Source organism: Hafnia sp. HMSC23F03 (assembly GCF_001816025.1).
Taxonomy (GTDB): domain Bacteria; phylum Pseudomonadota; class Gammaproteobacteria; order Enterobacterales; family Enterobacteriaceae; genus Hafnia; species Hafnia paralvei.
Genome location: NZ_KV824234.1, coordinates 150,988 through 208,658 on the forward strand (window position 1 = coordinate 150,988; position 57,671 = coordinate 208,658).

Sequence of the window (57,671 nt, forward strand, 5' to 3'; positions counted from 1 at the left end):
GCTTTCTACATAATTATTTGTGTAGGCGTCCGAGCAAGGCGGCTCAATCGCCACCGCCTTGCATCCAGGCTTGGCACTCCCTCCCAGCCCGCTACGCGGGTTCCCTCGTTTCATCATTCCGGTCTTGACGGAACGAACGACAATCGGCATCCATGCCTCCGTCGTTCTTTCGCCGATATCAATCGGCGAATCCTAACCTGCATGATTCACTCGGCTGTCCGGTAATGTGCCGAAAAAGGTCAAAATCAAAACAAAAAGCATGGACGGTTTTTAGCTTAAGTATTCGTAGGGAGAGCCGCCGATACAGGGATGTATCGGCGGAGTTTGGGGCGCCCGGGATGGGCGATACCAAACCGGAGCGGAAATGGCGTCTCGGATAAAAGCGCGCGAGTTGAGAGCCCCCGCGCAACGGGGCTCTCATCGGTCGCCTTCGCCAGCGGTGTCATAGAAACGCATTTGCTGATAGGCGAACGAAATATTTCACTGCAATCCCATAGGATATTGACGTTCCAAACCGGAGCAACGCACTTGCCAACCAACGCACGAAACAAAATCCCCTTTTCACCCTTCACTTTCCTCTAATACCTTCTTCGCCTTCGCCCGATTGACATATCTCTGTGCTAGCACTGCGCACACCATCAGTTGGATTTGGTGGAAGATCATCAGCGGCAGAACCATCATGCCTACCGTTGATGCAGGAAACAGCACATTCGCCATCGGGATACCGTTCGCCAAGCTTTTCTTGGAGCCACAGAAAACAATGGTGATTTCGTCAGCGGTATTAAAGCCTAGCCAACGCGCTGCAAAGGTGTTTATCACCAGCACAATAGCCAACAGAATGGTTGAGAACACCACAATCGACAGCAGTGACCAGCCGTCAATCTGGTGCCAAATCCCTTCGATCACAGCCTCGCTAAACGCGGTATAGACCACCAGCAGAATGGAAGACCGGTCGGTAATATTAATCAGCTTACGATGACGCTCGACCCACTTAGCAATCAGCGGACGCGACAGATGACCAATAACAAACGGCACCATCAGTTGCAGAATAATCGCGCCAATGGCATGCAGGGTGTCAGTCTCTCCGCCCTGCGTATGCATCAACAGTCCCACCAGCAACGGCGAAAGGAATACGCCTAAAATACTTGACGCGGAAGCACTGCAAATAGCCGCGGCCACATTACCGCCCGCCATCGACGTATAGGCAATCGCTGATTGAACCGTCGCAGGCAAAGCACATAGGTAGAGGAAACCAAGGTACAATGCAGGACTTAACAGATTTGGCACCACCACATTCAAGGCCAGCCCCAGCAGCGGGAATAATGCAAAGGTGCTGAGAAACACCACCAGATGCAGTTTCCAATGCCCCATTCCTGAAACGATTGCGTCGCGTGACAGCTTGGCGCCATGCATAAAGAACAGCAACGCAATAGCCGCCGTGGTGAGGTGCTCGAAGATCGTTTTATAGATCCCCTCGCACGGGAACAGCGATGCCAAAATCACCACCGTAATCAAAACCAGCAAAAACTTATCAATACGCAAACGTTGCAGCCAAGACATAACTCAACTTCCCTTACCGAAAAATGTGCGAATACATATAGTTTTATAAAAAACAAAGCCTTCTTCCCTAGTATTAACAACTCAGAGAAGAAGGCCAATACGAAAATACGCTAGGTAATATCAACAACAAGTATCAGCATCGTCTCAAGCAGGAAGCGGCAGCGCCCTTTGCTGCAACGATGATTCTTGTCCAAGCTCTAACAGCTCCATAACGGTAATGGCCTCCGAGGCCGGTACCGGATTCTCACCGTCACCGTTGATTGCATCGCGAATACCCGCATAATACGCCGGATAATTACCTGGGATAGTTAGCAACGACTGCTCTGCCATCATGTCATCTTGAACCAAGGTTAATACGCCATCGCGCATGTCGTAGCCCCAATCCGCCTGCGGTGGACGCTCGCCCGCCTTAAGACGATCCTCCTGAGGATCTAATCCATGTTTGATGTAGCTTCCTTTCGTGCCATGAATCACATAGCGCGGCGTTTCTGCCGCAGTCACCATGCTGCCATGCAAAATAATGCGCTTGTCAGAATAGTATAAAATCGCATGGAAATAGTCGGTGGTTTGCGAGTTTGGGCGCATTGCGCACAGGTCAGCGAGCAGACTTTGCGGCTTACCGAAAAGCTGTAGAGCTTGATCAAGCAGATGCGAGCCAAGATCGAACCAGATCCCACTCCCTGCGCCGACTTTTTCACGCCAGCGGTCGCGCACTTCCAGACGGAAACGATCGTAGTGAGATTCAAACTGAACCACATCGCCCAGAGCGCCTTCAGACAGCAAGGTTTTCACCGTCAGGAAATCACTGTCCCAGCGGCGGTTATGAAAGACTGACAACAATCGTTTCTGCTGTTTGGCTAACATCTCCAGCTCTCGCGCCTCTTGCAGATTCACCGTAAATGGCTTATCCACGACCACATGTTTACCCGCCAACAGCGCCTGCTTAGCCAACGGATAATGGGTGAGATTCGGCGTTGGGATCACCATTAAATCAATGGAAGGATCGCTAAACAGCTGCCCTGGTTCACCAACGACCATCATCCCCGGCCAGTCAGCAAGAACTTTCTGCGCATCGCTGCTTGAAATCGCCGCCAATTCCAGACCGGGCGTACCGGCTATCAGCGGCGCGTGGAACGTTTTACCGGCAAAACCATAGCCGACCAGTCCTACACGAATTGAATCCGCCATACAAAACCTCGCTGCCCTAAGCAATTAGAAAGGATAAAAGATGAAGTAAAACCATCTCTTCAACATATATATTGTTATCGAAATATTATGATGCTGCTATTTGATAACGTGTTTTGGTGAGATGAGCAAGAAGACTGAGTGCTGTTCTGATTAGAAGAGCAATTATTAGGCAGGTATACAGACTGGCTAATGCAACAATCAGCGTGTTGCATTAGCGTTCAGCACAATATCGACGATCAAGACGCCACGCGAAAAATAGAGATCGCCTATTCTTTCATTGCGTCGTTTATCATCTGGGACACTTTCAGCATGGTTGCGCCTGCATCTTTCACACCGGCATTTTCTTGCTCTTTTAGCCAATTTTCCTGCACTTCCTGATATCGAGAGAGCGTTTTCCACTGCTGCAACTGATCCGTGGATAGAAATTGCACTTTTGCGCCCTCTTGACGCATATCAGCAATCTGGGCGGTCAGGCTACTGTCCATGACCGCTCCCTGTGTTTTATAAGCAATTTCGGCAGCCCGCTGGATGGCCTCCTGATCTTGCTTTTCGAGTCCATCCCAAGTGTTTTTATTCATTACTAACAGATAGATATGCCCTAACCATAAATTTTTAGATATCAGTATATGAGGCGATGTTTTATGCGCATCAACGTCGTATCCGCTGTCCACGTTCACCATAATGCCATCCAATGCACCAGACTGAAGCGCTTGACGAGTTTGGTCACCCCAAGGCATCGTCACCGCCTTAGCGCCCGCATTGGTTAGAAAATCCTGATGCCAAAAACTGGCCGAGCGCCATGTGCCGCCTTTGACATCCGCCAAAGACTTCATTGGTTTGGTACTAAAGAAAGCCACGGGATAACCGGTGGCAAAATACAGGTTTACAACGTTATTCTTCTCAAGCTCTAGCGGAAAAGCGGGGAGCTGTGTATAAACACGGCGAAAAAATTCCACCTGCCGATCAGCGGCTGGCCCCACTGGAAAGCTTTTGAAAATCTGATGCAATGGCAGCTGTTTTGCCGTGTACTCAGGCACGACAATCGCCATATCCGCTTTCGTTCCCTGCCCAACCAGTGCCAATGCATCATAGCCAGCGCCGAGCTCTCCGCCCCAGTGGGACTCGATTTTCAGGCGGCCATGAGATTCATTTTCAATAGACGAGAAAAATACGTCATTGATAAATTGAGTACGTGCACCGCCTAATGCTTCATGATCGCTATATTTTAAGGTTTTCGCCGCCAATACCGTGTTCGGTAATAGAAATCCAGCCAGCAAAATGGGCAACAGCTTGTTAGTCAATTCCATTTGATATCTCGCATGATTTAAAAGTGACAGTGTCACACTCGTAGTAATGTACTTTGTCGCTCACTCTGGCGTCGCTCTCCGGCACTCATTGAAGAAGAGTCATTCACCTCATGGTTGCGACGACGGTAATCACTTGGACTCACGCCGACGCGCTTGCGGAACACGCGTGAAAAATAGAGCTGATCGTCATAGCCAACGACACGCCCGATGGTGGCTATCGGCTCCTGCGTGGTTTGCAACAACAGTTTGGCACGAATAACCCGCTGATCCTCACGCCAGCGTAGAATGTTCACCCCAACCTGCTCACGAAACAGATGCGCCAAACGCGACGGCGATAAGCAAACGTGTTTGGCAACGTCTTCGATGCGAAGTTCATCGGCTAAATTGCCGGTGATAAACTGGCAGGCCTCGATAATTCTGGCGTCCATGATGCGCTGCGGCGCCTGCGGATCCTCTTCCATCGCGCGCAGCAGAAGGCGTTCGAGCAAATTCATCGCTAACTCTTCCGCAAAGCGTCGACCTGATTTATGCGTCTGCTCAATATTGGCAAAGAGACGGTCAAACTCCAGCAGCGTATTTTCGGGGAGAACCATATGCCCTACGCCATTAACCTGACTGTGCCACTCAAGCCAATCGGCCCAGTAAGCGCGAGGGCGGAAATAGACCCAACGGTGATACCAGCAGTCGCTTTCTGATGAACGTCCATAATAGTGACTCGCCTTCGGAGGAAACAGCAGCAGCTCTCCCGGCTTGCTGTCTAACGTTTCTTCACCGTCTTTGCCGCTGAAAATGCGCCCTTGGCCTTTGATCGTCAAATTCAGGATGTACCCTTTCATTCCTTCAGGACGATCGATAAAGAAGTCTAATGGACCACCGGCGATAATTGGGGTTAACCCTGCGACCAGATAAGCATTAAAGCTATACCCCGGCAAAAGCGGATTTGGCTGTGGATCCTGCGTTAAACGTTGGTACATCGTCCCTCCCATACAATGTCTACCTCTGCTGCCAGTTTACAGAGCAGCGCGAACGCTGCTCAACATTGCTGTAAAACTGTGAAGCAGATTAATAATTACTTGTAATTAATATCGAATAATCATCACCTATGGCGCTTCCATTCCGATGAATAACAGGAATTTTCCGTCTGTCTCTATTAGGCACTGGTCTTTTTAGCAAGCTGCTTGTAACGGTCAAAAATAACCGCGGCAAGCAAAATCACGCCACGTACCACGTATTGGGAGAACGGCGAAATATTCAGCAAATTCATCGCATTCTCGACCGTACCCAAAATCAACACACCCGCGATAACATAAGAAATTTTACCGATTCCGCCTTTGAGTGACACACCGCCCAACACACAGGCAGAGATCACAATCAGCTCATAGCCGATAGACGTCATTGGCTGACCGCTGGTCATGCGCGAGGCCAAAATGATCCCCGCTGCGGCTGAAACCAGCCCTGACAGCACAAAGATAATGATTTTAGTGCGAACCACAGGAACACCGGCCAGACGCGCAGCCTCTTCGTTCCCACCAATCGCTAACGTATTGCGGCCAAACGTGGTTTTGTTCAGTAGAAAGCCAAACAGGATAAAACAGGCCACGGTGATCCAAATAGGCGCAGGCAGCCCCAACCAGTTCGCGTATCCCAACTCAAAGAAACGCTCGTCTTCAATACCGACCGCTTTACCATCAGAAATGATGTATGCCAAACCGCGCACAATTTGCATGGTGGCAAGCGTGGTAATCAGCGCATTAATTTTCAGACGCGCAATCACAAAGCCGTTAACGAAGCCGCATAATGCCCCCAGCAGCAAGCCTGCAAATATGCCGATCCACAGGCTTTCGGTCATATTAATCACAACCGCAGCAGTCACACCCGCACAGGCAATAACCGAGGCAACGGAAAGGTCAAAGTCGCCAGAGGCCAGGCAAAAAAGCATCCCGCAGGCCACCATTCCCGACATGGAGATGGCTAGGCCAAGCCCCTTCATGTTGATAAATGAGCCAAAGTTAGGCACAAAAATCAAACAGGCAATAAATAGCGCGGCAAATACCACCAACATGCCATAACTATCCCAAATGCGACTGAGGTTTAGCCCTTTGTTTCCTGATTTTGCCGTCGCCGGCGTAGAAGTAACACTCGACATAATTCTGCTCCTAGACGTATTTTCAGGCCGCATGAGATGAGGTTGATGTGCGTGGCATCGCAAGCGCTAAGGCTTTGGCCTCGCTTGCTTCGCGACGTAATAGTTCACCCGACACTTCGCCTTCGCGCATCACGATAACGCGGTCGGCTAAACCTAACACTTCGGGCAAATCACTCGAGGCAAACAGAACGGCAATTCCCTGCCGCGCCAGTTGGTAGATAACATGATAGATTTCATGCTTCGCACCGACGTCGATGCCGCGTGTCGGTTCATCGAGCAAAATGACCTTCATGTCTTCTGAAAGCCAGCGTCCTAAAATCGCCTTTTGCTGGTTACCACCGGAAAGATTCATAATTAGCTGCTCAGGGCTGGGCGTTTTGATATTGAGTGCATCAATGCGTTTGTCGGCGTTTTCCACTTCCCATTGATGATTAATGAGGCAGCCTGCGGTCAGCGCGTTGCGGCGAGCGCTGATATTGATATTTTCACGCACTGAGTGAACCGGAATAATGCCGTCGGCCTTGCGATCTTCGGGACACAGCATCATGCCCTGACGGATAGAATCAATAGGGCTTCCCACTTGCATATCTTTTCCGTCGAGAATGACCTGTCCCTGCGTTATCTTGGTGCCACCAAACAACCCTTTCATCAATTCGCTGCGACCCGCACCGACCAGACCAAACAGGCCAACAATTTCACCCTGTTTAACCTGTAACGAAACCGGGTGTTTGACACCAGGGGCCACCACGTCTTTCACCTCTAAGCGAATAGGTCCGTGCTCACGCGGCTGATAACCATAAACATCCCCCAAGTCACGCCCCACCATCGCCTGCACTAATGAGTCATGGTTGACCTGCTGCATATCATCGAAGGTTTTGACGTATTTGCCGTCTTTAAAAACCGTAATCGCATCGCTTAAGGCAAAAATTTCTTCCATGCGATGCGAAACATAGATAATCACCCGACCTTCAGCGCGCAGCTCGCGAATCACGCGAAACAGCTGTTCAATTTCACGCGAAGAGAGCGAACTGGTAGGCTCATCAAATGCAATCACTTTGGCATTACGTGCCAAGGCTTTGGCAATTTCCACCATCTGCCACTGTCCAATTGAGAGATATTTCAGCGGCGTTTGTGGATCAATATCTAAACCCAAGTGCTCTAGCTGCAAACGGCTTTCATAGTTGAGCAATGAGTTATTCACGAAGCCCTTTTTCGCGGGCAGTTGGCCTAAATAGATGTTTTCTGCCACCGTCATTTCAGGCACTAAGTGCAGTTCCTGATAAATAATGGCGACACCAGCATCAAGCGCATCGGTGGTTTTGTTAAATTGAACCGGCTGGCCCTTAAGATAGATCTCGCCCTGTGTTGGCGTGTAACTGCCGCTCAGTATTTTCAATAGTGTGGATTTACCTGCGCCGTTCTCACCCATCAAGGCGTGGATCTGTCCGGCCTGACAGCTAAAGCTGATATCATCCAGCGCCTTCACCCCAGGAAATGTTTTCCCGATATGACGGAATTCCAGATAGGGTACGTTGGAGGTCATAAACGCTCTCCTTGCCACCGATAGCTAACCTAGCGGTGGCTAAAGTAGTCAACAAAAGGTGGTTAGAGCGGCAGTCGCCGCTCTCTGCGTGGCTTACAGCCCTTTCTTCTGCAGCTCTTCTTTGAAATTGTCGCGCGTAATCAAGACGACGTCGGTCACCGCGGTGAACTTGGCCGGCTCCGTCCCTTTGGTCACCCAGTCGTTCAACATTTGGATGCTTTTATAGCCATGAATATCCGGGCTCGGCAGCAGCGAGCCGAAGAAGCCGGTTGGGTTTGCCTTGGACAATTCGCTCACCGCATCCACGCCGTTGATACCGATGCCAATCACGTTATCAGCCTTAAAGCCCTGTCCTTCTGTCGCACGCACGCCGCCCAATACCGTGTTGTCGTTCATCCCCACGATCAGCCAGTTTTTAACTTTTGGGTATTGAACCAACATAGAGTTAGCCGCATCAAAGGCGCCGGGAATATCATTGGATTTCGTTGGCACTTTGTAGATCTGTTTCTCTGGGAAACCCGCCGCCTTCAGCGCATCCATCGAACCGGTGGTACGACGGCGAGCGGTATCTAACTCATCCGCCGTGATCGCCATGACTCCCGTTTCGTCGACTTTCCAACCCCGCTTATTCATTTCCTTCCACAGTTCCTGCCCTTGACGCGCACCAATTTCGCTAGCCGCCATCATCACCAATGGAACGCTTTCCATCGGTTTTCCTTTGGCGTTTACAAACTGATCGTCCACGGCAATAACTTTAAGATCGTAGCTCCGCGCTTTGGCCATAATGGCAGGCCCTAGCTTGGGATCGGGCGTACAGATAACAAAGCCTTTAGCACCGCTGGCAGCGAGGCTATCAATAGCGTTCAACGTTTTTTCACCGTCTGGAACAGCGATTTTGATCACGTCAAAGCCCAAATCTTTGCCAGCCTTATCGGCAAATTTCCATTCGGTTTGGAACCAGGGTTCTTCCGGTTGTTTAACCAGAAAACCGAGTTTCATGCTTTCTGCGATAGCGGATTGTGACATAACGGCGGCCAATCCAATGGCGGCCAGAGCCTTAGTGAATTTATGCATATTTACAATCTCCAGTTTCGTCATTCTTATGTAGCAGATTTGTCATGCCAACGAGGCAATACCGCATCGGATAACAAAACCACTCTGTGTGTACGAATTCAGGGGCAGTTGAGCAGCAAATACCAAATAGCGCGATATTTCACTGCAATGTAGGGACCTTATGTGAGACGAGCTAAGTTGTAGCGGCTAATGGATGAACAAATAGAGAGCAAAATCACACCAGAAAATTACAGCTATTTTATGCATATATTTAGCAAATTCGTAACAATGATAACTTTTGATGACCATCACACTCTTCGGTGTTGTAGCTGAAAAATGCATACTTGTAGCTAAGCCATCCTCACAGTTCACCGCCTCTATTTCCTATTTTGGTTAGCAGTGAAATCTATATAGATAGGAGAGAGGGAATGCATGCAAATCCCATAGCAATCGGGCTGGATTTTGGTAGCGACTCCGTTCGTTCGCTCGCCGTAGATTGTGTGACTGGTCAAGAATTAGATACGGAAGTGGTTTACTATCCGCGCTGGAAACAAGGACTGTTTTGCGATGCACCTGCCAACCAGTTCCGCCACCATCCTCTCGACTATATTGAATCGCTGGAAACCGCGATTAAGGCAGTCGTTGCGCGGATGAGTGAGGAACAGCGAGCCGCGGTCGTCGGTATTGGGGTTGATTCAACGGGCTCAACGCCCGCCCCGATTAATGAAGAGGGAGACGTACTGGCGCTGTTGCCCGAATTTGCCAACAACCCCAACGCGATGTTCGTGCTGTGGAAAGATCACACCGCGATTGAAGAAGCCGAAGAAATTAACCGCTTATGCCGTAGCGGTGAGTTTCCCGACTACACCCGCTACATCGGCGGCGTTTATTCCTCTGAATGGTTCTGGGCAAAAATTCTGCATGTCACCCGCGAAGATCGTGCCGTACGCCAATCGGCTGTTTCTTGGATTGAGCTCTGTGACTGGGTTCCCGCGCTGCTGTGTGGTGAAAAGCAGCCGCAGCACCTGAAACGCGGACGCTGTAGCACCGGGCATAAAGCGCTTTGGCATCCCTCATGGGGAGGCGTTGCGCCACGAGATTTCCTCGACGCGCTGGACACCTGCCTGAGTGAGAAACTGCAACAACCGCTGTTTACCGAAACCTACACCGCCGATTTGCCCGTAGGAAAACTCAGTGCGGAGTGGGCGCAACGTTTAGGTCTGACGACTGACGTCGTGCTATCGGGCGGCGCATTTGATTGCCATATGGGTGCCGTTGGCGCTGGCGCTCAACCTTATACGCTGGTGAAAGTGATTGGTACTTCAACCTGCGACATTTTGATTGCCGAGCAAGAGCGAATTGGCGATCGCACCATTGCGGGGATCTGTGGACAAGTCGACGGTAGCGTTGTGCCGGGCTATGTCGGTTTGGAAGCGGGACAGTCAGCCTTTGGTGATATGTATGCTTGGTTCAGCCGCCTACTCACATGGCCGTTGTTGCAAACCGCCAAACAGCATCCAGAATTAGCTGCTCAGCTCGAAGAATCAGTGAAAAACTTGCTGCCCGCGCTCACTGAAGCATGGGCAAAAGATCCCCACCTCAACCATCTCCCTGTCGTTCTGGACTGGTTCAACGGTCGCCGCACCCCTTTCGCTAATCAGCGTCTGAAAGGCGTTATCACCGACCTTAACCTAGGCACCGATGCCCCAACCCTGTTCGGTGGTTTTATTGCCGCCACCGCCTTTGGTGCTCGCGCCATTATGGAGTGCTTTGAGCATCAGGGTGTTCCCGTGGAAAACGTGTTGGCGCTAGGCGGGATTGCACGTAAATCCCCCGTGATTATGCAGGTGTGCTGCGATGTGATGAATCGCCCACTACAAATCGTCGCCTCAGATCAGTGCTGCGCGCTGGGTGCCGCAATTTTTGCAGCCGTCGCCGCAGGAACCTATCCAGACATCGCCTCCGCCCAACAAAATATGGCGAGCCAAGTCGAGCGCACTCTCCAGCCCGATCCCGAACGCGTGGTGCGTTTCCAGCAGCTTTACGAACGTTATCAACAATGGTGTACGCACGCAGAGCCCTGCTACGCGGCAGAAAGACATTAATTTAATTCAGTATTCACGGAGTCATCATGCAACAGTTCAAACAAAGCGAAGTGTGGTTTGTTATTGGCAGTCAGCATCTCTATGGTCAGCGGACACTGCAACAAGTCAAGGAGCAGGCTGAGAAAGTCGTCAGCTCTTTGAATCAGGCGGGTCTGCCTGTGAAATTAGTGCAAAAACCACTGGCTACCACGCCGGCTGAAATCACGGCTCTCTGCCGTGATGCTAACTATCAAGATAGCTGTCTTGGCCTGCTAGTGTGGTTACACACGTTCTCTCCGGCCAAAATGTGGATCAACGGTTTGCGTCGTCTTGAGAAACCCCTGCTCCAGTTCCACACTCAGTTCAATGCTCAGATCCCATGGGACACCATGGATATGGACTTTATGAACCTGAATCAAACCGCGCACGGCGGCCGCGAGTTCGGCTTTATTGGCGCGCGTATGCGGCAACAGCACAGCGTGGTAGCCGGGCATTGGGAAGATCCTCAGGCGCTAGAAGGTATCGCTCGCTGGATGCGTGTTTCTGCCGCACGCCACGAAAGCCAACATCTGAAAGTTGCGCGCTTTGGTGACAATATGCGCGAAGTGGCCGTCACCGAAGGTGATAAAGTTAGCGCTCAAATTCAATTTGGCTATAGCGTCAACGGCTATGCGCTGGGCGATCTCGAACAGGTCGTGAACGAAGTCAACCACAATGATATTAATACGTTGGTTGAAGAGTATGAAGCGAGTTACATCCTAACGGACGCAGTGAAAAGCGGCGGCGCAAAACGCGAGAATTTGCTCGATGCCGCACGTCTAGAATTAGGGATTGAACGTTTTCTCCAGCAAGGGGGCTTCCATGCCTTTACCACAACCTTTGAAAATTTATACGGTCTGAAACAACTACCTGGCTTAGCTTGCCAACGCCTAATGCAAAAAGGTTATGGTTTCGGTGCCGAAGGCGATTGGAAAACCGCCGCACTGCTGCGCATTATGAAAGTGATAGCCAGCGGTCTTAAAGGCGGTACCTCTTTCATGGAGGATTACACCTATAACTTCCAGCCGGGCAACGATCTGGTTGTCGGTTCACACATGCTGGAAGTATGCCCGTCCATTGCCAAAGAAGAAAAACCATTGCTTGACGTTCAGCATCTGGGCATCGGGGGCAAAGCCGATCCCGCCCGACTGCTGTTTGCTACACCTGCCGGACCTGCGCTAAATGCGAGCCTGATAGATATGGGCGATCGCTTCCGTTTGCTGGTGAACTGTGTTGATACCGTAGAACAGCCACGCGATTTACCAAAACTTCCTGTTGCTCGAGCGATCTGGAAAGCGCAACCGTCGTTGGCCACCGCAGCGGAAGCCTGGATCTTAGCTGGTGGTGCACATCATACCGTATTTACACAAGCGCTGGACGTGGAGTATCTGCGATTATATGCGGAGATGCACAATATCGAATTCCTGCTTATTGATAATGCTACCACGTTGCCAGCATTTAAAAATGAAATCCGTTGGAATGAAATGTACTACACGTTGAATCGTAAATAATCGATTCTTACAAACTAATTAAATCAAGTAGCAAAAGGCGGTCTAGTGATGATAATCACGACCGCCTCAACGCAGCTAACATTATTTAGGACATAAATATCCAATATTTAAACAATATACGCTAAAAGCGATATTTAAATATCCCACACCGCATGGAAAAACAAAATTATCATCATATTTTCATTAAGTTAATGGTAAATCACCCTGCAAATACTTAGCTCTGTGACTATATTGGCAATAATCATTTTTTAGTTTATGTAACGAATATCACTATTATTGTACTAGACAGATGGATTTCCCTACATATACTGGCTGCTCTTCTGAAATTCCTCTTGTTGATGAAAACATAAAAAATGACAGTAACCGACTATTTGCTAAAATTTCGCCGGGTGAGCACTCTGGAAAGCTTAGAAAAATTGTTTGACCATCTTAATTATTCACTGAATGATGATGCCGAAATTATTAATATGTACCGTGCCGCCGATCATCGCCGAGCTGAATTAGCCAGCGGTGGGCGTTTATATGATGTTGGCTGCGTCCCAAAAGAGATCTGGCACTACGTGCAATAAACTTTATTCAGTCACAAACTACCTAACATTTGGCTGGGTTGGGCTGATGACTCAGCCCCTAGTAACCGCTTGAATTACCGCTATGATTTTCATGCTGTGCTCCCTTGACCGCCCCCCTGCTGACTTATAGCCAAATACGTTCAAACACGCCTTGTTAATAAGTAAACGGCATGAGAAAAGAGTTCTTCCGTTGCTCATTTTAGCGTTTACTGGCTGCTTATTTTTGCCAAGGAATCTGCTTAATATGCGCTCTCGTACTGCCACTTTTCTTCCGCTGATCGGCTCATTATTTGCTCTATATATTATTTGGGGATCAACCTATTTTGTGATTCGCCTTGGCGTTGAGAGCTGGCCACCCCTAATGATGGCAGGCGTTCGCTTCCTCTGTGCAGGCCTTGTGATGCTGACGTTCCTGCGTTTACGCGGACATAAAATGCCCAGCGGACGCCCGTTGCTTAACGCCGCTATTATTGGCATTTTGCTGTTAGCGGCGGGCAATGGTGCCGTTACCGTCGCCGAACATCAGGATGTTCCATCCGGCATCGCCGCGGTGATGGTCGCCACCGTCCCCCTTTTCACCCTGTGCTTTAGCCGCATGTACGGAATGCCTACGCGCTGGCTTGAGTGGTTAGGTATTGCCATTGGCCTCTGCGGCATCATCTTACTCAACAGCGGCGGGCATCTAAGCGGAAACCCTTGGATGGCTTTGCTGATCCTTGCGGGTTCCATGACGTGGGCCTTTGGCTCCGTGTGGGGTTCTCGCGTTGAACTCCCCGCAGGACTTATGGCGGGTGCCGTCGAAATGCTGACGGCGGGTATTGTGTTACTCATTGCCAGCGCGATCGCCGGTGAACGAATGACTCAAATGCCCAGCCTGCAAGGGATCCTCGCGGTAAGCTATCTGGCAATTTTCGGTTCCCTGATTGCCATCAGCGCCTATATGTACTTGATCCGTAACGTGCGTCCTGCCGTTGCCACCAGCTATGCGTACGTCAACCCCGTGGTAGCCGTATTGCTCGGTACGGGGCTAGGCGGTGAAATGCTGTCATCAACAGAATGGCTGGCGCTGTGTGTGATCATCGCTGCCGTGCTGTTGGTTACCTTGGGCAAATACCTGCTGCCACAAAATTGATTTCTCGCAGAGTAATCGTTTGCGTGGCATGAGACACTCTTCGTTTAAACATGGGTTCGGACGGTATTCTCCATTGAGTGTGCTGTCCGATAGCCTATAATCACCGCCATCAACTTGTTTGCCTTTACCTGTTTTTGCAAGGATCACGACCCCATGACGTCCCTCTCCGAACAGATACACGCTTCTTCCGTTCCGCAGTTAAAACCTATCGCCCAAATCGCACAGCAGTTGGGAATAGCATCGGCATGGCTGATCCCTTATGGCCACTATGCGGCAAAAATCGATATCAAAGCCATCAAACCAGAGGCCGGAACCGGCAAGTTGGTGTTGGTCTCCAGTATCACCCCCACCCCGTTAGGAGAAGGGAAAACGGTGACCACGATAGGCTTGAGCCAGGGGCTCAACTATATTGGTCAAAAAGCGGTCGCATGTATCCGTCAGCCTAGCTTAGGTCCCGTTTTTGGCGTTAAAGGCGGCGCAGCCGGTGGCGGCGTGGCTCAGGTGTTGCCTATGGAGCAGCTCAATCTCCACCTCACCGGTGACATCCACGCCATTACCGCAGCGCACAATCTGGCTTCGGCGGCGTTGGATGCACGTCTGTTTCACGAACAGCGTCTGGGTGAGAAATTCACCGAGCATACCGGCCTCCAGCGCTTAGATATCGATCCAGAGCGAATCCTGTGGAAACGCGTTATCGATCATAATGACCGCGCCCTGCGTAGCATTGATATCGGTGTCGGAGGCGGCAACAACGGCGTACCTCGTCATGATGGATTCGATATTACCGCCGCGTCAGAGCTCATGGCGATCTTGGCTTTGTCTGAGAGTTTGGCTGATATGCGTCAACGCATCGGGCAGATTATTTTGGGCTATACGTTACAGGGTCACGTCATCACTACCGAAGATTTAGAAGTTGCCGGCGCCATGGCGGTGTTGATGAAAGAGGCGATCCATCCCACGCTGATGCAAACCAGCGAAAATACGCCCGTTCTGATCCATGCAGGTCCATTTGCCAATATTGCGCACGGCAACTCGTCGGTGCTTGCCGATCGCTTAGCGTTACAGCTCGCAGATTATGTTGTCACCGAGGCCGGATTTGGCTCTGATATGGGAATGGAAAAATTCTTTAATATCAAGTGTCGCCAGTCTGGCATTAAGCCATCCTGCGTAGTGCTGGTGGCGACGCTGCGTAGTTTGAAAGCCAACAGCGGTAAGTTCAACATGAAGCCGGGGCAATCGCTGCCTGAAGAGGTCAAGCATCCGAATCTGCCGTTGCTGACAGAAGGTGCTAGCAATTTGGGCTGGCACATCGGCAACGCGGCACGTTATGGATTACCGGTGGTGGTCGCCATTAACCGCTTCCCAGAAGATAGCGCTGAAGAGCTAGATTTCATTCGCAAATTTGCCATTGAACAGGGTGCGTTCGGCGTTGAAATCAGCGACGCATTTTCCGCGGGGGGCAAAGGCACCGCACAGCTGGCAGAATGCGTGACCGCAGCCTGTCGAGTAAATGGTGAGGTAACCCTACTCTATCCTAACGAGATGTCGCTGGCCGATAAGCTACAAACCTTAGTGAAAAAGGGCTACGGCGCGCTTCGTGCGGAGCTCACGCCTGAAGCTGAAGCACAGCTACAACAGCTTCAATTGGCTGGATTTGGCCACCTTCCACTGTGTATGGCAAAAACTCCGCTTTCAATCAGCGCCGATCCCGCGTTAAAAAATGTCCCGCAGGATTTCATCGTCCCCGTAACCGATTTGAAAGTATCGGCTGGAGCCGGTTTTATTCGTGTTTATGCCGGTAACATTATGACGATGCCAGGGCTAAGCACCCTGCCAGCCTATCGTCATATTGATATAGACGAAAGCGGAAACATTACTGGATTGAATTAATTTCGTCGCTGAACGGATGAAATTTTATCATTTCGTGCATGTCGTAGCCAAATAGCGCCACGGCAGCACGATATCGATGATGGTTTTGTCATTAGCCTGTATGATGCGTAACGCTAAAATAGTGCATACCCGTCATACTTGACGTTAATAGCACAGTTAAAAAGGCTAAACATGAAGGGGATCGTTATGAATACTAAACGCATCGGTGGTTGGCTGGTTGCTCCACTGGCTTATATGATTGTCTCCTTACTATCATCCAGCCTAATGATGATCATCTTTGTGATGATGGTCGTGCAACCAGCAAGCCGCAGCCAGCTGTTCTCGCATAGCCCGGTGTTTTCCTCGCAGTGGACGCTATCATTTGTGATCACCATTGCGATTTGGGCATTTACGCTGTTTAACCTGTATCTCTTTGGTAAGCGCTCGCGCCGTTTCCCTAAGTTTTTCGTGTTGTGGCTGTTAGTGATGGTGCTGCTTGCGATCAGAACCTTTGCATTCTCGCCGGTGACCGACGCGGCGGCGGTTCGCAATATGGTGATCCCTCTACTGGCGGCTGCAGTGTTTGTTCCTTATATCAAACGTTCTCGCCGCGTGCGGGATACGTTTATTGAGCAATAACGCGTTTTATCGCCGCTGAGATAGAGATGAGTCGGCACGGAGTGCGCCCTCGTTCGAGTTAATTCGTAGGAAATCGAATAACCTTGTACTTGATCTGTTGTCGTCATGCGGCTGAGCCCCGATAATACGACGGCATTTCTTGGCACACATGGTTTTCTGGTTAGGTTTTTGTTTGAAGTTAGGTATAAGTTTGATGCTAGGTAGAGTCTGATGACCGATTATTTGCTGTTACTGGTCGGTACCGTTCTGGTCAATAACTTTGTGTTAGTTAAGTTTCTCGGCTTATGCCCGTTCATGGGTGTGTCTAAAAAGCTGGAGACGGCCATTGGTATGGGGCTGGCCACCACGTTTGTACTGACCCTTGCTTCTGTTTGTGCATGGGCCGTCAATGAATTCATTCTGGTGCCGTTGGCGCTGGAGTATTTGCGTACCCTCACGTTTATTTTGGTGATTGCCGTCGTGGTGCAGTTCACCGAATTGGTGGTACGTAAAACTAGCCCTGCGCTGTATCGTCTGCTGGGCATTTTTCTTCCACTTATCACCACCAACTGCGCGGTGCTTGGCGTTGCCCTGCTCAACGTAAACCAATCGCATAACTTTATGCAGTCAGCCGTTTACGGTTTTAGCGCCGCTGCAGGTTTCTCGTTGGTGATGGTACTGTTTGCCGCTATTCGTGAACGTCTTGCCGTGGCCGACGTTCCTGCGCCGTTCCGTGGTTCCTCCATTGCACTGATTACCGCCGGATTGATGTCGCTTGCGTTTATGGGCTTTACCGGGTTGGTGAAATTCTAATGTCGTCGTTGTGGATTGCTATTGCTGCCGTCGGTGCTATTGCGCTCGTTTCCGGCATCGTGCTCGGCTTTGCCGCGCGCCGTTTTAAAGTCGATGCCGACCCTATCGTTGAGCAAATCGACGCTATTTTACCGCAAAGCCAGTGTGGCCAATGCGGCTATCCAGGCTGCCGTCCTTATGCCGAAGCCATTTCCGGCGGCGAAAACATCAATAAATGTGCTCCGGGTGGCGAACAGGTGATGTTAAAAATCGCTGAGCTGCTGGCGGTTGATCCTCAGCCGTTAGAGGGTGACGCCGCACAGGTTGAGTCAGTACGCCAAGTGGCTTTAATCGACGAAGAAAACTGCATCGGCTGTACCAAATGCATTCAGGCCTGCCCCGTTGACGCTATCGTCGGCGCGACGCGCGCAATGCATACCGTGGTTAGCGATCTTTGCACTGGCTGTAATTTATGTGTTGCCCCTTGTCCGACCGACTGCATCACGCTCGTGCCTGTGCCGACAACCACCGCGAACTGGAAGTGGGATCTGAACACCATTCCGGTGAGAACCATTACCGTCAATGCCATTTCTACCAATGAATGTGAAGTAGAACACCATGTTTAATCTGTTTGCAGCGTTGAAAAAAGACAAGTTGTGGGACTTCAAAGGGGGAATTCATCCACCTGAAATGAAGCATCCGTCTAGCCATGTTCCGCTGCGCCACGTTTCGCTTCCTCCGATGTTGATTATTCCTCTTCAACAGCATATTGGGCAGGAAGGTGAGCTGCTGGTGAAAGTCGGCCAACACGTGATGAAGGGCCAACCATTAACCCGCGGAACCGGCCGGAATTTGCCGGTGCACGCCTCAACGTCCGGTGTTATCAGCGCGATCGCGCCTCAGGTCACGGCGCATCCGTCAGGTCTGCGTGAACCTTGCGTCACCCTGATCCCAGACAATCAGGATCGCTGGGGAGAGCTAAATCCCGTCGCGAATTTTCAGGCTGAATCCCCGCTGACGTTAACGCACCTGATCCACCAAGCCGGTATCGCAGGCTTGGGCGGCGCGGGCTTCCCAACCGGAAATAAACTCGAAGGGGGTTACGGCAAAGTTGAAACGCTCATCATCAACGCCGCCGAATGCGAACCCTATATCACCGCCGACGATCGCCTGATGCGTGAGCACGCCGATGAAATCATTCTCGGCTGTGAAATTCTTGGCCACATTTTGACGCCCAAACGCACGTTAATTGGCATCGAAGATAATAAGCCCGAAGCGATAGTGGCGCTTAAGAAAGCCCTTAAAGGGCATGACGATATCAAGCTGCGCGTCATCCCAACCAAATACCCTTCCGGCGGGGCAAAACAGCTGACCAAGATCCTTACGGGTATGGAAGTTCCATTCGGTAAACACTCAGCATCTATCGGCGTCTTGATGCAAAACGTAGGAACCGTGTACGCCATCAAACGCGCCATCATTAACGGTGAGCCGTTGATTGAACGTGTTGTTACGCTGACCGGTGAATTGATGAAAAAACCGGGCAACGTATGGGCTCGGTTAGGTACGCCGGTTAAGCATCTGCTGCAAGCCGGTGAGTTTGAAGCACAGAATCGAACCCCAATGGTGATTATGGGCGGCCCACTGATGGGCTTTACCCTCGCTCATCTCAGCGTACCCATCGTAAAAATCAGTAACTGTATTTTGGCACCGTCAAAGAATGAATTTGACGAAGCCGAAGAGGAACAGGCCTGCATTCGCTGTAGTCAATGCGCAGATGCCTGCCCTGCGGGCCTTCTGCCACAGCAGCTCTATTGGTTTAGCCGCGGCAAAGAGCATGAAAAGGCGCGTCAGCATCATCTGTTCGACTGTATCGAATGCGGCGCCTGCGCCTATGTCTGCCCGAGCAGCATTCCATTGGTGCAATACTACCGCCAAGAGAAAGCCGAAATTAAGGCCGCCGATCAAGAGGCGGCACGTGCGGCTCAGGCCAAAGAACGCTTCGAAGCTCGTCAAGCTCGCTTGGCGCGTGAAAAAGCCGCGCGCGAACTGCGTCATAAACAGTCTGCGGTCAAAGTAAGCGAAAGCGATCAAAGCGCCGTGCAAGCCGCCGTCGCTCGTGTGAAACAGCGTCAAGAACAGGCGAGCGGAATTAGTTCAATCCATCCGTTCAATAACGAACAGGAAGATAACAGCATCCGCGCCGAACGTGAGGCTCGCAAGGCTTTAGCCCGTGAGCGTAAACAGGAAGTCGCGTCTGATACGGTCGCCACTACGGCTAACACCGATGTCGATCCGCGTAAAGCCGCCGTGGCCGCAGCGCTCGCCCGCGTTAAAGCCAAAAAGGCCGCGCAGGACAGCTCGTCGTCCAGCATAGCCGCAGTAAACGGCGAGGCTAAAAATATCGTGGTTCCAACTGAAGCATCAGCTGACCCGAGAAAGGCCGCTATTGCCGCTGCAATTGCTCGCGCCAAGGCGAAAAAGGCGGGCTTGCAGGATGGGGCAAATCAGTCTGAAGAAAAGGCCGATAGCCCCGCCGAAGTCGATCCTCGCAAAGCTGCGGTTGCTGCCGCCATTGCGCGAGCGAAAGCCAAGAAATCCGCTCAGGAAGCAAAAGCAAACCCTGTGGAGCCATCGACAGAAGATGCCGCCACCGAACAAGATCCGCGCAAGGCCGCTGTTGCAGCAGCTATTGCCCGTGTAAAAGCGAAACAGGCCGCGCAAGCATCCGCTGCGGTTAATGAGGATTAAATGGCTTTTAGAATCGCCAGCTCACCCTTTACTCATAATCAACAATCCACGCAGCGTATTATGCTGTGGGTCATTTTCGCCTGTATTCCCGGTATTGCCGCACAGGCCTATTTCTTTGGCTATGGCAACCTGATCCAGTGTGCATTAGCCATTGTGACCGCGCTCCTCACCGAAGGGCTAGTGTTACGCCTGCGTCAGAAAAATATCGCCAAGACGCTGGGAGATAACTCCGCCCTGCTCACTGCCTTGCTGCTAGGCATCAGCTTGCCGCCGCTTGCACCTTGGTGGATGGTGGTTCTTGGTACTGCCTTTGCGATTATTATTGCAAAACAGTTGTATGGTGGTCTTGGGCAAAATCCGTTTAACCCGGCCATGATCGGCTATGTTGTGTTGCTGATTTCGTTCCCCGTACAGATGACAACTTGGCTACCGCCAGAAAGTTTGATGACCGCACCACTGGATCTGAATGATACCCTGATGCTGATATTCAGCGGTCATACCGCTGACGGAGCGGTTATCCATCAATTGATTCAAACAGCCGATGGCGTGAGCCAAGCCACACCGCTAGATAGCTTTAAGACCGGGTTACGCTCAGGTCATAGCGTGGTTGAAATCCTGCATCAGCCGATATATCAAGGCGAGTTTGCGGGACTCGGCTGGCAGTGGATTAACGCCGGTTTCCTGCTAGGCGGCATTATTTTGCTATTGCGTGGCGTGATCCATTGGCAGATCCCCGTCAGCTTCATCGTGGCACTGGCCGTCTGCTCGACTCTCGGAGGCTACTTTGCACCACACAGCGCGGTGCCTCCAATGCTAGAGCTGTTCTCTGGTGCCACCATGCTAGGCGCTTTCTTTATTGCTACCGATCCCGTGACAGCCTCGACAACCCCGCGTGGACGTCTGATTTTCGGCGGACTGATTGGCGCACTGGTCTGGATTATTCGTACTTACGGTGGCTACCCAGACGGCGTCGCCTTTGCCGTGCTGCTGGCAAACATTACCGTGCCACTGATCGACCATTACACCAAGCCGCGCGCTTACGGACATCGCTGAGGAGTTACCATGCTTTCAACTATGCGCCGTCACGGCACCACGCTGGCGCTATTTGCGGTTTTAGCCACCGGCCTCACCGCCGTGGTTAATGAGTTAACGAAAGACACCATCGCCCATCAGGCTGAACTACAGCAGAAACAGCTGTTTGATCAGGTGCTGCCAGCGGAGATGTATAACAACGAGCTACAGCACGAATGTTACGTTGTCACTGATAAAAGTTTAGGTTCTACAGCGCCGCACCATTTATATCTGGCGCGCAAAGACGGCGTGCCGGTAGCCGCCGCGGTTGAAACTACCGCGCCTGATGGCTATTCCGGAGCCATTCAGTTGCTGGTTGCCGCCGATTTCGCAGGAAAAGTATTGGGCGTTCGTGTTCTAGAACACCATGAAACACCGGGGCTGGGCGATAAAATCGATGCACGTATCTCTGACTGGATTAACAGTTTCCGTAATCAAGTCGTTAAAGGTGACAACGACCCACGTTGGTTTGTGAAAAAAGATGGCGGTATGTTTGATCAGTTTACCGGTGCGACCATCACGCCACGGGCAGTGGTGAATGAAGTCCGCCATACGGCTGTTTTCTTGCAACAGAATCGCGACCGTCTTGAATCGATGCCGCGCTGCCCCACAAGCACGGGAGAGTAATAATGAGTGAAGCCAAAACGTTACTGGCCAATGGCCTGTGGAAAAACAACTCTGCGCTAGTTCAGTTGCTAGGGCTTTGCCCTCTGCTGGCGGTTTCCTCTACCGCCACGAATGCGCTCGGACTCGGGCTTGCAACCACATTGGTCTTAGTTTTCACCAATAGCGCCGTCTCCGCCCTGCGCCGTTGGGTACCACACGAAATTCGTATTCCTATTTATGTGATGATCATCGCGTCGGTAGTGAGCACCGTGCAAATGCTGATTAATGCCTATGCCTATGGTCTCTATCAGTCTTTAGGCATCTTTATTCCGTTAATCGTGACTAACTGTATTGTTATCGGCCGCGCAGAGGCCTACGCCGCCAAAAACCCGGTAGGTCTTTCTGCTATCGATGGATTGGCGATGGGACTCGGAGCAACCTGCGCGCTGTTTGTGCTGGGTTCTCTACGAGAAATATTTGGTAACGGTACGCTGTTTAACGGTGCCGATTTGTTACTGGGCTCTTGGGCGAAGTCATTACGCATTGAAGTATTCCATACCGATACGCCGTTCCTGCTTGCCATGCTGCCGCCGGGTGCTTTTTTGGGGCTGGGCTTCTTACTCGCACTGAAGTATGTTATTGATCAGAAAATGAAAGCGCGTCAGACTCAGCGTCAAAATATGGCTGCGGCCACGACGACCCGCGTAGAAAAAAATAGCGAACAGGCACTATGAATCAGGAAAAGCGCACGCTGATCCTTCAGCGGCTACAAGAGAACAATCCTCATCCTACAACTGAGTTGGCCTATAGCACCCATTTTGAGCTACTCATTTCCGTACTGCTATCCGCACAGGCGACCGACGTCAGCGTAAATAAAGCGACGGCGTTGCTCTATCCTGTTGCCAATACGCCCGCGGCGATGCTTGAACTTGGCGTCGACGGCATCAAGCAGTACATCAAAACTATCGGTCTGTATAACAGCAAAGCAGAAAATATCATTAAAACCTGTCGAATTCTGCTTGATAAACACCACGGCGAAGTACCTGAAAATCGTGCGGCGCTGGAAGCGTTGCCCGGTGTAGGGAGAAAAACGGCCAACGTGGTGTTGAATACCGCTTTTGGTTGGCCAACTATCGCCGTTGATACGCATATCTTCCGCGTCTGTAACCGCACAGGTTTTGCGCCGGGCAAAAACGTGGATGAAGTCGAAGCGAAGCTGCTGAAAGTCGTGCCCAAAGAGTTCAAGCTGGACTGTCATCACTGGTTGATTTTGCACGGACGCTACACGTGTATCGCCCGTAAACCGCGCTGCGGCTCCTGCATTATTGAAGATTTATGTGAGTTTAAAGAAAAAGTTTACCCTGAATCCTAACGGGTAATGTTGTTATGAAGCACGGGTATTTTCCCGTGCCAACTCCCTCGATTAAACCTTGTGTTGACACCTATCCATACACTTTCCAAAAGCCGTTCCGTATTTCGTAATCGTGACGGTGCTCTCTGTTTTTCTCAAAACGCACCAAAAGCGAACTCAATGATAAATTCAAGACTTTTCTTTATCATTTTTTTGAAATAGATCACATTTAGAAAGCCACAAAAAAGCCTCGTTTCCATACAAAATGTGAATTTTTTGGATAGTTATGCATATAAACACTTATGCATTATTATAACAATGTCATTTTCAGTAATGGCAGTTGATCACGCTGAATTTTTACTTAATAGCAGAATATATAACGAAATACCTTCTGATTATGATTTAAGCAAAAGATTAATTCGGGAAACGTCAAAAACACAATGCTTCACTCTGCATAACATTTGTAACATCTGGCGGATGTTCTGCATTGTGTTTATGTAACAGAATATTTCTCAGGTATTGTCAGCGACCACCATATAGTGAACATTAACCCCCGATCTTCCAACCTATAACAATGCAAAAGGATGCTTCCCAGCATCACTTTTTGCTTCCCTGTCTTCGATAGGGTGTGAAAAATTAGAGGTACTTGTGTCAACTGCAAACAACAACAGTAATAAGGCAGACGAGAGCGTTAGTCTTAACGCCTTTAAGCAGCCTAGAGCTTTCTACCTGATTTTCTCCATCGAACTATGGGAACGTTTTGGTTACTACGGCCTTCAGGGCATTATGGCCGTTTATTTGGTCAAAATGCTTGGCATGACCGAAGCCGACTCTATCACCCTGTTCTCTTCATTCAGTGCATTGGTCTATGGCTTTGTCGCCATCGGTGGCTGGTTAGGTGATAAAGTCCTCGGCGCGAAACGCGTCATTGTGCTGGGCGCATTGGTATTAGCGGTCGGTTACGCCTTAGTTGCATTCTCTGGCCACAACATCACGTGGGTTTATGCGGGTATGGCGACTATCGCCGTTGGTAACGGTTTGTTCAAAGCAAACCCATCCTCCCTGCTGTCTACCTGCTATGAGAAAAACGATCCACGTTTGGACGGTGCATTTACCATGTACTATATGTCCATCAACATCGGCTCCTTCTTCTCTATGCTGGCGACCCCGTGGTTAGCCGCACAGTATGGCTGGAACATCGCGTTCTCACTGAGCGTTGTGGGTATGCTGATCACGCTGGTCAACTTCATGATGTGCCGTCGCTGGGTTAAAGACCACGGTTCTAAGCCTGACTTTGAGCCATTAGCCATGACGAAGCTGCTGATGACCCTCGTCGGTATTGTGGTTCTGATCGGTGTGTCTTACTGGCTGCTGCACAACCAAGTCGTTGCTCGCTGGGCGCTGGCCATTATCTCTCTGGGTATCGTTCTGGTATTTGCTAAAGAGACATTCGCTCTGCATGGCGCTGCTCGTCGCAAAATGATCGTGGCATTCCTGTTGATGCTGGAAGCCGTGGTGTTCTTCGTGCTGTACAGCCAGATGCCAACGTCGCTGAACTTCTTCGCCATTCATAACGTTGAGCACTCTATCCTCGGTATCGCATTTGAACCAGAACAGTATCAGGCTCTGAACCCATTCTGGATCATGGTTGCTAGCCCAATTTTGGCTGCGGTCTATAACAAGATGGGTGACCGTCTGCCAATGCCACACAAATTTGCTATCGGTATGGTGCTTTGTTCTGGTGCCTTCTTGGTGCTGCCATGGGGCGCAACCTTCGCCAACGAGCAAGGCATTATGTCTGTGAACTGGTTGATTCTGAGCTATGCGCTGCAGAGTATCGGTGAACTGATGATTTCTGGCTTGGGTCTGGCTATGGTTGCACAACTGGTTCCACAGCGCCTGATGGGCTTCATCATGGGCTCTTGGTTCCTGACCACCGCAGCAGCGGCGCTGATTGCGGGTAAAGTGGCTGCGCTGACCGCAGTACCTTCAGACGTACCAGATGCCCATGCTTCACTGGCTATCTATAGCCACGTGTTTATGCAGATTGGTATTGTCACTGCCGTTATCGCCGTACTGATGATGCTGACCGCGCCTAAACTGAATCGCATGACTCAAAGCAGCGATGAAGAAACTGCTCGCGAAGCGGCAACCGCTTAATCGCTAAACGTTATGTCCAAAAAGCATCCTTCGGGATGCTTTTTTTATGCGTGAATTAACTGCAAATACATAAAGCAATGACTGACAAGAGAGCGATGTCGCCGTAATATGAATTTTCGGTAGCTATCGCCCTAAATAATTCGCATGGCATGCAGCTAGCACACATGCAGCCCGAAGTATGGCGGGTACAATCTAACTGTCTCAGGATCGTCCAAGGAGTATTTGATGAAACTGTTTTACAAAGCCGGAGCTTGTTCTCTCTCTCCGCACATTGTTTTGCGTGAGGCTGGGCTAGACTTTACGATTGAGCGCGTCGATCTTGCCACTAAAAAGACCGAGCACGGTGAAGACTTTCTGAAGATCAATCCGAAAGGCCAAGTGCCTGCCCTGTTGTTAGACGACGGTAGCTTGCTGACCGAAGGCGTTGCCATCGTGCAATATCTGGCCGATAAGGTGCCTGACCGTAATCTCATTGCGCCGTCAGGAACGCTGGCTCGCTATCACGCCATCGAATGGTTGAACTATATTGCCACCGAGCTGCATAAAGGCTTCAGCCCATTGTTCAATCCGAAAACGCCGGACGAATATAAAGCGATTGCGCGCCAGAAGCTGGAACAGCAGTTTACCTATCTAAACGGTGTGCTGAGCAACCAAAACTATCTGCTAGGCGCTCGTTTCAGCGTTGCTGATGCCTATCTGTTTACCGTTTTAGGTTGGGCTAAGGCGCTGCACTTCGATCTATCTGCCTATCCACACATCGTGAGCTATGTTGCTCGTATCGCTGCTCGTCCTGCCGTTGACGCAGCTTTGACCGCCGAAGGCCTGAAGTAATCGATACCACATTCTAAAAAGGCCCTTTGGGCCTTTTTATTTTTGTTCAAAAACCACCTGCTGTTCAAAAAACGCCTGCGTAAATTCAGCGCCCACCAGCGACGTAAACGCCTGACTGGCTGCATTGGTATAATGTGTTTTGTGCTGCAACAGTGCGGCTATGCGCTCTGGCAGCATGGGCATCAACTCAATGGCATGAATTTCACTCTGCTTTTCGATGATGGCCTGCGGCAATACGGAAACCAGCTCGCTATTCTTCACCAAATCCAAAATAGTGCTGATGGAATTAGCCTCAATGGCCAAATTGGGTTGTAGTTGGTGTTGATTAAAATAGCGATCAATATAACAGCGCGTAGCAAAGTCCTGACTTAATAGCACCATGGGCGCGATAGCAATTTCATCCAGCGTCATCATCGTTTTATGATAGAGAGGGCTGTTTTCCCCCACCGCCACCGCCAACCGTTCGGTAAACAACGGCTGATAGCGAATATGCTCAGACTCCGGCGACACAAAGGCCACGCCAAGATCGATGTCACCTTCCAGCAAATCTTTTTCTATTTGTTCCTGCGAAAGCTCACGCAGATGTAGTTTGATATGGGGATAAAGTTGGTAGAAACGCGTGAACAACGGCCCAATCAGATAAGCGCTGAAGGTCGGTGTGAACCCCACCCGCAAGCTTCCGCGGCTTAAGTCTTGCACGTCATGAATAGCGCGATAGCCCATTTCAAGCTCATTCAGCGCACGGCGGGCATGATAAAGATACACTTCTCCCACATCGGTGGGCCTAACGACGCGGTTCGAACGATCGAGCAAAACGACGCCCAGCTGTTCTTCTAACTGTTTGATTTTCTGCGATAGTGCCGGTTGAGATAAACAGACCTCTTCCGACGCTCGGGTGAAATTACGGTGCTTAACAACGGAAAGCAAAGCCCGCAGATTACGAAGGAACATAACACCTACTATTCAAAAAAATTATACAAAGTATAAAAAATGGCGCTTAGACATTATACCTAGAAAGCCGCATTCTTGCTGCACGTTTTAGCACGCAGGAAAATATCATGCAGAACATCATTGAAGGCTTCTTGAAATTTCAACAGGAATGCTTTCCACAGCGCACCAAGCTTTTCAAAGATCTAGCCAATAAACAGAGCCCTAGCGTTCTCTTCATCACCTGCTCCGATAGTCGCGTGGTGCCGGAGTTTCTCACCCAGCAAGAACCAGGCAATTTGTTTGTTATTCGTAACGCTGGAAATTTAGTGCCGTCTTATAGTCCCGAAGTCGGCGGCGTTTCCGCCAGCGTTGAATATGCGGTCGCCGCGCTTGGCGTGACCGATATTGTGATTTGCGGTCACTCCGACTGTGGCGCTATGACGGCCATTAACCAAGGTATCAGCCTTGACCATATGCCGATGGTGGCAAAGTGGTTGAAACACGCCGATGCCGCTAAGCTGGTCAATGCTTCCCGTTTTTACGCTTCCGAAGCTGAAAGCCTCAATGGCATGGTTCAAGCCAACGTCGTTGCGCAGCTTTCCAACTTAAAAACACACCCTTCCGTTGCCGTGGCCATTGAGCAAGGGCGGCTTAACCTACACGGCTGGGTTTATGACATCGAAAGCGGAGCAATGCTGACGCTTGAAGGCGAAAGCCAAAAATTCGTTTCGCTCACCGAAAAACCCTACGCCTGCGCTTTGGCCTCACACCATACCGCCAGCGCAGCCTAACCCTTTTCATTAGAAGGAAAATACCATGACTCAGACCTTAACCACCCAAACAGCACGCGTCGCCTTAACGGAAACCATCGTGATGGCAAAAATTGCGAAGAATCTTTCATGGCAGGATCTGGCAGACGGTACCGATATGAATATCGCGTTTGTGACAGCTGCATTATTGGGCCAGCATGCCTTGCCGGAATGTGCAGCGCAGAAGATAGTCAAACAGCTGGAGCTTCCACCAGAAGCGGCGCTGTTGCTACAGGCCATCCCTTTGCGTGGTTCAATTCCACAGGGTATTCCGACCGATCCTACGATTTATCGTTTCTATGAAATGCTGCAGGTTTACGGTACAACGCTGAAAGCGTTGGTACACGAACAGTTTGGTGACGGGATTATCAGTGCAATAAATTTCAAAATGGATATCAAGAAAGTGGAAGATCCTGAAGGTGGCTCACGCGCGGTAATCACCTTTGATGGGAAATATTTACCGACCAAACCATTCTGATCTTAGCTAAATAGAAAATCCCCCTGCGCTCAGGGGGATTCTTTGATTCAAACGGTACTTATAATGCGACGGCGGCAAACTGATGAACGGGCTGCGCAATGCGATCCTGAGCAGCGACCACCTGTAGCTCATACTCGCCCATTTCTTTCGTGGTCAACATCACCTCATACACAGCGGCTGTCACGTGTTCCAAAGCTTTCTTCAGCGGTTCACCTTTCAGCATGTTGACCAATAACAGACCACTGGTCAAATCGCCAACGCCAACCGGCTGGCGTTCGCCGAAATCGACCAGCGGACGACTGATGTGCCATGCCTCATCAGCGGTAACGAGGATCATTTCAAAGCGATCTTTATGATAACCCGCATAGGCTAAATGCTTAACCAAAACCACTTTAGGGCCGCGAGCAATCACGCTACGAGCTGAAGCGAGCGCTTCTTCTACGCTGTTAATGGTATGTCCGGTCAGCTGTTCTAATTCAAGCAGGTTAGGTGCCATGATATCGCTGCTAGCGACGGCATCGCGAGCGAAAAACTCGGCGACGCCCGGAGCAACAATGCAGCCCTTTTCCGGATGCCCCATCACGGGATCGCAGAAATACCATGCATTGGGATTCGCCGCTTTCACTTTACGTACAATATCCAAAATATGTCCGCCCTGTTCCGGCGAACCAATATACCCACTCAATACGGCATCGCAGTTTTTCAGCTGATCGATATCTGCAATTCCCTGCACAATTTCCGTCAAATGATTGGCGGGCATCACACAACCAGTCCAGTGACCGTACTGGGTATGATTTGAAAACTGAACGGTGTTCAGCGGCCAGACATTAACGCCCATACGACGCATAGGGAATACAGCGGCGCTGTTTCCTGCGTGACCAAAAACCACATGAGATTGAATAGATAGGATATTTTTCATGGATGCGACCTACATCACTGCCGCTGTCGACAGCTGTTTATTCATAATAAGGGGAAAATAAAGGGGACCTGAGTCCCCCTTTAATTGCATCCGTGGCTTATTTCCAGCAAATCAGGCAGTAATTCTTTTTACCGCGACGCAATAAAGTAAAGCGTCCGAACAGACGATCAGCATCGCTGAAGGTATATTCCGGATCAGACTGTTTTTCGCCATTGATGGTAATTGCATTCGACGCGATAGTTTTACGCGCCTGACCACGAGACGGCTGTAGTTCAGAATCCACCAGCGCCTGCTGCAAGTCTGCATCACGCTCTAGCTCAACCATAGGCATACCGTCTTGTGCCAGCTGTGCAAAGTCAGCTTCAGTCATTTCGCTCAGTGCACCAGAGAACAGGCTCTGAGTAATACGTTTTGCCGCAGCCAGTCCTTCTTCACCGTGAACCATGCGGGTCACTAACTCAGCCAGAACGTACTGCGCACGCGGCGCTTTGCCGCTGTTTTTGTCTTCTTCTTCCAGAGCATCAATGTCCTTCAGATCCATAAAGGTGAAGAACTTCAGGAAGCGGTACACGTCCGCATCCGCGGTATTGATCCAGAATTGGTAGAATTTGTACGGACTGGTTTTCTTCGGATCCAGCCATACTGCGCCGCCTTCGGTCTTACCAAATTTGGTGCCATCGGCTTTGGTAATCAACGGAACGGTCAAACCCCACACCTGTTTCTGGTGCAGACGACGAGTCAAATCGATACCAGAAGTGATGTTGCCCCACTGATCGGAGCCGCCGATTTGCAGCTCTACGCCGTGCAGTTCATTCAGGCTGGCAAAATCGTAACCTTGCAGCAGGTTGTAGGAGAACTCGGTGAAAGAAATACCCACGTCGTCACGGTTCAAACGTTGCTTAACCGCTTCTTTGTTGATCATCTGATTGACAGAAAAATGCTTGCCAATGTCACGCAGGAAGGTCAGCACGTTCATGTTGCCGAACCAATCGTAGTTGTTCGCTGCGATTGCGCTATTTTCACCGCAGTCGAAGTCCAAGAACGGCGCTACCTGATGGCGGATTTTGTCTACCCACTCATGCACGGTATCCTGAGTATTCAGTTTACGTTCGGTAGCTTTAAAGCTGGGATCGCCGATCAGACCGGTTGCGCCGCCCACCAGAGCAACAGGCTTATGGCCTTCTAGCTGGAAACGTTTCAGACACAGCAACGGAACCAGATGGCCCAAGTGCAAGCTGTCAGCGGTAGGATCGAAACCGCAATACAGTGCTAATGGCCCTTGCGCCAGTCGCTCTGCCAACGCTTCTTCATCCGTTACCTGGGCAATGAGGCCCCGCTCTTGCAGTTGTTTAATCAGGTTGCTGCTCGCCATTAAAGACTCCATTTGATTTTAATTTACTACCGCGCGCTCCATACGGGAGATAGCTCGTGCGGGTGATTAGCCCTATAGAATAAAGTGGTCACGCCCGTCGCGCTAGATTTAACTCGTGTTTTTCGCTGATTAAGGCGCCAACCGGTCAATTTCCCACGCATCGCCATGACGTTGGTAAATAAAACGGTCATGCAAACGGTTTTCTCGCCCCTGCCAAAACTCCATCGAGTTGATTTTTACGCGATATCCGCCCCAGAAACTGGGTAACGGGATCTCGCCTTGCAGAAATTTTTGCTTCAGTTCGAGAAATTTCCCTTCCAGAATTCCTCTGGTCGAGATCCGCGATGACTGGCGCGATACCCAAGCGGCAATCTGGCTATCTTTAGGTCGACTATGGAAGTACTTCATCACTTCCAGCGTAGAAAGCTTTTCAATCGTCCCTAGCACGCTGACCTGTCGGTCAAGCATATGCCACGGGAAATGCAGGCTGATATGAGGATTTTCTTCCAACTGCTGCGCTTTGCGACTGCCGAGGTTGGTGTAAAACACCATGCCCTGCTGATCAAAATGTTTCAGCAGCACAATACGCTGGTATGGCTGGCCATGTTTATCCACCGTCGCTACACACATGGCGGTTGGGTCGGCCAAACGCGCGTCACAGGCTTGTTTGAGCCAACGTTCGAACATCTCTAACGGATCGTCGGTAAGATCGCTTCGGCGTAATCCACCACGCACATACTCACGACGCAGATCGGCAACATCAAACTCGTTGTTTTCACTCATATTCAGCAGTCCATCACCAGTCCAGAGCCTTATTCTGCTCCCGCGGGGTAAGAATCTCAATTCACCGATCGTTCAGAAAATAGCCTTATGCGCGATAACATCTAAAACCTGAGCACAAATCGCGTTATTTTTAACCAGTCGATGAATGCAGCACCATTTTATTTTATTGATTTTTATGAATTTTAGTTTTAATGAGGAGAACGGAGGGACAGTGCACTGCCTGTTATAGGGACAGTGGTAACAGAAAGGATGAGAGACAGTTTAAAAATGGGGACAGCGTGTCGCTGCCCCATGAGAACTAGGATTTAAGGACGCAGTTGTCGATGATGATTTGCTCATTACGTTCCACAAAGGCCGTATTCCCCTTCGACCAAAACGTATATTTGCCATCGCTGTAGCGCGCACCCGACGCAGAAACCACATGCGGCAAGGTGAGCTGATTACCATCCATAATAAAGCTCACCTGATCTTTTTGGTTATCCACCGTCACCGTTAAAGGCGTGGTGCCGCATTGATAACTAAACTGCTCAGGCGCCACTTCTTTTTTATGCATCGACTGACATCCAGCCAGCAACAAAATCGCAGCGGCAGCACAGGTATACTTAAACATGAGTGCTCTCCCATTTTTACGGATAAATCAGATAATGTGGTTCGCAGGATAAATCGCGCCAAGTACGGTTTCCTGCGAGGCTCCCGTGACCGACGGTAAATTACCAGGCAGCCCTGACAACGTGCGATACGCCAGCCAGGCAAAGGCTAACGCTTCCATGTCATCGCCGCTGACGCCATAGGCATCCGTATTACATACTTCAGTTCCCGATAACAAGGCCGCCATACGGCTCATCAATAGCGGATTTCTCGCGCCTCCGCCACACACCAGCAGACGCTCACAGCCTCCCGCGAGCTGAACCTGATCGCAGATGCTGATTGCGGTCAATTCGGCCAAAGTCGCCTGCACATCCACGGCGGGGATCTCAGGTTGTAAACTCAGCTGATGCTCTAGCCAACCTAAGTTAAAAAGCTCTCGCCCCGTACTTTTCGGCGCAGGGCGTGCGAAATAGGGCTCAGCCAGCAGTTGCTGTAACAGCGCCTGATTCACCGTTCCCTGCGTCGCCCACTCCGCGTCTTTATCATAAGCCTTGGCATGATTGCGCCAGATCCATGCATCCATCAGCATATTGCCGGGCCCGGTATCAAAGCCGCGTACCGGTAAACCGGGGAGCAATAGTGAAAGATTGGCAATGCCGCCAATATTCAGCACCATCCGCCGCTCGACTGGATGGGTAAGCAAAGCATGATGAAACGCAGGAACCAACGGCGCGCCCTGCCCGCCATAGGCCATATCGCGACGACGAAAATCGCCAACGGTAGTAATTCCAGTCAGCGCGGCAACGCGGTTATTGTCGCCAATCTGCATGGTAAAAGGCTCATCACCTTCTGGTTGATGCCAGACGGTTTGCCCGTGACAGCCAATCGCGGTGATATCCTGAGCGCTTAGCGATGATTCAGCCAACAGGTGATTGATCGCCTCGGCATATAAGCTGCCCATCTGACGATCCAGTTCCCCAACCTGAGCGAGCGTGACCGCCTGTCCCTGACACATCCCTAAGATCGCTTTTTTAACGGCGATCGGTATTGGATGTGAATATCTACTCTGCTGTGCAACCATCCGCTCATCAATAGCGGCAATGACAACGTCAATCCCGTCAAGGCTGGTTCCTGACATAACGCCAATGTACCGTCCCGATCTCATTTCATCGTCCTTATTTATTATCGTAGAGTGAAATTATCCGCTTCAGGCATCAAACGAAACCGGATTTATCTAATTTCCGTGCCAATATCATAAACTTTCCTTACTTTAGTTGACGTAATATTTTCACAGCGAAAGATTTGCATGCTGACAAAATGAAGTAAAATAGTGATATTCGTTGACGATAATTTAATCCATCGCAACTTAAACGGTTGTTTATTGTTGGTTGAGTCATTCAACGGTATGCTACAGCGATACAGGCAAAGGTATATAGCCAACCCTTTAGAGTAAACACACAGCCGCAACGACAGGCAAAATAAGCCCGAGCGTAAAAGGCCAGAATGGAAGGAATATTGTTATGATTAAGCGTCTTATTGTTATCGCTCTCGCCGGTGCAACATTGGCTGGTTGTGCTAACACCAGTACGCTATCTGGTGACGTTTATACTGCCGGTCAGGCTAAAGAAGTACAGCAAGTGACCTACGGTAGCATTGTCTCAATTCAGCCGGTTCGAATTCAGGCGGGTAACGATAGCAACGTTATCGGTTCTATCGGCGGCGCGGTTCTGGGTGGATTTTTAGGTAACACTGTCGGTGGTGGTACGGGTCGTAGCTTAGCCACGGCGGCGGGTGCTGTTGCAGGTGGCTTAGCTGGCAACAGTATTGAGGGCGCAGTAAACCGTACCGACGGCGTTCAGCTTGTCATTCGCAAAGATGACGGTAAAACTATCGCCGTGGTACAGAAGAACGGCAACAAACCTTTCTCCGTTGGTCAGCGCGTTATGCTGCTGTCTAGCGGTAGCAGCGTGAGTGTTTCCGCAACGAACTAAGCCTCGTGTGGCTAAGAGAAATCACCAAACCGGAGACAGTGTCTCCGGTTTTTTTTGGTTTGCTGATAGTAATAAAAAAAGACTAATAATTATTTGTTTTGTAGATGAATAATATTTTGTTCCAGACGTTCTATCAAATTGGTCAGCAGTGTCACTTCTTCCGGGGAAACCCCAGATAAAATTTCACCGCGAGTCATCGTAATGACGTCGTTCACTTCCTTGATAATGGGCGCGGCTTCTTCCGTTAGCTTAATGCGTTTAGCGCGTCGATCGTTTGCGCAGGTATGACGGGTAATTAGCCCCTTTTCCTCAAGCTGGTCTAGCGTACGAACCAGTGAAGGTTGCTCAATGCCGATAGCTTTGGCCAGTTGGATTTGAGACTGGTCTGGTGGTAGACGATTAATGTTGTACAGAGTTACCCAATGCGTCTGCGTTAGTTCCAATGGCTTCAAACGCTGATCGATTAACGCTCTCCATACACGGACTAATCGTGCTAAATCCGACCCTAGTGTCGATTCCAATTTACTCTCCTTATAATTAGCATGCTAAGATACTCACCCAGAGTAGCTTCTAGTTTGGTTCCCAATCGTAAAAAATTCAAATGTATATCTACAACCTCCAGAAAATAATCTATGCATATGGTGAATTAACATCTATGTTACCTATAAATCTCTTAATGGATCAGGAGTGGTAAACATGGACATCATCTCCTCCTCTCAGGGCTCGCCCTTACAGGATCTCATTTTAGGCGCGTCGCTCTATTTTCCGCCTATTTTTAAAGCAGTTCTGCTCGGCATTGTTTTTTGGCTGCTAATCCACCGTATATTTCGCGATACTATTTATTCGGGCGATATTTGGCACCCGACATTGATGGATTTGTCAATTTTTGTCATTTGTTTCAGCGCCAGTCTTTGGCTATTAACCAGTTGGTAAAATAATATGAAACTGAACACATTACGCTACTTCTCAACGGTTATAGTTTGTGCAATAGCGATCACCGCAGGCTGGTGGGCCTGGAATTATTATATGCAATCACCTTGGACTCGTGACGGAAAAGTCCGGGCTGAACTTGTCAATATTACACCAGAAGTATCTGGAAAAATCATCAACGTAAATATCAATGATAACCAACAGGTAAAACAAGGTGATTTACTATTTTCATTAGACCCGACACCCTTTGAAATTGCACTGAGCAACGCCAATGCCGCCATGGCTAAAGCGGAGTCCGATCTGGCTAAGGCCACCCATGAAGCCGCTCGACGCGGTAATCTGCCCCGCAACGTGATTTCTGCAGAAGATCTCGACGAAGCCAATTTAAATGCGCAGGCAATGAAGGCTAATTATAAATCCGCGCAATCTAATTTGGAACAGGCTAAGTGGAATTTACAGCATACTAATATTTATGCGCCTGTCAGTGGTTTTATAACTAATTTACAAACTCGAGTTGGGAATTATGCCTCTATTGGCTCACCCCTTGTGGCTCTTATTGATATTAATTCGTTTTATGTTATGGGATATTTCGAAGAAACTAAGCTAAAGCATATACACATCGGAAATAACGTGGATATAACTCTATATAACGGAAATATCCCACTCCACGGGAGCGTTGAAAGTATTGGGCGCGCAATTTACGACCAAAGCGTAGACAGTAGCGATAATATGCTGCTTAACGTAAAACCCAACGTTCCATGGGTACGCCTTGCTCAACGCGTGCCGATCAGAATAAAACTGGAAAATGTCCCCAAAGACGTTTTGCTGGTGGCAGGCACCACTTGCACAATTAACGTTCGTGCTAACTAACAGGATAGAATGGTGAACTTATCTTGGCTAGATTGGCGCAACACGCCATGGGCAAAGGCCAATGCTGGGCAATGGCGCTATGCCTTACGCAATGCAATAGCGATGTGCCTTGCTCTGTGGGTGGCGTTTTTACTCGATCTTGATGAACCTTATTGGGCCTTTACTTCTGCCGCGGTGGTGAGCTTCCCAACCGTCGGCGGCGTGATCAGTAAAAGCATTGGTCGTATCGCCGGTAGCCTACTTGGCGCGGCGGCTTCGGTACTCATTGCGGGCCAATGTCTCAACGATCCGTGGCTATTTACGCTATTTATTGCCGCATGGATAGCAATTTGCACCTACGTTTCCAATCATTATCAAAATAACGTCGCCTACGCGTTTGCACTAGCGGGCTACACCGCCGCAATCATCGCCTTCACAACCGCCGAATCGACCGACACCATGCAGATCTTTGATATTGCACAGGCGCGCGTATGTGAAGTGATCACCGGCCTGCTCTGCGGTGCTTTTATGATGATGATTCTACCTAGCACCTCTGACGGAACTAATCTTCTGACGTCGTTACGACGTATGCACCAACGTCTGTTAGAGCATGCAACCATGCTTTGGCACCCGGAAACAACGCCGGAAATGCGTGCATCGCATGAGGGGCTAATTGGTCAGATCCTCACCATGAACATTTTGCGCATTCAGGCTTTCTGGAGTAATCACCGCCTGCGTAGCCGCAACAATGTCCTTAACTTTTTACTCCACCAGCAGCTGCGTCTGACCAGTGTTATTTCCAGCATTCGACGAATGTTGGTCAATTGGCCCGATCGCCCTGAATTTTTGCAGGATGTATTGCAAGAGATCATCAAAGAGCTCCAGAACCCCGAGACCAATAAATATCGCTTGGCCAAAATCCTCAGTCGTATCTATCCACATGACCCAAGTGACTATCGTCTGCGTTCTTTTTACCTTCGCCTACGCTATTTTTGCTGGCTCTATTTGCAAGGCAGCCGTTGGATAAGACACGTTGAAAAATCATCGCCGGAAGAGACCTTCTCCCCTCCCAAAGTTCATAGTATCGCGCGTCATACCGACAGTATGGAATCAGCCTACAACGCGCTGCGCACCTTTATCGCGCTGGTTGTTGGCTGCGCATTTTGGATGAATACACAGTGGGACGCGGGATCGGCAGCGTTGACGATTACCGCCATTACCTGTGTGCTTTACTCCACATCGGCGTCACCGATGACCAGCCTAACCACGCTATTTAAAGCGATGGTGTTGCTGTCTATTGGCTGCTATCTGGCTAAATTCGGCTTAATGATTCAAATCGATGATTTCTGGGTATTCTGTGCCTTCTTGTTACCCGTTTTGCTTACGATGCAGCTACTGAAATTACAAAACCCAAAAACAGCCGCGCTCTGGGGACAGCTCATCGTCTTTATGGGATCTTTTTTGCTGGTAACGAATCCGCCGGAATATGACTACGGTAGTTTTGTCAACGACAACATCGCCAAGATTTGCGGTGTGCTGCTGGCTGCCGTGGCGTTTCAAATTCTGCGGCCGAGTTCTGATAAACGTAAAAGCCGCAGGATTATTCAAGCACTGCGCCGTGACTTTATCGATCAGATCAGTCGTAGGCCTCAACAAAGCGAAAGCCAGTTCGAATCACGTATTTACCATCGCATCAGTCAATTAAATCAAAGCAAAGATGAGCTGTCGCGAATCTGGGTACTGCGTTGGGGGGTGGTTCTGCTGAATTGTAGCCACATCGTTTGGCAACTACGTGATTGGCAAACCCGTTCCGATCCCCTTTCCGCGGTCCGTGACGTCTGTATTCACTGTCTGAAAGGCATCATGACAGAAAAAGGTATTCAGCATGACTCACTGGATAAGACCTTGAATGAGCTGTTACGTATCAGCAACGTTTTGTCTCACCATCCGGATCAGAGCGGTCGAGATTTAGCTGGACTCGTCTGGCGTCTGTACTGTTCACTTTCACAGCTTCAGCAGAAGGTGGTGACGTCAGCGTCTAGCCAGTCAATAAATAGCTAAAAGAGCGATGGTTGCTCAGGCTGATTGGAGGGATCGGATTTATCATTGCGCTGTTGGCGTAACCATCGCTGGCGGCACAAACGCAGGACATCACGCTTTTGCGGATCGCTCAGTTTTATCCAGTTAAAACGCTCGTCTCGGCTGCGCATGCAGCCGCGACAGTAGCCGCGATCGTCAGCCTGACATATGCCCCGACAGGGGCTGGGGATCTCAAAGAACTCAAGTTGCTGGGCCACCACAAACCTCCTGCTTACAGATATAAGTGAAGACGTAAACCCGGCTCAGGGCAAATTTATTATCATTTGTTATTCAACGTTGCTGATAATTTTGGAAATAATCGCGTAAGCACTGCATGGCTTGACGGCTTTTTTCCGTATGAACTCGCTCTAACGTCAACGCATGCAGCTTTAGAGGCGCTGGTCGCCACTCTGGTAGCAGCAACACCAAATCACCGCGTTTTACCTCATACTCAATCTCATAAAGCGGCTGTATAGAAATCCCCACCCCCTCCAACGTAAATGCGCGTAATACGTTCATACTGCTACTGCCGGTAGCAATGTCAGGCATACGAATTTTACGCGTTTCTCCATTGTTCCTATGTAGTTCAATCGAAGCAGGAACAGCCTCATTGGTATTCACCAGCCATTGGTGCTGGCTCAGTTCATCGGGTGTTTCAGGTATCCCGCAGCGATTTAAATAACGGGGAGATGCGCACAGCACCATCGGCCAAACAGCTAACGGGTGGGCGATATAAGAAGCATCATCCAACTGGCGATTAACCCGCAGGGCAATGTCCGCGCGAACGTCAATTAAATTGATAATTTCGTCGTTGGCTAAAATTCTCAGACTAAGCTTAGGATGAGCCTGTAACAAAGGGGCTAATGCCTGCGCTAATGGCGCGCCGCCAAGGCCGATCGTGGTCGCAATACGCAGTTCGCCCACTAGCGTGTCGCGCATTTCTGCCAGTCGCTGCTCTGCCTGACTGGCTTCATGCAGCATTGCTTTGCAGCCTGGATAAAAAGCGGCTCCCGCATCGGTCAGCGTCAGTTTTCGAGTAGAGCGATGCAGGAGTGTCACTCCCAGATCTTGTTCTAACGTGCGCATATGCTGGCTCACCGCCGACGGGCTCATCCCCAAACGTCGCCCTGCCGCACTGAACGAACCTTCTGCGACCACAACAGCAAAAACGGCCATCCTGTTGAGTTTGTCCATCAATCAGCCTTGTCATCTTGAAGTTTTACTTAAAGAAGTAAGCTTAAATATGCCACTTATCAACCGAATTGTTAAGGTCTAAAGTAATCCTATCGCAACCTAATTAGAGGAAAATAACAATGAAACTTGCCATTATTGGAGCCACCGGTTTTGTCGGCCGTGTTGTCGTTGATGAAGCATTAGCACGTGGTCACGAAGTGACTGCTATCGCTCGTAGCCAGAAAGATTTGCCAGATGTAGACCGTTTGCACATTGCACTTGGCGACGTGACTAACGTTGATTGGCTAGCACAAACGCTGAAAGGTGTAGATGCCGTTATCAGTGCATTCAACCCTGGTTGGACTGACCCAGAACTGTATGCCAACTTCGTGAAAGGCAGCGATGCCATTTTGGCCGCCGTTGAAAAGTCAGGTGTGAAACGCTTTCTGGTCGTTGGCGGTGCGGGCAGCCTAGAAGTGGCTCCGGGCGTCGAACTGATCGATACCCCACAGTTCCCCGCAGAAATTCGCCCTGGTGCGCAAGGCGCTCGTGAGCTGCGTAACAAATTGCGCGCCGGTAGCAAACTGGATTGGACGGTATTATGTCCAGCAGCCATGCTGGAACCCGGCAAACGCACAGGACAATTCCGTCTTGGTACGACCTCATTGCTGATGAATGGCGATGCGCCCGCTAATATTTCAGTCCAAGATTTGGCCGTCGCGATTCTCAATGAAATTGAGCAACCACAATTTATCAAGCAGCAATTTACTGCCGCTTATTAAACATTAATTCTCTTGGCTCTTCTCCCCGCAGGCTGCACCTCCCCGCCTGTGGGAATTCTGCGTCTTATCCCCGCCTAAAAAACCTTCATTTTAAATAATTTCATCATAAAGTATTTGCGCTTGTATTGACTTAGACCAACCGGTCTATTAGTCTTTGCCCAAGCCTCGTTGTTTCGTATGCATCACGTCCAACGAGCTCATTTAAACTTCGTAGCGTGCGATGACGCGTTACACCGCCACAGGATTAACTATGAAAATCGAAAAGTTATTCACGCCAGTCACCGTTGGTGATGTCACTTTACCTAACCGTGTTTTCATGGCTCCGCTGACGCGCCTGCGCAGCAAAGAACCGGGCGATATTCCAACCCCATTGATGGGCGAATACTATAACCAGCGTGCAGGCGCCGGTTTAATTATCACAGAAGCGACTCAGGTTTCGTTTCAAGCAAAAGGCTATGCCGGCGCGCCTGGTTTACATACGCCAGAGCAATTTGACGCGTGGAAAAAAATCGTTGCGGGAGTCCATCAGCATGGCGGCCATATCGCCGTACAGCTATGGCACGTAGGACGTATTTCTCATAACAGCCTGCAGCCGAATAATCAGCCTCCGGTTGCGCCGTCAGCCATCGCCGCTGACACTCGCACCACGGTTCGAGATGAAAACGGCCATTGGGTACGCGTTCCTTGCTCTGAACCTCGCGCCTTAGAAACCAGCGAAATCCCTGGCATCGTTAACGATTTCCGCCACGCCGTTGCGTTGGCGAACGAGGCCGGTTTTGATCTGGTCGAACTGCACGCGGCACATGGCTACCTCCTGCATCAGTTTATGTCACCAGCCTCTAACCAACGTACCGATCAATATGGCGGTTCTATTGAAAACCGTGCGCGTTTAACACTCGAAGTGGTCGATGCGGCTATTGCCGAATCTGGCGCTGGCCGCGTGGGTATTCGCATTTCACCGTTGGGGCCATTCAACGGGCTGGACAACGGCGAAGATCAGGAAGAAGCCGCGCTTTATCTGATCGGTCAGCTTAACCAGCGCAAAATTGCTTATTTGCATCTGTCCGAGCCAGATTGGGCCGGTGGCAAACCTTATTCAGAATCGTTCCGTCAGGCGGTGCGTGAAAACTTCAGCGGTATCATTATTGGTTCCGGTGGCTACAGCACAGAAAAAGCGGAAACGCTGATTAACCAAGGTCTGATCGACGCCGTTGCCTTCGGACGCAACTTTATTGCCAACCCGGATTTGGTTGAACGTTTAGAGAAAAAAGCAGCATTGAATACGCCGCAGCCTGAAACCTTCTACGGTGGCGGTGCGAAAGGTTATACAGATTATCCAACGCTGTAACACTTTGGCAGATACCTACGTATAACGGGGATAAATGCCAACCCTCTGACTGCCTCCACTCAGTCAGAGGGTTTTTCTATTTATTATCACCACATCTATTGTCACCGCCTCGCTCGCGATTAATACCGACCTTTTATTGATCGCTGAATGTACGCTGTTACAATGCTCTATACCTTGTAAAGCAAGCCGTTTCGATTTTCAGAGGGAAATTATGCGTTTACTACACACCATGCTGCGCGTCGGTCATCTGCAACGCTCCATCGACTTCTACACTAAAGTTTTAGGCATGCGCCTGCTGCGTACCAGTGAAAACGAAGAGTATAAATACTCTCTGGCCTTCGTCGGTTATAGCGATGAAAGTACCGGTTCCGTGATTGAGCTGACCTATAACTGGGGCGTTGAAAGCTACGAGATGGGCACCGCATTTGGTCACATTGCGCTGGGCGTCGATGATGTTGCAGCGACCTGCGAAAGCATTCGTCAGGCTGGCGGCAAAGTCACTCGTGAAGCGGGCCCGGTGAAAGGCGGCAACACCATTATCGCCTTCGTTGAAGACCCAGATGGTTACAAAATCGAGCTGATCGAAAACAAACAAGCTGGCGCGGGTTTAGGCAACTAATCCTAAGTACCAGAATAAATCAAACCCATGCGGTTTGAGCAAAAACCGAGCGGGCGCCTTAGCGTCCGCTTTTTTATCTCGCGCATGAATGAGGTTCGTACCGCGTTTGCGGACTGCAAACTACGTAAAAATTTGCCATAATGCGCGCTGCATTCCATAGACCAGAAGTTGAACATGGCTGAAACCACCAATCTAAATACGCTGAGCGCGCGCTTTCGCGGGTTCTACCCTGTTGTCATTGATGTCGAAACCGCAGGTTTTGATGCCAACACCAACGCGCTACTTGAAATTGCGGCAGTCACATTACGTATGACTGACGATGGATGGTTAGAGCCCGACGAAACACTTCATTTTCACGTTGAGCCTTTTGTTGGCTCCGTACTGGTTCCTGAAGCTTTGGCATTCAATGGTATTGACCCGGAAAACCCATTGCGCGGTGCGGTTAGCGAATACGAAGCCTTGCACGCCATCTTCAAAGCCGTACGTAAAGGCATTAAAGAACACGACTGTAATCGTGCTGTCATTGTGGCGCACAATGCCCATTTTGATCACTCGTTTGTGATGGCAGCGGCTGAGCGCGTTGGCTTAAAACGCAACCCTTTCCACCCGTTCGCCACCTTCGATACAGCCGCGCTGAGCGGGCTCGTATTAGGTCAAACGGTGTTGGCTAAGGCCTGTATTGCCGCCAATATTCCATTTGATAGCACCCAAGCACACTCCGCGCTCTATGACACAGAGCAGACGGCTACGCTGTTCTGTGAATTGGTAAACCGCTGGAAACGTATGGGTGGATGGCCTTTACCCGCCAATGCGGAAGAAAACGCTGAATAAAGATGAATAGCTCGCTATCTAGCGGGCTTTTCCTCTCATTTTGTTGTCTATACAACCCTCGAACTATGCCCTCATACTCCCGCTAATTCTTGTTTTTGTCGTGTTAATGCGAAAAAAATGTTATTAAACGTGTTTTATAATTTTAGAACTCTGGGACATTGACGTCTATGAACGCTGTTGTTGTCGCCGTCACGGTGATGCTTTTACTGAGTTTAATGCGAGTGAACGTGGTTATCGCGTTAATCTTTGCAGCCATTACCGGTGGTCTGGTTGGCGGACTCACCCTTGAAACGACCCTAACCACTTTTAGCGGTGGTCTCGGCGGCGGCGCTGAAATTGCACTTAGCTACGCGATGCTAGGTACTTTCGCCGTTGCTATCTCCCGTTCGGGTATCACCGATATATTGGCTCAGAAAGTCATTGCACGAATGGGACATCAGCCAAGCGCCAGTAAACTATTTTGGTTTAAGTACGGTTTGCTGCTGATTATTTCTCTCATCGCTATTTCGTCGCAAAACCTGATCCCCATACACATCGCATTTATCCCGATCTTGATCCCACCTTTGCTACACGTGTTTTCACGCATGAATCTCGATCGCCGCGCGGTAGCCTGCGTGCTGACCTTTGGTTTAATAACGCCTTATATGGTATTGCCTATCGGCTTTGGCGGCATTTTCCTGAACAACATTCTGCTAAAGAATTTGAACGGCAATGGCCTAAACGTGACAGCGTCACAAGTTCCTCACGCGATGCTGTTACCGGGATTAGGCATGGTCGTTGGGCTGCTGATAGCGGTATTTTTCAGCTACCGTAAACCCCGCCGCTACAGCGAACGCAAAATTCTTGCCGCAGAACCCGAGCATAAAAGCGTTAAAACACGTCACTTGTGGGTGGCAGGTCTCGCGATACTGGCAGCATTAGGCGTTCAGTTGGCGACCAATTCCATCGTGCTCGGCGCACTGGTGGGGTTCATGGTGTTTATCGCCGGTGGCGTTATTCATTGGAAAGAAACTCAGGATGTTTTCACCCGCGGCGTACACATGATGGCGATGATTGGCTTTATTATGATCACCGCATCCGGATTCGCCGCGGTAATTAAAGCCACCGGCAGCGTTGAAACGCTGGTGGTTTCGATTGAGAGCGTGATTGGTAATAATCGCGGTTTAGCCGCCTTTTTGATGCTCTTCGTCGGACTGGTCATCACCATGGGGATCGGCTCTTCATTCTCGACGGTGCCTATTATCGCGGCGATTTATGTTCCATTGTGTATCGCTTTTGGTTTTTCACCGATGGCGACCATTGCCATTGTCGGCGTAGCCGGCGCACTTGGCGATGCTGGTTCCCCCGCCTCAGACTCAACGCTCGGCCCCACTTCGGGCTTAAATATGGATGGCCAGCACGATCATATTTGGGATTCGGTTGTTCCTACCTTCTTGCACTATAACCTCCCCTTGTTGGCCTTCGGCTGGATCGCTGCGATGACGTTGTAAGGTGTACCAAAATAACAAAGGCGCCCTAAGGCGCCTTTGTTTTATCCGACAACAATATCACTATTGCTGTTCTTCCTGAGCGGGGTGCTTCGCCGCAGTTTCTTTAATCAACTGCTGCAATTCACCGGCGCGGTACATTTCGATAATGATGTCACAGCCGCCAACCAGTTCGCCTTCGACCCACAATTGTGGGAAGGTTGGCCAGTTAGCATATTTTGGCAGCTCGGCGCGAATATCAGGATTTTGCAAAATATCGACATAGGCAAAACGCTCGCCGCAAGCAGACAAAGCCTGAACAGCCTGAGCAGAAAAACCACAGCTAGGCAATTTTGGCGAACCTTTCATGTACAAAATAATTGGGTTTTCAGCAAGTTGGCGCTGAATTTTTTCAATAGTGGTCATTGTCATTTTGTTTTACTTCCTCTAACCAGTGTTATGCAGACAGCATGCAAGTGCATATTAGATGATTGTACTGGATTGTACCCAGCGACGCTCTTAGAAAAAAACGACATCTTTTATAGGGGTATTATCTGAAATTTTTTGGGTCCTCAGCCCTTAAGCACTGTTTAATCTAAAAACGTGCTATGCTATATCGGTTTAGTTCGTGTTTAGATTTACAGCAAATTTTGTTCAAAACAGCATCCGATTTAACTCTTGTAACATTTAGTCACAAAGAGAATATAAATAGCGGAAATGAATGCTGTTCTGTTCCTGTTGTTTATTTAATACTGTTTGCCATGTTTTTTTCTTGGGACAAAGCCTGGAACCTACCAATGCGTCTATATATCGCACTCTTTGTTCTGCTGTTTACTCAGCTATTTGCTAATGCCGCCAATGCCTCTCCGGGGCATAAAGTCGTTGCCGATCAGCGAAAGTCGCACACGACCAGTAGCGAAGCCGCCGATCGTAAAAAACGAAAGCCTGCTGCTAGCAAAAAAGAAAAAACGACGACGACTTCTACCGCTAAAAATAAAAAGAGCAGCGATAAAACAGCCACGAGTAAAAAACAAAGCGTTAAAAAAGAGTCGACCTCGCAGAATAGCGCTTTAGCCAGCAAATTTGCCCGCAATCGTGAAGTTGCTCGCAATAAAGCCAACAGCAAGAAAATTGATAAAGCGGTATTAGCCTCTCTATCTAAACCGAATAAAAAATCTGCTGAGAAAAAAACGAGCGCCAGAACCACAACGCTTGCGCGTGTCAGCAATAAAAAGAGTTATGGTCGTCAACGCGGCAAACTAAACAGCAAAAATGAATTGGCTAAGCTTGCGCTAAATCAGAACAACGTTGAGATCGTTGATGGCAAGCCAATCCGCTTGAGTCCACAGCATAAAAAGCGCTACCAGAATGCTAAACAGACCGCGATGAATAAGCTGATGAATCAGGTTGGCAAACCCTACCGCTGGGGAGGCTCATCACCTAGCACCGGGTTCGATTGCAGCGGTTTGGTCTACTATGCCTATCAAGATTTGCTGAGTATCAAAATCCCACGTACGGCTAACGAAATGTATCATCTGCGCGATGCGGCTCCGGTGAAGAAAACCGAGTTACAAAAAGGCGATTTAGTCTTCTTCCGCATTAACAACCGTGGCGCAGCCGATCATGTGGGTGTCTATATGGGCGAAGGAAAATTCATCCAGTCACCGCGTACCGGTGAACAAATTCGTATCAGCTATCTGGATAATGATTATTGGCAGGGTCACTATGTGGGTGCTCGCCGAGTCATGACGCCAAAAACAATTCGTTAGATACGTTAACCATCAGGGATTTATTCATATAACGGATAATCCCTGCGATTTCCCCTCTCCTTTCTCAATATCCTTCCTTCGCTCCTTGATGTCTCGCGGTGTTACTGATGGACAATTCATCAATTGATAACCAAAAAGCAAAATTTAGCCTGTTATTAGACTCAAAACTTGCTAAAATCGATCCCCATAACAAGAGCACAACAAGATCGTTTCAAATTTAAAAACCCGCACACTGACGTTAACGTTAGTGTGATGCGTGAAACATAAAACACTTGCGTGTAACTGTTTCATCGCAAAATAGATCAATAATAGGAGAGAGCAATGTCTTTTGAATTACCTGCATTACCATACGAAAAAAACGCACTCGAGCCGCACATCTCCGCAGAAACTCTGGAATACCATTACGGTAAGCATCACAACACCTACGTGGTAAACCTCAACAACCTGATCAAAGGCACCGAGTTTGAAGGTAAGTCACTGGAAGAGATCATCAAGACCTCTACTGGCGGTATCTTTAACAACGCCGCTCAGGTTTGGAACCATACCTTCTACTGGCACTGCCTGTCTCCAAAAGGCGGCAACGCACCTACTGGCGCAGTAGCAGACGCTATCAACAAAGCCTTTGGTTCTTTCGAAGCTTTCAAAGAAGAACTGACTAAATCTGCCGTGGGCAACTTTGGTTCTGGCTGGACTTGGCTGGTTAAAAAAGCGGACGGTTCTTTAGCTATCGTTAATACCTCAAACGCAGCAACTCCACTAACCAACGGCGACAAACCACTGCTGACCGTGGACGTTTGGGAACACGCTTACTACATCGATTACCGTAATGCGCGTCCTAAATATCTGGAGAACTTCTGGGCTCTGGTTAACTGGGAATTCGTCGCTAAAAACTTGGCATAAGTTTTAACGTACGCATATAAGAAAGGCGGTCAATTGACCGCCTTTTGTTTTAGTCATGTTAATAACTAAAGATTCCAACACGTCTTTAAATCAGTGCAGCGCAGCCACAAAGCTAAAGATAACAATAACTGCCAAAGCAGCCACCGTTGTCATTAGGGAATATTTCAGATCGGTTTCCATGTGCTCGTCTCCCGCATTTCGTTATCAGATCAATTTTTATTATACATAAACACTTGCAGAAAGTGTGTGAAATCATTTTTACATACATCAAATGAGATCACACGCAGAAAATCATTCTATTATTCTTTCTCTTACCCCTTAATTTTGACTTCCCCTTTTGCATTTTATAGGCCAAAATTTACGGTTTACTGCTACGTATCAGCTTTCATAACGAAAAAGAATAGGCTGGCACTCGAAGTCTCTGCATATTCATTTATTTTATGCGCTTTCATTCGGTGTAACTTTAGATGTACGTAAGCAAACGATTAACACAATAGCTATGTTTTAATTACATAAGCTTAGGAGTCATCTGTTTCATGGCAACGATTAAAGATGTGGCAAAACGCGCGGGCGTTTCCACCACGACTGTGTCTCATGTCATTAATAAAACGCGCTTTGTCGCTGAAGAGACTAAAGCCGCGGTATGGGAAGCGATTAAAGAGCTGCACTATTCTCCCAGTGCCGTCGCCCGTAGCCTGAAAGTTAACCACACTAAATCGATCGGTTTACTGGCCACCTCCAGTGAAGCGCCCTATTTTGCTGAGGTCATCGAAGCCGTAGAGAACGCCTGCTACAGCCAAGGCTATACCCTAATTCTGTGCAATTCACATAACAATCCTGAAAAGCAAAAAGCCTATCTCGCCATGCTGGCACAAAAGCGTGTCGATGGCCTGCTGGTGATGTGCTCTGAGTACCCAGAAAACCTGCTACAGACGCTGGAAGACTACCGTAATATTCCAATGGTTGTTATGGATTGGGGAACGCAGCGCAGCGACTTTACCGATGCGATTCAAGATAACGCCTTCGAAGGGGGCTATTTGGCGGGCCGTTATTTGATTGAACGCGGCCATCGTGACATCGGTGCCATTACCGGACAACTGTCGCGCAATACCGGCGGTGGACGCCTGCGGGGCTTCCTGAAAGCGCTACAAGAAGCAAATATTCCAACGCGTGATGAATGGATGGTTGAAGGTGACTTTGAACCGGAGTCTGGATACAAAGCCATGCATCAAATTCTCTCGCAAAAAAATCGCCCGACAGCCGTTTTTGTCGGCGGAGACATCATGGCCATGGGTGCCATCTGTGCCGCAGATGAAATGGGATTGCGCGTCCCGCAAGATATTTCGGTGATCGGGTATGATAACGTACGTAACGCACGTTACTTCACTCCGGCATTAACCACTATTCATCAGCCGAAAGAACGTCTAGGTGCGATGGCCTTTGATATGCTGCTCGACCGCATCGTGAGCAAACGCGAAGATTCACAGACTATCGAAGTGCATCCTAAATTGGTAGAGCGTCGTTCAGTGGCCGATGGCCCTTATCTGGACTATCGCCGCTAAACAATGAAGAACGGCCGCTCCTGTCTCGCGCTGTTCCCTGTTGTGCTGATATTTGCTGGTGCGCTGCCGATTATGGCGGCGCTACTGGTTATGTTTCAGCCCCCTTCAGACACTTTTTCCATTAGCTATTTGCTTGCGTCGTGGCATCTATTGCTACAGTGGCCAGGGATATCGCAATCCATCACGCTGAGCATATTCAGTGGTTTTGCCGCCACGCTAATCTCACTATGGCTAGCTCTAGCGTTATGTGGGCAGGTAATTCAGAGACAGAATGGTCATATCGCGCGGGTTATCTCCACCGCTATTCTCGCCATCCCCCACATTGCTTTAGCGACCGGATTGATCCTGCTGCTGTCCCCATCGGGCTGGTTGTTAAGGCTCATTTCCCCCACGCTTACCGGATACGCTCGCCCACCTGATTGGCTGATTATCAACGATCCTTATGCACTTTCATTGACGTTGCTATTAGCGGTGAAGGAAACACCTTTCCTGTTTTTGATGGCGCTGAATATCGCCGGACGTATTGATGTTCGACGACAAATACAGTCAGGTGTGGCACTAGGCTATCCTTCAACTCGCGTCTGGTGGCTGTTGCTGGTGCCACAGATTCTGCGCAGCCTGCGGTTGCCCGTTTTCTGCGTGTTGGCATTTGGCTTATCCGTGGTGGATATCGCTATTTTGCTTGGACCACAGCAACCCACTACGCTATCCCTACAGATTTGGCAATGGATGACCGATCCGGCATTGGCGCATCAGCTATTGGCGACCAGCGGGACGTTGCTCCTGCTTGGGATCACGCTTTTTAGTTTTGTCCTCTGGCTGCTGATTGAAAGGATCTGGCTGCGCTATTGCCGCAACGCGCACGGCCAAAGACGCTATAAGCGTCATATGCCGCTACGGCCTCTATGGATCGTTGGCATACTGCTGACGCTGGGTTCGTATAGTGTTTTGTTTATCTGGTCGATTGCTTGGCGCTGGCCGTTCCCTGCCGCCTTGCCGCTGCAATGGACGTTCGATTATTGGTTCTGCAGCCTAAGCCAACTGGGTGCACCTATCATCAATAGTCTACTCATCGCTGGCATCGCCAATCTCTGTAGTCTGCTTCTCTGTGTAGGCTTTCTTGAATGGCAATTCTTGCGGCATAAAACCACAGGATTGTGGCTGCTACTTGCGCCTCTTTTGCTACCGCAAATCAGTCTGATTTTTGGTTTACAACATTTAGCAGCGTGGTTCGACGTCATAGGCCTGCTGCCCAGCGTGATTTTCGCCCATATGCTGTTTATTGCACCTTACTACTTCCTCAGTCTGAGCGGGCCATGGCAGGCTTTTGATCGTAGACTCCTCTACACGGCTCAATCGCTGGGGAAAAACCCGTGGTCGTGCTTCTGGCATATTAAAATTCCATTATTGAGTAAACCGCTGGCGATATCCGTCGCCCTAGGCTTTGCTGTCAGTATCGGCCTTTATCTGCCGACTCTCGGGTTCGGCGCTGGGCGTTTCCCTACTTTAGCCACCGAAACGGTGGCCTACGCTAGCGGAATCGATCGCCGCATGGCGGCTGTTGCAGCGCTGTGGCAAACCTTTCTGCCACTGGTCGGCTACGGGTTAGCACTGTTTATCCCCTTTACCTTCTCAAGGAGTAAGCTGCAATGAGCACGTTGACTCTCGAACAGTTTCAAGTCTATTTACATGATGTGCCGTTAACGCCTGAACTCAACGTGAGTGTGGCCGGCGGAGAAACGCTTACGCTAATGGGGCCGAGCGGGTGCGGAAAATCAAGCTTGCTGTTAGCGCTTGCCGGGCATGCCCATGCACCGATTTCACTGCGAGGAAAAGTGAAAATTAACGGACAAGATGTGACATATCTTCCAGCTCATCAACGCAAAGTCGGTCTGCTATTTCAAGATGACTTATTATTTCCTCATCTCAACGTAGAACAAAATCTGTTATTCGCGTTGCCTGATGATGTTGCTCGGACAGAACGCCACCCACAGGTGACTCAAGCCTTAGCAAAGATTGAGATGAGTGAGTTTTCCCGCCGCTTTCCAAATGAACTCTCCGGCGGGCAACGCGCCAGAATCAGCCTGCTTCGCACCCTATTATCAAGCCCAGCGGTCGTTGCACTAGACGAGCCTTTTTCTAAGCTCGATAAAACGCTGCGCCAGCATTTTCGCCGCTGGGTCTTTGATGAGTTAAAACAGGCCAATATCGCCACCCTTTTAGTCACACACGATGAAGATGATGTGCCAGAAAATGGGCAAATGATTTGCCTGTAGTTTATTCTGGGCTCAGCCATTCTTGATTCATGGTTTCGGTATCTCCCAGATAATCCAAAAGCCAGTCAATTGCCGGTGAGCGAGTATGATCTTCCCAGGTCACGCAGCAGGCGCTATCAGGAAACGGCTGCGCCAACTGCAAAATATGTAATTTCCCCGCACTGACCAATGGCTCTGCCATATGAGCCGGCATCAGCCCCACGCAAAGACCGCTTTCCAGACAATCGCAGGCAGACTGCCAGTCTGGCACCACTAAACGGCGCTGGTTATCAAGTAGCCATGTGTCGCGCTTAGGCAGATTGATTGACGTATCCTCAATGCACAGCGCAGGGAATGGACGAATTTTATCATCCGTTAGCTCACCCTCGATCATCGCCAGAGGATGCTCTGGACTGACTAAGCAATGCCAATGCAAAAAGCCCATATCGCGAAATGAAAAACGCCCTCCGGCAGGCACCGCGCGCGTTGCACCAATCGCCACATCGACACGGCCGGCAACTAAAGCATCCCACACACCGTTAAACACTTCTGGATGAACCATTAACTCCATATCTGGAAAGTGGCGATAAAAATCCACGACTAACTGCCGACTCCTACGCGGATTAACGATGCGATCGACGGCGATATTTAGCTGTCCACGCCAGCCGTTTGCGACTTGCTGACACTGGCGACGGGTGGAATTCATTTTTTTGATAATAGTACGCGCTTCTTCAACAAAAAATGCGCCTGCCTCGGTCAATTCCACATCGCGATGGCGTCGCTCAAATAGCGAAACGGCCAGCCATGTTTCCAACTGGCGTACCGTGTAACTCACGGCAGACGGCACACGGTGCAGCTCTTGTGCTGCAGCGCTGAAACTCCCCGTTCGAGCAACCGCGTCTACAACCTCTAATGAGTATTCAGACCACATGTGCGCTACCTCACTTTTCTTGCTTTCAAAAATTTTCACTCATGATAGCAAATATTAGCGTTTCACAAGTAATTAGTGAGATCGCTAAACTCCCCACGTCACACTTTCACTCTGCAACAAATTTATAACGAGTCAAAATAATGCGAACTTCCTCATTTTTTATGTTCTATCTGGCCGGCTTGAGCATGTTGGGATATCTGGCCACCGATATGTATCTTCCTGCTTTTGGTGCCATGCAGCAGGATCTGGGTGCGTCTGCGGGCGCAATTAGTGCTAGTTTAAGTATCTTCTTGGCAGGTTTTGCCTTTGCCCAGCTCGTTTGGGGCCCACTCTCTGACCGTATTGGTCGTAAGCCCGTCCTGCTGATGGGGCTGACATTGTTTAGCCTTGGCTGCTTGGGAATGATCTGGGTAGACACAACTGTTGAGCTTCTGGTTCTGCGTTTCGTGCAGGCTATCGGTGTATGTTCTGCCGCTGTGACTTGGCAGGCGCTGGTAATCGACCGTTACAGCAAAGGCATCGCCAACCGCGTATTTGCCACCATCATGCCGCTGGTCGCACTGTCGCCAGCCTTAGCGCCTTTACTCGGTGCATGGTTACTGAATCACTTAGAGTGGCAGGCAATTTTCGCCGTATTATTCGGGATTTCTCTGCTCCTCCTGATCCCTACGTTGATGCTGAAAGATACGCGCCGTAAACCAACAGAAGAGAAAACGCAGAAAAAAATCAGTTTCTTCCAGTTGATGCGCTCAAATATCTTCTCTGGCAACGTAATGATTTTTGCTGCCTGCTCTGCGGGTTTCTTTGCTTGGCTAACCGGTTCACCGTTCATTCTCGGTGATATGGGCTATGGCCCTAACGATATTGGTTTGAGCTATGTGCCACAGACGATTGCCTTCTTAATCGGTGGCTATGGCTGCCGTGCGCTGCTTAGCCGCATCGGTGGAAATCTGATGCTGCCTGTACTGCTGATTGTTTATAGCCTGTGTATGATTGCGATGTTCGTGATGGCAATGTTTAGTGCACCAGGTCTGTTCGCTATTCTCGTCCCTTTCTGCATCATGGCGATGGCGAATGGGGCCATTTATCCTATCGTGGTCGCGAATGCGCTAACGCCATTCCCTGAAAATAGTGGTAAAGCTGCCGCGTTGCAAAATACCTTACAGCTTGGCGTATGTTTCCTTGCCAGCCTGCTGGTATCGGTCTTTGTTGAATCTGCGCTCTTAGCAACTACGGCGATTATGGCGGGAACCGTTATCTTGGTCATGATTGGCTATTGGCTTAAAAGTGACAGCGTCACTAAAAAATTAAGCTCAGATAAGTTAACTACAACAGAATCAAGCAAAAAGCACGTTTCTCAACACTAGTATTTTTTGTCTCCTTTACGCTAACCCATTGACCAGCGGTATAGATTCATACTTGAGTCTGTCACCGCTGCGTCCTATACTGCAACAGTTGCATTCACAATTATTTTGCTAGTGAGTAACTTTTACTTTTCTGGCGTGCGGAGCGCGTCACGTTTTCTAAAGGATGAGTCCCTGCTAAACGCATGGGTTTCCTCAGTTTTCCATTTTTCTAAGTCGGGTTTAAACACCGCGGGTTGGCCGTTGGTACTCGTGCGCCTACAGATTGCCCATGCGTTCTGGCAGGTCGAGTTATATGAAGAATATGGGTCATGGAGAAACTATGAGTTCATCGTGTATAGAAGATCTGAGCGTACAAAACAGTCAGTGGTACAGAATTGCCAGTGAGATGTTGCAGTCGGCAGATATTGAGGTAAATGGTTCACGCCCTTTTGATATTCGCGTCAAGAATCCTCATTTCTTTAAACGTGTATTGCAAGAAGGTTCACTGGGTCTTGGTGAGAGCTATATGGATGGTTGGTGGGAATGCGACCGATTAGACATTTTCTTCCAGAAAGTGTTACGCGCCGGATTAGAAAACCAGCTTCCCCATCATATTAAAGATACGCTGCGCGTTGCGGCGGCTCGATTGACGAATCTCCAATCTAAAAAACGTGCATGGATCGTGGGTAAAGAGCATTACGATTTGGGCAATGACCTTTTTAGCCTGATGCTCGATCCCTACATGCAGTACTCCTGTGGATATTGGAAAGACGCCACCACGCTCAAACAGGCGCAAGAAGCCAAGCTAAAACTTATCTGTGAAAAACTTCAGTTAAAACCGGGTATGACGCTGTTAGATATCGGCTGTGGCTGGGGTGGACTTGCCGCTTATGCCGCGAAGCACTATGGCGTGTCGGTCGAAGGCGTCACTATTTCTGCGGAACAGCAAAAATTAGCGCAGGAACGCTGCAAGGATTTAGATGTAAAAATCCTGCTGCAGGACTATCGCGATCTTGATTCGCAATATGACCGCATCGTTTCAGTGGGGATGTTTGAGCATGTCGGACCGAAAAACTACCAGACCTACTTCAACGTCGTTGCCCGAAATTTAAAGCCTGATGGTCTTTTCCTTTTGCATACCATTGGTGCTAATGAAACGAATATGAACGTCGATCCTTGGATCAATAAATATATTTTCCCTAATGGCTGCCTGCCTTCTATTAAGCACATTGCTACCACTAGTGAAGGTAAATTCGTCATGGAAGATTGGCACAATATTGGCGCTGATTATGACCGCACCTTAATGGCTTGGTACGAACGTTTTGTACAAAATTGGCCAAAGCTGGAACATAACTACTCTCAGCGTTTCTTCCGTATGTTCAGCTACTATCTGAATGCCTGCGCTGGTGCGTTCCGCGCACGCGATATTCAGCTGTGGCAGGTCGTATTCTCACCACGCGGCGCCGAAGGCGGTTTGCGTGTCGCGCGTTAAACAGAGCGCCATAAACGTCAAAGGAGCCTTTCGGCTCCTTTGTTTTTTCTATCGTGCTGAATTACTTCAGGTATTGGCCCGTACGCAGCGCTTCAATACGCTTGTCCAACGGCGGGTGAGACAGGAACAGTTCGCTAAAAGACTTATTACGGCCGTTAATGCAAAATGCCATCATGCTCCCTTCTTCCTGCGGCTCATAGCTGGTTTTTAGACGCTGCAAGGCAGCAATCATTTTCTCGCGACCGACTAAGTTTGCAGAACCCGCATCGGCACGGAATTCACGGTAACGAGAGAACCACATGGTGATGATGCTCGCCAGAATACCAAACACAATCTCCAGCACCATAGACACCGCGAAATAAATCATCGGATTACCACTGCTGCTGCTTTCACCTTCATCACGATTGCCAGACAAGAACCCTGCCGCCACCTGCGCAATCAGGCGCGAGATAAAGATAACAAAGGTATTCACCACCCCCTGAACCAGCGTCATAGTTACCATGTCGCCATTGGCAACGTGGCTAATCTCATGCGCCAAAACGGCTTCAGCCTCATCGCGGCTCATGTTTTGTAGCAAACCGGTGCTCACCGCAACGAGCGAAGCATTACGGCGTGCGCCTGTTGCAAACGCATTCATATCCGGTGCGTGATAAATAGCCACCTGCGGCATAGCAATGCCCGCCTGCTGCGACTGGCGACGCACCGTTTCAACTAACCAGCGCTCGGTTTCGTTGCGTGGCTGCTCAATCACTTCGCCACCGACCGAACGCAACGCCATCCACTTAGACATCAACAGAGAAACAATAGAACCACCAAAGCCGAACAGCAGTGCCATCACCATCAGCCCTTGCACGCTGCTGGACTGGATCCCTGTTAGGCTCAACACCACACCAAACACCAGCATAACGGCTAGGTTGGTTAGCAGGAACAAAGCGATACGCATCATATTATTTATTAATCCTCATTCATGGAGTACGCACTATGCGATGACTAGATCGTAAGGGCATCTGCGCGGGATTCAAGAGGTGTTAAGCAATAACACACTAAAGAAACATAACTTTACAATTTGACGTACTAAAACTCACATAACTGACGATTTATACACCAATACAACTAAGCCGTAGGCATAAAAAAAGAGCGATCTCTCGCTCTTTTTCACTCTAACTCGAATCGATTATTTTGAGCTGCCTTGCATTTGCTGAGCAAGATCGAGCGCAATTTTCACCGTTTCATCCAGATATGGATCTGGCTCCTGATAATCCTTCGGCACGTCATCAAGTGACTTGATTGGTTTTTTGCCGTCAGCTTTCAGGCGTTCGTTGATACGCATCAGACGCGTTGCATCATCATCTTTGTTCTCTTTTTCACGCTGGGCATAGTTAAGAGAAACGATGTTTTTGCGATCTTTGAGTGCCTTATAGTGAGCGATATCCTGCTCGATATATTGGAACTCTGGGTTTGAAGCGATGCGCTTGTTGTGATCAGCAAGCAGTACCGGATCAAACTTCTGCACGTCGCCCGCATTCTCATAGGTAGCCGCTTTAATGCTGTCCCATGGCAGAGCGTTATCTTCAAAGCTTTCGCCGGTGTCGATGGATTCCAAACCGGTTGGCATGATGATATCAGGCGTAACACCCTTACGTTGAGTACTGCCGCCGTTGATGCGGTAGAACTTCTGAATGGTGTACTGCACGGAGCCTAATTCAGGCCACTCAGGACGCAACATTTGATCGTAGATACGGTTCACAGAACGGTATTGTTGAACGGTGCCTTTACCGAAGGTCGGCTCACCAACAATCAGCGCACGGTCATAATCCTGCATCGCAGCGGCAAAAATCTCTGACGCTGACGCACTAAAGCGATCGACGAGAACGACCAGAGGGCCTTTGTAGTAAACTACCCCGTCGCTATCGGCATCTTCACGGATTTTGCCGTTGTTATCGCGCACCTGCACAACGGGGCCACTCGGGATAAACAGGCCGGAAAGCGATACGGCCTCAGTCAATGCCCCGCCGCCGTTGCTGCGCAGATCGATAATTACGCTGCTGACGTTCTGTTTTTCCAGTTTCTGTAGCTGTACTTTGACGTCATCGGTCAAACCAACGTAGAAGCCCGGAATATCCAACACGCCAACTTTCTTACCGTCGACGGTTTTCACACTCATCTTGACCGCACGATCTTCTAAACGAATGCGTTCACGAGTCAGCGTGATGGTGCGCGTTTTGGTGCCCTTGCCTGCTGGCAGAATTTCCAGACGAACTTTGCTGCCCTTCGGCCCTTTGATCAGCTCAACCACGTCGTCGAGACGCCAGCCGATCACGTCCACCATCGGTTTGCCCGGCTGTCCCACGCCAACAATGCGATCGCCCACTTTCAGCGCTTTACTCTTAGCCGCGGGGCCACCAGCAACCATTGAGTTAATCTGGGTGTAATCATCTTCCGTCTGCTGCAATACCGCACCAATACCTTCCAGAGACAGGCTCATCTCGGTATTGAACTGTTCGGTATTACGCGGTGACAGATAGTTGGTATGCGGATCAATCTCATGCGCAAACGCGTTCATGAACAGCTGGAAAACGTCTTCACTCTTACTCTGTGTAAGGCGTTTAATCGCAAACTGATAGCGTTTGGTCAGGATTTTCTGAATCTCGGGCCAATCTTTACCGGCGAGCTTCAGATTTAATTCGTCATATTTAACTTTGGCAGTCCAAAGCTGATTCAATTCTTCTGTGCTGGTTGGCCACGGTGATTTACTACGGTCGACATCAATGGTGTCGTTGCCGTCGAAAGTCATCGGTGACTTAAGCAAAGAAAGTGCATATTCATAACGTTCAAAGCGACGTTTCTGAGCCAGATTAAACAGCGCATAAGCGGTATCTAGCTGACCGGATTTCAATTCATCATCCAGCGTCGTTTCACGGTCTTTAAACTGCGCCACGTCAGAGGCCAACAACACGTTATGGTTGTAGTCCAACATATTGAGATAGCGAGCAAAGATCTTTTTGGAGAAATCGTCATTCAAATCGAATTGACGATAATGAGAGCGCGTAAAACGCGACGTCACCCGTTCACTGACGGTCGCATGTTGCGGCTCTTGGCGCAGCTGCGGTAACTGATTAATGTTGTAAGCAACATTATCAGTCGCAAAGCTGGCACCAGCGAATAACGCCAGGGCCATCGCTGATACCCTGAAAATTTTGTTCATGCCTTGGTTGGCCTCCGTATCAGAACTGCAAGTGTTCTGCGCGCACAATCATCGCCAGACCGTTAGAAAGCTGAACGCGTACACCA

The 57,671-nt window shown here is 49.6% G+C and carries 55 protein-coding genes (1 of these 55 running past the window's edge); 33 read left to right on the plus strand and 22 right to left on the minus strand.

Features of this window, described 5'->3' with window-relative positions:
* Positions 1-561 precede the first annotated feature (561 nt).
* From HMPREF3091_RS17270 to HMPREF3091_RS17300, 7 genes are all read right to left on the minus strand, one after another.
* A complete protein-coding gene (locus HMPREF3091_RS17270; protein ID WP_004095172.1) occupies positions 562-1,560 on the minus strand; it encodes a bile acid:sodium symporter family protein in 999 nt (332 codons plus the stop codon).
* Positions 1,561-1,704: 144 nt separating this feature from the next.
* A complete protein-coding gene (locus HMPREF3091_RS17275) occupies positions 1,705-2,748 on the minus strand; it encodes an oxidoreductase (protein ID WP_070717435.1) in 1,044 nt (347 codons plus the stop codon).
* Between the two features lie 266 nt (positions 2,749-3,014).
* The gene (gene dctP / locus HMPREF3091_RS17280) at positions 3,015-4,055 is read right to left on the minus strand and encodes a TRAP transporter substrate-binding protein DctP (RefSeq protein ID WP_070717437.1); all 1,041 of its coding nucleotides are present in this window, start codon (positions 4,053-4,055) and stop codon (positions 3,015-3,017) included.
* A 32-nt stretch (positions 4,056-4,087) separates the two neighbouring features.
* Positions 4,088-5,029, minus strand: coding sequence for an arabinose operon transcriptional regulator AraC (gene araC, locus HMPREF3091_RS17285; RefSeq protein ID WP_070717441.1), 942 nt, complete (start codon positions 5,027-5,029; stop codon positions 4,088-4,090).
* Positions 5,030-5,205: 176 nt separating this feature from the next.
* Positions 5,206-6,201, minus strand: coding sequence for an L-arabinose ABC transporter permease AraH (gene araH / locus HMPREF3091_RS17290; RefSeq protein ID WP_070717445.1), 996 nt, complete (start codon positions 6,199-6,201; stop codon positions 5,206-5,208).
* Positions 6,202-6,223: 22 nt separating this feature from the next.
* Positions 6,224-7,744: an L-arabinose ABC transporter ATP-binding protein AraG gene (gene araG / locus HMPREF3091_RS17295; protein WP_070717448.1), complete on the minus strand. Its 1,521-nt coding sequence runs from the start codon at positions 7,742-7,744 to the stop codon at positions 6,224-6,226.
* Between the two features lie 93 nt (positions 7,745-7,837).
* Positions 7,838-8,818: an arabinose ABC transporter substrate-binding protein gene (locus HMPREF3091_RS17300; protein ID WP_035503873.1), complete on the minus strand. Its 981-nt coding sequence runs from the start codon at positions 8,816-8,818 to the stop codon at positions 7,838-7,840.
* Positions 8,819-9,225: 407 nt separating this feature from the next.
* On the opposite strand from HMPREF3091_RS17300, the gene HMPREF3091_RS17305 reads away from it, so the two are divergent.
* The 15 genes from HMPREF3091_RS17305 (at position 9,226) to gstA (ending at position 26,178) form a co-directional block, all read left to right on the plus strand.
* Positions 9,226-10,902, plus strand: a complete 1,677-nt coding sequence (locus HMPREF3091_RS17305; protein ID WP_070717452.1) for a ribulokinase — start codon at positions 9,226-9,228, stop codon at positions 10,900-10,902.
* Positions 10,903-10,928: 26 nt separating this feature from the next.
* Positions 10,929-12,431, plus strand: coding sequence for an L-arabinose isomerase (gene araA, locus HMPREF3091_RS17310; protein ID WP_070717454.1), 1,503 nt, complete (start codon positions 10,929-10,931; stop codon positions 12,429-12,431).
* 353 nt (positions 12,432-12,784) lie between these two features.
* Positions 12,785-13,000 carry a transcription modulator YdgT gene (gene ydgT, locus HMPREF3091_RS17315; protein WP_004095150.1) on the plus strand — a complete coding sequence of 72 codons (216 nt, stop codon included), beginning with the start codon at positions 12,785-12,787 and terminating at the stop codon, positions 12,998-13,000.
* 244 nt (positions 13,001-13,244) lie between these two features.
* The gene (yedA, locus tag HMPREF3091_RS17320; RefSeq protein WP_070717457.1) at positions 13,245-14,132 is read left to right on the plus strand and encodes a drug/metabolite exporter YedA; all 888 of its coding nucleotides are present in this window, start codon (positions 13,245-13,247) and stop codon (positions 14,130-14,132) included.
* Positions 14,133-14,285: 153 nt separating this feature from the next.
* Positions 14,286-16,022, plus strand: a complete 1,737-nt coding sequence (locus HMPREF3091_RS17325) for a formate--tetrahydrofolate ligase (protein WP_070717460.1) — start codon at positions 14,286-14,288, stop codon at positions 16,020-16,022.
* A 186-nt stretch (positions 16,023-16,208) separates the two neighbouring features.
* Complete coding sequence (locus HMPREF3091_RS17330) at positions 16,209-16,640, plus strand: DUF2569 domain-containing protein (protein WP_210403570.1); 432 nt, start codon at positions 16,209-16,211, stop codon at positions 16,638-16,640.
* Positions 16,641-16,850: 210 nt separating this feature from the next.
* On the plus strand, positions 16,851-17,432 hold the full coding sequence (gene rsxA / locus HMPREF3091_RS17335) for an electron transport complex subunit RsxA (protein WP_004095142.1): 582 nt from the start codon (positions 16,851-16,853) through the stop codon (positions 17,430-17,432).
* A complete protein-coding gene (gene rsxB / locus HMPREF3091_RS17340) occupies positions 17,432-18,037 on the plus strand; it encodes an electron transport complex subunit RsxB (protein WP_070717466.1) in 606 nt (201 codons plus the stop codon). Before rsxA ends, rsxB begins: the two co-directional genes overlap by 1 nt.
* Positions 18,030-20,159, plus strand: a complete 2,130-nt coding sequence (gene rsxC, locus HMPREF3091_RS17345; protein WP_070717469.1) for an electron transport complex subunit RsxC — start codon at positions 18,030-18,032, stop codon at positions 20,157-20,159. Before rsxB ends, rsxC begins: the two co-directional genes overlap by 8 nt.
* Positions 20,160-21,212, plus strand: a complete 1,053-nt coding sequence (rsxD, locus tag HMPREF3091_RS17350) for an electron transport complex subunit RsxD (protein WP_070717472.1) — start codon at positions 20,160-20,162, stop codon at positions 21,210-21,212. It begins immediately after the preceding gene.
* 9 nt (positions 21,213-21,221) lie between these two features.
* Positions 21,222-21,857, plus strand: a complete 636-nt coding sequence (rsxG, locus tag HMPREF3091_RS17355) for an electron transport complex subunit RsxG (RefSeq protein ID WP_035503870.1) — start codon at positions 21,222-21,224, stop codon at positions 21,855-21,857.
* A 2-nt stretch (positions 21,858-21,859) separates the two neighbouring features.
* On the plus strand, positions 21,860-22,570 hold the full coding sequence (locus HMPREF3091_RS17360; protein WP_004095136.1) for an electron transport complex subunit E: 711 nt from the start codon (positions 21,860-21,862) through the stop codon (positions 22,568-22,570).
* Positions 22,567-23,208 carry an endonuclease III gene (gene nth / locus HMPREF3091_RS17365; protein WP_070717477.1) on the plus strand — a complete coding sequence of 214 codons (642 nt, stop codon included), beginning with the start codon at positions 22,567-22,569 and terminating at the stop codon, positions 23,206-23,208. Before HMPREF3091_RS17360 ends, nth begins: the two co-directional genes overlap by 4 nt.
* Before the next feature lie 627 nt (positions 23,209-23,835).
* The gene (gene dtpA / locus HMPREF3091_RS17370; protein WP_004095131.1) at positions 23,836-25,347 is read left to right on the plus strand and encodes a dipeptide/tripeptide permease DtpA; all 1,512 of its coding nucleotides are present in this window, start codon (positions 23,836-23,838) and stop codon (positions 25,345-25,347) included.
* Positions 25,348-25,572: 225 nt separating this feature from the next.
* Entirely contained in the window at positions 25,573-26,178 is a 606-nt protein-coding gene (gene gstA / locus HMPREF3091_RS17375) for a glutathione transferase GstA (protein WP_070717479.1), read from the plus strand.
* Positions 26,179-26,214: 36 nt separating this feature from the next.
* On the opposite strand, the gene cynR is transcribed toward gstA, so the two are convergent.
* Positions 26,215-27,129: a transcriptional regulator CynR gene (cynR, locus tag HMPREF3091_RS17380; RefSeq protein ID WP_070717482.1), complete on the minus strand. Its 915-nt coding sequence runs from the start codon at positions 27,127-27,129 to the stop codon at positions 26,215-26,217.
* Positions 27,130-27,236: 107 nt separating this feature from the next.
* Here cynR and HMPREF3091_RS17385 point away from each other — a divergent pair, with 107 nt between their 5' ends.
* Complete coding sequence (locus tag HMPREF3091_RS17385; protein WP_004095123.1) at positions 27,237-27,899, plus strand: carbonic anhydrase; 663 nt, start codon at positions 27,237-27,239, stop codon at positions 27,897-27,899.
* Between the two features lie 25 nt (positions 27,900-27,924).
* Positions 27,925-28,395 carry a cyanase gene (gene cynS, locus HMPREF3091_RS17390; RefSeq protein WP_004095122.1) on the plus strand — a complete coding sequence of 157 codons (471 nt, stop codon included), beginning with the start codon at positions 27,925-27,927 and terminating at the stop codon, positions 28,393-28,395.
* Positions 28,396-28,453: 58 nt separating this feature from the next.
* On the opposite strand, the gene pdxY is transcribed toward cynS, so the two are convergent.
* From pdxY to anmK, 5 genes are all read right to left on the minus strand, one after another.
* Positions 28,454-29,314: a pyridoxal kinase PdxY gene (gene pdxY, locus HMPREF3091_RS17395; RefSeq protein WP_004095120.1), complete on the minus strand. Its 861-nt coding sequence runs from the start codon at positions 29,312-29,314 to the stop codon at positions 28,454-28,456.
* Between the two features lie 97 nt (positions 29,315-29,411).
* Positions 29,412-30,686 (minus strand): tyrosine--tRNA ligase, encoded by a 1,275-nt coding sequence (gene tyrS / locus HMPREF3091_RS17400; protein ID WP_008813567.1) that lies wholly within the window; start codon positions 30,684-30,686, stop codon positions 29,412-29,414.
* Between the two features lie 129 nt (positions 30,687-30,815).
* Complete coding sequence (pdxH, locus tag HMPREF3091_RS17405) at positions 30,816-31,469, minus strand: pyridoxamine 5'-phosphate oxidase (RefSeq protein WP_070717485.1); 654 nt, start codon at positions 31,467-31,469, stop codon at positions 30,816-30,818.
* 298 nt (positions 31,470-31,767) lie between these two features.
* Positions 31,768-32,079, minus strand: a complete 312-nt coding sequence (locus tag HMPREF3091_RS17410) for an MliC family protein (protein ID WP_004095115.1) — start codon at positions 32,077-32,079, stop codon at positions 31,768-31,770.
* Positions 32,080-32,106: 27 nt separating this feature from the next.
* Complete coding sequence (anmK, locus tag HMPREF3091_RS17415) at positions 32,107-33,222, minus strand: anhydro-N-acetylmuramic acid kinase (protein WP_070717488.1); 1,116 nt, start codon at positions 33,220-33,222, stop codon at positions 32,107-32,109.
* Positions 33,223-33,577: 355 nt separating this feature from the next.
* Here anmK and HMPREF3091_RS17420 point away from each other — a divergent pair, with 355 nt between their 5' ends.
* Positions 33,578-34,048, plus strand: a complete 471-nt coding sequence (locus tag HMPREF3091_RS17420; RefSeq protein WP_004095110.1) for an outer membrane lipoprotein — start codon at positions 33,578-33,580, stop codon at positions 34,046-34,048.
* 89 nt (positions 34,049-34,137) lie between these two features.
* On the opposite strand, the gene slyA is transcribed toward HMPREF3091_RS17420, so the two are convergent.
* On the minus strand, positions 34,138-34,569 hold the full coding sequence (gene slyA / locus HMPREF3091_RS17425) for a transcriptional regulator SlyA (RefSeq protein WP_004095109.1): 432 nt from the start codon (positions 34,567-34,569) through the stop codon (positions 34,138-34,140).
* 175 nt (positions 34,570-34,744) lie between these two features.
* On the opposite strand from slyA, the gene HMPREF3091_RS17430 reads away from it, so the two are divergent.
* From HMPREF3091_RS17430 to HMPREF3091_RS17440, 3 genes are read left to right on the plus strand one after another with little or no spacing between them, the layout of a single operon-like run.
* On the plus strand, positions 34,745-34,981 hold the full coding sequence (locus tag HMPREF3091_RS17430; protein WP_070717493.1) for a DUF1656 domain-containing protein: 237 nt from the start codon (positions 34,745-34,747) through the stop codon (positions 34,979-34,981).
* Positions 34,982-34,987: 6 nt separating this feature from the next.
* Positions 34,988-35,848 (plus strand): efflux RND transporter periplasmic adaptor subunit, encoded by an 861-nt coding sequence (locus HMPREF3091_RS17435; protein WP_070717496.1) that lies wholly within the window; start codon positions 34,988-34,990, stop codon positions 35,846-35,848.
* 9 nt (positions 35,849-35,857) lie between these two features.
* Positions 35,858-37,888: an FUSC family protein gene (locus HMPREF3091_RS17440; RefSeq protein ID WP_371328694.1), complete on the plus strand. Its 2,031-nt coding sequence runs from the start codon at positions 35,858-35,860 to the stop codon at positions 37,886-37,888.
* Here the strand turns inward: HMPREF3091_RS17440 and HMPREF3091_RS17445 are convergent.
* Positions 37,885-38,124, minus strand: coding sequence for a DUF1289 domain-containing protein (locus HMPREF3091_RS17445; RefSeq protein WP_004095090.1), 240 nt, complete (start codon positions 38,122-38,124; stop codon positions 37,885-37,887). The two genes, HMPREF3091_RS17440 and HMPREF3091_RS17445, sit on opposite strands and share 4 nt — an antisense overlap.
* Positions 38,125-38,197: 73 nt before the next feature.
* Positions 38,198-39,100 (minus strand): LysR family transcriptional regulator, encoded by a 903-nt coding sequence (locus HMPREF3091_RS17450; RefSeq protein ID WP_070717498.1) that lies wholly within the window; start codon positions 39,098-39,100, stop codon positions 38,198-38,200.
* A gap of 119 nt (positions 39,101-39,219) precedes the next feature.
* Between HMPREF3091_RS17450 and HMPREF3091_RS17455 the strand changes: the two genes are divergently transcribed.
* The 5 genes from HMPREF3091_RS17455 (at position 39,220) to HMPREF3091_RS17475 (ending at position 44,149) form a co-directional block, all read left to right on the plus strand.
* Complete coding sequence (locus HMPREF3091_RS17455; protein ID WP_004095087.1) at positions 39,220-39,861, plus strand: NAD(P)-dependent oxidoreductase; 642 nt, start codon at positions 39,220-39,222, stop codon at positions 39,859-39,861.
* Between the two features lie 250 nt (positions 39,862-40,111).
* Entirely contained in the window at positions 40,112-41,209 is a 1,098-nt protein-coding gene (locus HMPREF3091_RS17460) for an alkene reductase (protein ID WP_070717501.1), read from the plus strand.
* Between the two features lie 211 nt (positions 41,210-41,420).
* On the plus strand, positions 41,421-41,828 hold the full coding sequence (gloA, locus tag HMPREF3091_RS17465; RefSeq protein WP_008813577.1) for a lactoylglutathione lyase: 408 nt from the start codon (positions 41,421-41,423) through the stop codon (positions 41,826-41,828).
* A gap of 174 nt (positions 41,829-42,002) precedes the next feature.
* Positions 42,003-42,659, plus strand: coding sequence for a ribonuclease T (gene rnt, locus HMPREF3091_RS17470; protein ID WP_004095078.1), 657 nt, complete (start codon positions 42,003-42,005; stop codon positions 42,657-42,659).
* 167 nt (positions 42,660-42,826) lie between these two features.
* On the plus strand, positions 42,827-44,149 hold the full coding sequence (locus HMPREF3091_RS17475; RefSeq protein WP_004095077.1) for a Na+/H+ antiporter family protein: 1,323 nt from the start codon (positions 42,827-42,829) through the stop codon (positions 44,147-44,149).
* Positions 44,150-44,209: 60 nt separating this feature from the next.
* Here the strand turns inward: HMPREF3091_RS17475 and HMPREF3091_RS17480 are convergent, their stop codons facing one another.
* Positions 44,210-44,557 carry a Grx4 family monothiol glutaredoxin gene (locus HMPREF3091_RS17480; protein WP_004095076.1) on the minus strand — a complete coding sequence of 116 codons (348 nt, stop codon included), beginning with the start codon at positions 44,555-44,557 and terminating at the stop codon, positions 44,210-44,212.
* 365 nt (positions 44,558-44,922) lie between these two features.
* Between HMPREF3091_RS17480 and HMPREF3091_RS17485 the strand changes: the two genes are divergently transcribed.
* Together HMPREF3091_RS17485 and sodB are read left to right on the plus strand one after the other, a co-directional pair.
* On the plus strand, positions 44,923-45,894 hold the full coding sequence (locus HMPREF3091_RS17485) for a C40 family peptidase (RefSeq protein WP_070717505.1): 972 nt from the start codon (positions 44,923-44,925) through the stop codon (positions 45,892-45,894).
* Positions 45,895-46,215: 321 nt separating this feature from the next.
* Positions 46,216-46,794, plus strand: coding sequence for a superoxide dismutase [Fe] (gene sodB, locus HMPREF3091_RS17490; RefSeq protein ID WP_004095073.1), 579 nt, complete (start codon positions 46,216-46,218; stop codon positions 46,792-46,794).
* Positions 46,795-46,884: 90 nt separating this feature from the next.
* Here sodB and HMPREF3091_RS22530 read toward each other — a convergent pair whose 3' ends face one another.
* A complete protein-coding gene (locus tag HMPREF3091_RS22530) occupies positions 46,885-46,974 on the minus strand; it encodes a cytochrome bd-I oxidase subunit CydH (RefSeq protein ID WP_020303734.1) in 90 nt (29 codons plus the stop codon).
* Positions 46,975-47,330: 356 nt separating this feature from the next.
* Between HMPREF3091_RS22530 and purR the strand changes: the two genes are divergently transcribed.
* Genes purR through HMPREF3091_RS17505 form a run of 3 tightly spaced genes read left to right on the plus strand, consistent with a single transcriptional unit; the run spans position 47,331 to position 50,632 of the window.
* A complete protein-coding gene (purR, locus tag HMPREF3091_RS17495; protein ID WP_004095070.1) occupies positions 47,331-48,356 on the plus strand; it encodes an HTH-type transcriptional repressor PurR in 1,026 nt (341 codons plus the stop codon).
* Positions 48,357-48,359: 3 nt separating this feature from the next.
* The gene (locus HMPREF3091_RS17500) at positions 48,360-50,009 is read left to right on the plus strand and encodes an ABC transporter permease (RefSeq protein WP_070717507.1); all 1,650 of its coding nucleotides are present in this window, start codon (positions 48,360-48,362) and stop codon (positions 50,007-50,009) included.
* The gene (locus HMPREF3091_RS17505; RefSeq protein WP_070717510.1) at positions 50,006-50,632 is read left to right on the plus strand and encodes an ATP-binding cassette domain-containing protein; all 627 of its coding nucleotides are present in this window, start codon (positions 50,006-50,008) and stop codon (positions 50,630-50,632) included. Before HMPREF3091_RS17500 ends, HMPREF3091_RS17505 begins: the two co-directional genes overlap by 4 nt.
* Position 50,633: 1 nt before the next feature.
* Here the strand turns inward: HMPREF3091_RS17505 and punR are convergent, their stop codons facing one another.
* Positions 50,634-51,542 carry a DNA-binding transcriptional activator PunR gene (gene punR, locus HMPREF3091_RS17510; protein ID WP_035503864.1) on the minus strand — a complete coding sequence of 303 codons (909 nt, stop codon included), beginning with the start codon at positions 51,540-51,542 and terminating at the stop codon, positions 50,634-50,636.
* Positions 51,543-51,682: 140 nt separating this feature from the next.
* Here punR and punC point away from each other — a divergent pair, with 140 nt between their 5' ends.
* The gene (gene punC, locus HMPREF3091_RS17515; RefSeq protein WP_070717512.1) at positions 51,683-52,909 is read left to right on the plus strand and encodes a purine nucleoside transporter PunC; all 1,227 of its coding nucleotides are present in this window, start codon (positions 51,683-51,685) and stop codon (positions 52,907-52,909) included.
* A 319-nt stretch (positions 52,910-53,228) separates the two neighbouring features.
* Entirely contained in the window at positions 53,229-54,380 is a 1,152-nt protein-coding gene (cfa, locus tag HMPREF3091_RS17520; RefSeq protein ID WP_008813587.1) for a cyclopropane fatty acyl phospholipid synthase, read from the plus strand.
* A 61-nt stretch (positions 54,381-54,441) separates the two neighbouring features.
* On the opposite strand, the gene htpX is transcribed toward cfa, so the two are convergent.
* The 3 genes from htpX to proQ form a co-directional block, all read right to left on the minus strand.
* Positions 54,442-55,326: a protease HtpX gene (gene htpX, locus HMPREF3091_RS17525; protein WP_070717515.1), complete on the minus strand. Its 885-nt coding sequence runs from the start codon at positions 55,324-55,326 to the stop codon at positions 54,442-54,444.
* 228 nt (positions 55,327-55,554) lie between these two features.
* On the minus strand, positions 55,555-57,585 hold the full coding sequence (gene prc, locus HMPREF3091_RS17530; RefSeq protein ID WP_070717517.1) for a carboxy terminal-processing peptidase: 2,031 nt from the start codon (positions 57,583-57,585) through the stop codon (positions 55,555-55,557).
* 19 nt (positions 57,586-57,604) lie between these two features.
* Positions 57,605-57,671, minus strand: the 3' portion of a protein-coding gene (proQ, locus tag HMPREF3091_RS17535) for an RNA chaperone ProQ (RefSeq protein WP_004095052.1). 641 nt of this gene lie beyond the right edge of the window; the window shows 67 of its 708 coding nt (coding positions 642-708); its start codon lies beyond the right edge, outside the window; its stop codon occupies positions 57,605-57,607.

Coding starts and splice junctions, on each gene's coding strand:
- gloA (WP_008813577.1), top strand. CDS start 41,421: ATGCGTTTACTACACACCATGCTGCGCGTCGGTCATCTGCAACGCTCC.
- pdxY (WP_004095120.1), bottom strand. CDS start 29,314: ATGAAAAATATCCTATCTATTCAATCTCATGTGGTTTTTGGTCACGCA.
- araC (WP_070717441.1), bottom strand. CDS start 5,029: ATGTACCAACGTTTAACGCAGGATCCACAGCCAAATCCGCTTTTGCCG.
- HMPREF3091_RS17325 (WP_070717460.1), top strand. CDS start 14,286: ATGACGTCCCTCTCCGAACAGATACACGCTTCTTCCGTTCCGCAGTTA.
- araG (WP_070717448.1), bottom strand. CDS start 7,744: ATGACCTCCAACGTACCCTATCTGGAATTCCGTCATATCGGGAAAACA.
- rsxC (WP_070717469.1), top strand. CDS start 18,030: ATGTTTAATCTGTTTGCAGCGTTGAAAAAAGACAAGTTGTGGGACTTC.
- HMPREF3091_RS17480 (WP_004095076.1), bottom strand. CDS start 44,557: ATGACAATGACCACTATTGAAAAAATTCAGCGCCAACTTGCTGAAAAC.
- HMPREF3091_RS17500 (WP_070717507.1), top strand. CDS start 48,360: ATGAAGAACGGCCGCTCCTGTCTCGCGCTGTTCCCTGTTGTGCTGATA.
- HMPREF3091_RS17455 (WP_004095087.1), top strand. CDS start 39,220: ATGAAACTTGCCATTATTGGAGCCACCGGTTTTGTCGGCCGTGTTGTC.
- HMPREF3091_RS17485 (WP_070717505.1), top strand. CDS start 44,923: ATGCGTCTATATATCGCACTCTTTGTTCTGCTGTTTACTCAGCTATTT.
- rsxG (WP_035503870.1), top strand. CDS start 21,222: ATGCTTTCAACTATGCGCCGTCACGGCACCACGCTGGCGCTATTTGCG.
- cfa (WP_008813587.1), top strand. CDS start 53,229: ATGAGTTCATCGTGTATAGAAGATCTGAGCGTACAAAACAGTCAGTGG.
- anmK (WP_070717488.1), bottom strand. CDS start 33,222: ATGAGATCGGGACGGTACATTGGCGTTATGTCAGGAACCAGCCTTGAC.
- HMPREF3091_RS17360 (WP_004095136.1), top strand. CDS start 21,860: ATGAGTGAAGCCAAAACGTTACTGGCCAATGGCCTGTGGAAAAACAAC.
- cynR (WP_070717482.1), bottom strand. CDS start 27,129: ATGTTCCTTCGTAATCTGCGGGCTTTGCTTTCCGTTGTTAAGCACCGT.
- rnt (WP_004095078.1), top strand. CDS start 42,003: ATGGCTGAAACCACCAATCTAAATACGCTGAGCGCGCGCTTTCGCGGG.
- HMPREF3091_RS17450 (WP_070717498.1), bottom strand. CDS start 39,100: ATGGACAAACTCAACAGGATGGCCGTTTTTGCTGTTGTGGTCGCAGAA.
- nth (WP_070717477.1), top strand. CDS start 22,567: ATGAATCAGGAAAAGCGCACGCTGATCCTTCAGCGGCTACAAGAGAAC.
- HMPREF3091_RS17385 (WP_004095123.1), top strand. CDS start 27,237: ATGCAGAACATCATTGAAGGCTTCTTGAAATTTCAACAGGAATGCTTT.
- HMPREF3091_RS17475 (WP_004095077.1), top strand. CDS start 42,827: ATGAACGCTGTTGTTGTCGCCGTCACGGTGATGCTTTTACTGAGTTTA.
- HMPREF3091_RS17430 (WP_070717493.1), top strand. CDS start 34,745: ATGGACATCATCTCCTCCTCTCAGGGCTCGCCCTTACAGGATCTCATT.
- HMPREF3091_RS17330 (WP_210403570.1), top strand. CDS start 16,209: ATGAATACTAAACGCATCGGTGGTTGGCTGGTTGCTCCACTGGCTTAT.
- HMPREF3091_RS17435 (WP_070717496.1), top strand. CDS start 34,988: ATGAAACTGAACACATTACGCTACTTCTCAACGGTTATAGTTTGTGCA.
- rsxA (WP_004095142.1), top strand. CDS start 16,851: ATGACCGATTATTTGCTGTTACTGGTCGGTACCGTTCTGGTCAATAAC.
- HMPREF3091_RS17440 (WP_371328694.1), top strand. CDS start 35,858: ATGGTGAACTTATCTTGGCTAGATTGGCGCAACACGCCATGGGCAAAG.
- araA (WP_070717454.1), top strand. CDS start 10,929: ATGCAACAGTTCAAACAAAGCGAAGTGTGGTTTGTTATTGGCAGTCAG.
- tyrS (WP_008813567.1), bottom strand. CDS start 30,686: ATGGCGAGCAGCAACCTGATTAAACAACTGCAAGAGCGGGGCCTCATT.
- htpX (WP_070717515.1), bottom strand. CDS start 55,326: ATGATGCGTATCGCTTTGTTCCTGCTAACCAACCTAGCCGTTATGCTG.
- HMPREF3091_RS17305 (WP_070717452.1), top strand. CDS start 9,226: ATGCATGCAAATCCCATAGCAATCGGGCTGGATTTTGGTAGCGACTCC.
- purR (WP_004095070.1), top strand. CDS start 47,331: ATGGCAACGATTAAAGATGTGGCAAAACGCGCGGGCGTTTCCACCACG.
- HMPREF3091_RS17420 (WP_004095110.1), top strand. CDS start 33,578: ATGATTAAGCGTCTTATTGTTATCGCTCTCGCCGGTGCAACATTGGCT.
- rsxD (WP_070717472.1), top strand. CDS start 20,160: ATGGCTTTTAGAATCGCCAGCTCACCCTTTACTCATAATCAACAATCC.
- pdxH (WP_070717485.1), bottom strand. CDS start 31,469: ATGAGTGAAAACAACGAGTTTGATGTTGCCGATCTGCGTCGTGAGTAT.
- HMPREF3091_RS17300 (WP_035503873.1), bottom strand. CDS start 8,818: ATGCATAAATTCACTAAGGCTCTGGCCGCCATTGGATTGGCCGCCGTT.
- ydgT (WP_004095150.1), top strand. CDS start 12,785: ATGACAGTAACCGACTATTTGCTAAAATTTCGCCGGGTGAGCACTCTG.
- sodB (WP_004095073.1), top strand. CDS start 46,216: ATGTCTTTTGAATTACCTGCATTACCATACGAAAAAAACGCACTCGAG.
- HMPREF3091_RS22530 (WP_020303734.1), bottom strand. CDS start 46,974: ATGGAAACCGATCTGAAATATTCCCTAATGACAACGGTGGCTGCTTTG.
- dctP (WP_070717437.1), bottom strand. CDS start 4,055: ATGGAATTGACTAACAAGCTGTTGCCCATTTTGCTGGCTGGATTTCTA.
- HMPREF3091_RS17460 (WP_070717501.1), top strand. CDS start 40,112: ATGAAAATCGAAAAGTTATTCACGCCAGTCACCGTTGGTGATGTCACT.
- HMPREF3091_RS17275 (WP_070717435.1), bottom strand. CDS start 2,748: ATGGCGGATTCAATTCGTGTAGGACTGGTCGGCTATGGTTTTGCCGGT.
- cynS (WP_004095122.1), top strand. CDS start 27,925: ATGACTCAGACCTTAACCACCCAAACAGCACGCGTCGCCTTAACGGAA.
- HMPREF3091_RS17410 (WP_004095115.1), bottom strand. CDS start 32,079: ATGTTTAAGTATACCTGTGCTGCCGCTGCGATTTTGTTGCTGGCTGGA.
- gstA (WP_070717479.1), top strand. CDS start 25,573: ATGAAACTGTTTTACAAAGCCGGAGCTTGTTCTCTCTCTCCGCACATT.
- araH (WP_070717445.1), bottom strand. CDS start 6,201: ATGTCGAGTGTTACTTCTACGCCGGCGACGGCAAAATCAGGAAACAAA.
- punC (WP_070717512.1), top strand. CDS start 51,683: ATGCGAACTTCCTCATTTTTTATGTTCTATCTGGCCGGCTTGAGCATG.
- rsxB (WP_070717466.1), top strand. CDS start 17,432: ATGTCGTCGTTGTGGATTGCTATTGCTGCCGTCGGTGCTATTGCGCTC.
- prc (WP_070717517.1), bottom strand. CDS start 57,585: ATGAACAAAATTTTCAGGGTATCAGCGATGGCCCTGGCGTTATTCGCT.
- punR (WP_035503864.1), bottom strand. CDS start 51,542: ATGTGGTCTGAATACTCATTAGAGGTTGTAGACGCGGTTGCTCGAACG.
- HMPREF3091_RS17270 (WP_004095172.1), bottom strand. CDS start 1,560: ATGTCTTGGCTGCAACGTTTGCGTATTGATAAGTTTTTGCTGGTTTTG.
- HMPREF3091_RS17505 (WP_070717510.1), top strand. CDS start 50,006: ATGAGCACGTTGACTCTCGAACAGTTTCAAGTCTATTTACATGATGTG.
- yedA (WP_070717457.1), top strand. CDS start 13,245: ATGCGCTCTCGTACTGCCACTTTTCTTCCGCTGATCGGCTCATTATTT.